The sequence below is a fragment of the Algoriphagus winogradskyi genome (assembly GCF_900182815.1).
In the GTDB taxonomy this organism is placed as follows: Bacteria; Bacteroidota; Bacteroidia; order Cytophagales; family Cyclobacteriaceae; genus Algoriphagus; species Algoriphagus winogradskyi.
Genome location: NZ_FXUA01000010.1, coordinates 1 through 57671, shown reverse-complemented (window position 1 = coordinate 57671; position 57671 = coordinate 1). Strand labels below are relative to the sequence as shown.

Below are 57671 nucleotides of genomic sequence, written 5' to 3'. Positions count from 1 at the left end.
CCATTCTACAGGATAGTGATAAGTATGTGATTATAGATATCACAGACACCGGGAAGGGCATGGAAAAGCGAATGTACAAACGTGTATTTAATCCAGGATTCTCTACCCGTCAAAGAGGTTGGGGGCTGGGTTTGACACTCGCAAAAAGAATCGTGGAAGGATATCATGGCGGGAGGATTTTTGTCAAAAACTCAGAAGTTGGAGTAGGAACCACCTTTAGGATATTGCTTCACGGAAATCATGAAGGGGCCTCACAGTTTATTACCGAGGGAATCTTGGAGTATTAGGGATTTGTGATTTCGGATATATGATTTACGAGATTCCCGATAGAGTTAAGCGAAAACTACTATTCTGAGCTTTTTGAAAAAAGAATGAAGGTAAACTTGTAGGCAAAGATCGAAGTCCCGATTGAACTCGTAAATCCAAAATCGTAATTCGTAAATTCTTTCCACTCATTTTTTCCTACCTTTGCAGCCTTAATTTGATGTCACCCATGAGTTTGAAAGAAGAAATCCAGAAGCGTAGAACCTTTGCAATTATTGCTCACCCTGATGCAGGAAAGACTACTTTGACTGAAAAGTTGTTGCTTTTTGGTGGTGCGATACAGACAGCGGGTGCGGTGAAATCCAATAAAATCGACACAGGAACCAAGTCGGATTGGATGGCGATAGAGAAGCAAAGAGGTATATCCGTGGCTACTTCTGTCATGGGATTTGAATACAAAGACATCAAAATCAACTTGCTTGATACGCCTGGTCACCAGGATTTTGCTGAGGATACTTACCGCACATTGACGGCGGTCGATTCAGTTATCATGGTGATAGACTGTGTGAAAGGGGTGGAGATTCAGACGGAGAAACTGATGGAAGTTTGCCGGATGAGAAATACCCCAGTAATCTGCTTTATCAATAAACTCGATAGAGAAGGTCGTGATCCGTACGAGCTGATCGAAGAAGTTGAGCAAAAGCTGAATATACAGTGCCGTCCGCTTTCTTGGCCTATCGGCATGGGAAAGACATTCAAAGGTGTTTACAATCTGTTTGATCACAAACTCAATCTTTTTACCCCCTCTCAACGAAAACTCAGTGATGTTCGCCAATCTTTTGAAGACGTGAATGATCCGGAATTGGAAGAATTAATCGGGAAAAACTACGCTAATCAGCTTCGCGAAGATGTGGAATTGATCGAGGGTGTGTATCCTGATTTTGATCCTACAGAATATTTGGAAGGCAAAGTGGCACCGGTATTCTTTGGCTCAGCAGTGAATAACTTCGGCATCAATGAGATGTTGGATACGTTTATCAAAATTGCTCCAGCACCGAAAAGCCGTAGAACTGAGGAGCGTGAGGTGAAACCTGATGAGAAGAAATTCTCTGGTTTTGTATTTAAAATTCACGCCAACATGGATCCAAATCACCGGAACCGGATTGCATTCTTGAGAATATGCTCAGGGACTTTTGAGCGGAACAAACCTTACAATCACGTGCGTGGACCAAAGCCATTGCGCTTTTCCAATGTGACTCAGTTTATGGCGCAGGATAAGGAAATGATCGATGAGGCATTCCCAGGTGATATTGTGGGATTGTATGATACGGGAAACCTGAAAATCGGGGATACGCTGACGGATGGAGAAGATATGCAGTTTGTTGGGATTCCGAGTTTCTCCCCGGAGATTTTCCGTGAGGTGGTGAACAAGGATGCCATGAAAACCAAGCAACTTGAGAAAGGCTTGAAGCAACTGATGGAAGAAGGTGTAGCGCAATTGTTTACCTTCGATATGGGTTCTAGAAAAGTAGTCGGGACAGTCGGGCAGCTTCAGTTTGAAGTAATTCAGTTCCGACTGAAAAACGAATACAATGCCACGGTGGAGTTTCATCCTATGAACCTGTACAAAGCCTGCTGGATCACGAGCAAGGACAAGAAGCAGCTGGAGGAATTTGTCCGCTCCAAAAACCGTCACATCGCTCATGACAAGGATGGCAAGCTGGTGTTTATGGCCGAGTCAAAAGCTTGGCTTCAGATGGTCATGGATAATTATCCTGAGATAGAGTTTCACTTTACTTCTGATATTTAATGATAAACCTTCCAGGTTTTTAAATCTGGAGGGTTTTTACTTTAGGGATTACTTTTCAATAGTGTAGTTAAATTTTGTAGATCCAGGCTTACCGCCTCCACTAATTCCTTCTATCTCTCCATTTATCAAATGCTCTGCATCAGAATTATAGAAAGATACAGATGCCTTTCCCGACGAATCTGTCTGGATATTCGGTGCCCAAAAAAGAGTGGCGCGCTGATCTGGTTTAGGAAGTGAACTGATATCTGCTGGATATTTGGGTGAGTAGAATTCCTTTTCCACCTGATAGCCCTTCATGGTCAATGCGGCATCCTGTTGGATTGTTTTTTTATCAGTACCAAGGTCTTTCCTAGTGTAAAATCCAATTACTCCATTTGATCCTCTTGCACCGAATATCGCCGTGTCCGCTCCCTTCCATACTCGGTAGCCTTCGATTTCTTGCACAGGGATAGTGAGCAAGGATTCTAGTCTGACTTGAATGTCATCCACCATGAGCATCGGTTCCATACTGCTGTTGATGGAATTCACTCCTTGGATGAGAATCTTCGCGCTTTCTCCATATCCCGTTATTTGCACGCCGGCTACTCTACCTCTCAGTAGGTCTATCGGATTCAGCAGGTTTTCCAGTGCCGGCTTGCCAGCCACTTGCATCTGTACAGTTCCAGCGCCATAAGTACTGGAGATATTGGAGGGTTGATCTATTCTTTTTGCCCTCACTTCTACTCCCTCAAGGGCAAATTCCGAGTTATCAAAGTCAAATGCTTTATCAATAGCTAGACGCACGGCAGCGTTGGTTAAGAAATTTTGATCGAGAGCAGAAGGCTGGGTAAAATCAGAATAGAGTTGGTAGAATAGCTGTGGCGAACTATAGGAGCTTTCTGTCAAAATAGTAGCTATTCTACCATTGCTTGTTTTCCCCTGTAGGATTATTTTCGTAGAGTCAAAGAAGATAAGGTCTTGGATTTCAAACTCACCTTTAGAATTGGTTACTGCAGTTTTTGACTCTGGGAAGGGGAATAAGGATAGGTAGGATACAGTTCCCGATTCTATAGGCTGATTTTTCTTTTCATCAGTAAGTACTCCTCTGATCGTCAATCCTTTTTCAACGCCATATTCAGGATCTGTCACCTTTTCGCTCAATGCCTCTTTTATCGTAAATCGCCGCCAGCCTTGCGTCAGCATAAGGATGTCCAGGTCTTTTGCGCGATCCTGATTGCTGGGATTGAAATAATAACCCGGCGATTCGATATGTCCTTTCAGTTCTGAGGAAAGTAAAAGGTTCGATTGTATCGTTTCTTTGTTTTCAGACAAAGCTACCTGACTTCCGTCAACTACGCTTAAAGACATATTAGCAGCGACTGGATTTCCTTCTTTATCCTTTGCTTCAATGTCAATTTGAACTCGTTCTCTAGGCTTATAAACCGATTTGTCCATGGATGCTGTGATGGTCATCTGATCTTGATGATCGATGAAAACTAGCCGCTCTGCCAAGGGATTTCCGGCCTCATCTAAAACAGTGATTTGAGCGATTCCTGAGGGAAATTCTTTCTTTGGGATTCGGGTAAAGCTTACTTTCTTTGATAGATCAGCTTGACTGGATGCACAGACTATTCCACGTGTTTGCGCCAAAAGATAGACAGTTTGAAGGGTGGAATTCTCTGAAGCTTGAACCTTCACGAGGAGATCTGCTGTAGTAGGCGAATTCGTCACAGAGAGAATTATTCCTGAATCAAGGGCTTTTGGTAGCGTTACTATTTCTTGGCTATTCTCGATCGTTGCCGTGTATTTCTTCCCTTCTTTGGGCATCAAGGCAAAAACGCCCATCCCAAATTGATTGCTTTCAAATGTGGCAACTTCCTTTTCGCCTTCATAGACTTTTCCGCTCACCACTTTACCCAAGCCATCCATTCCGATAGCTTTGAAGCCTACTTTACTCATGATCCCATTGATTAAATTACCTCCTTCGGGAAAGAACTGAAGAGCTATAGTTTCATCACTTAGGGCGTTATTGATGGGGTCTTGGGTATTCCATATTTTTATCTGCTTATGAAAAAAATAGGCTTCATCGGCATTCCGCATCCAATTGGTATAGGAGCGAACTAGGTAGTTTCCTGAGGGAAGTGATTCATCTAATTCTAGCTGACCTGCCGCAAAACCTTCTCTAGAAAATAGCTGATCCTGCTGTATTACTTCACCGGAACTATTGATCAACTCTACATAAATAGTGTTGCTGAATAACGATGGTTCATGGTATGAACCCGCTGTGAGATAGACTTTAAACCAAATTGTCTCACCTGCGGAATAGTTTGGTCTGTCTAGGTGGAGATAAACCTTTTCTTGAGGAAGCTCGGTGATATACCTTTTGAATCCTGCGATGATCCTCTCTAAGGGATTAGAGAGTGGAGAAAAGGAGAAGAGTAAAATGGTAAAGATGGTAATAAATACCGTCGAGCTAAACTTATTTATTTTTAGATAAGCCATCATAGGATAGGTGTTTAGATGAAAAAGAGATATAATCTATATTGTAAAAATGAAAGCACAACCCATAATCAATGAGTTGTGCTGACTTGCTTCTACAAGACTATTAATTCATCAAGTGTCACATTCTGTCTCTATTAAAACTACAATTACATTCTGACAAAATGGGTCGCCTGTTGACCAAAATAGCTCTCCACATCCATTGTAATAATCTGTTCTAGTACAACCATTCATTCCATATCCAGATTGATATGGCAATAAAGTATTGATTAAAATGGCTAAGGTAACGACAAGCACTGTCTTTAATTTTTTCATGATTTTTTTAATTTGGGTTTATTTTTGATGGATTATACGCCATTTTATTTGAAGGGTTTTCCTAATTCTAGGAATTCAAACTATTTTTTAAATCAATCCTATATGTGTTTTTCAGCTGGATAAAATAAAGTAGGTCCATCCAATAATCGTCAAGGAAACGACGATGATTAAAGGTATGGTCAAGAATTTCAGCGAATTCATACTACTCATAAATACATTTAGGATAAAAGAAATCAAAGCCACCACGCTTCCTATAGATTGGGCTTTCTGGATTTGAGATAAAATATCGTTCTCCGTATTTTTCATGATTTGATTCTTCACTTTTTTTGAAAGGATTGAGGAAAATGCGACTTAGAAAGAGCATCACTCGAGGTTTTGGTTACTTCTGTCTCCCGTCTCCCGTCTCCCGTCTTTTTAAAAACACCTCCTCAAACTCAAACCGCTGTCCATTAAACAATCCTTTATCACTAAGCTTCAGATCTGGGATTACAAGCAAAGCCATAAAGCTCAGCGTCATAAAAGGAGAATTCAGCGTGGCTCCCATCTCTTTGGCAAGTCTATCGATCTTCGTATAAGCAGATGCAACTTCGTATCCATCCGAAGCCGACATGATTCCTCCTACAGGAAGGGGGAGAATTTCTTCCTGATCTCCAGATACAGCAGAAACTCCACCTTTTGCTTCGATTATTAGATTTACCGCTTTGCATATGGATTCGTCATCGATTCCTACCGCGATAATATTATGGGAGTCATGGCCAACTGAGGAAGCGATGGCACCGGTTTTCAACCCAAAGTTCTTGATAAAAGCCACTGCTGGGGGAGCATCCTCGTAGCGATTGACCACGGTAATTTTTAAAATGTCTTCCGCAGGATTTGGTTCTGCGAAGCCGTTTCTGATAAGGATTTCACCAGTGATTTCAGGAGTAATTAATTGTCCGTCTAAAGCTTCGATAACTCTGACTTTATTCCCTTTGGCTTTGATATGGAAGTTTTCAGGCCTTTTTAGGGATGTGCGGAAATTGTTAATGATTTCGTTTGTGATGGGCTGAATTAGCGTCTTCCCCTTCTCAGCTACTTTCTCACCATCTATATAGGTGCTGATAACCTGAAAGTCTTTCAAGTTATTCACTAGAATAAAATCAGCAGGATCTCCTTCTCTCAATTGTCCTACATTCATGGAATAGTGAGCAATTGGATTCAAGCAAGCAGCCCGAAGAACATTGAACACATCTTTGCCTTTTGCGACAGCTCTGGCTGCTAGCTCATTGATATGAGAAACTGCCAGATTATCGGGATGTTTATCGTCCGAGCAAAACATAATCATCTCAGGATAGTCATCGATCAGGTCTATAAGAGCTTCGAAGTTTTTGGCCGCGGAACCTTCTCGGATAGCGATTTTCATTCCCAGCTTTAATTTCCCCAAAGCCTCCTCAGCTGTGAAGCATTCATGGTCAGTGCTTGGGCCAGCGCTTACATATTTTTCAGCCAATTCGCCTTTTAGTCCCGGCGCGTGTCCATCGATGGGTTTTCCGTATTTCTTTGAGATTCGAATTTTCTTCATCACCAATTCATCCCGATTTACCGTTCCTGGCCAGTTCATCATTTCTGCTAAGTAGTGAATCTCAGGACGAGACATTAGGTTTTCTATGTCCTGAGCATTGATTTCTCCACCCGCTGTTTCAAAAGGAGTGGCAGGAACACAAGAGGGTGCGCCGAAGTAAAATTTAAAAGGAACCTGTTTCCCATTCTCGATCATGTATTCCACACCTTCCATTCCACAGACATTGGCGATCTCATGTGGATCTGAAATCGTCGCAACCGTGCCATGAACGACTGCAAGTCTGGCAAATTCGGAAGGGACAAGCATAGAACTCTCTACGTGTACATGCGCGTCGATAAATCCAGGTATCAAATAGGGCAAAGAAGGATCTTCATCTATTTTTTCCAGCTTTACTATTTTCCCATGGGCTATACTGAGAGAAACAGCATGAATTTCACGGTTTGGAATGTCTACGAATTGACCTAGGATTTGCATAAAAATGTGGGAGAAATTAATTGGAGAGAATCTGTATAAGCGATTCGATTCCAAGGTTTGGGGATTGGTTTAGATTAAAACTACTATATTTGCGCAGTAATAAAAAAACGAATTAAGCGGGTTTTTTGAATGAATAAAATCGTCATCGCCATCGATGGATATTCTGGATGTGGGAAGAGTTCCACTGCCAAAGCAGTAGCAAAGGATTTGGGATATACTTACATCGATTCCGGAGCCATGTATAGAGCGGCGACGCTACACTTTTTGAATAATTTCCTTTCTCCATCCAATCCACATGATGTGGAAAAAGGGCTTAAATCCTTAGAGATTTCTTTTCATCTAAATCCGGACACCCATAAACAAGAGACCTATCTCAATGGTTTGAATGTGGAGGGTGAGATCCGTACTATGCGAATTTCCAATAAAGTGTCTGAAGTCGCCACGGTCGCTGCCATCAGAAAAGAGTTGGTAGCGCAGCAGCAACGACTTGGAAAGAAAAAAGGAGTGGTAATGGATGGACGTGATATTGGCTCGGTAGTTTTTCCTAATGCAGATCTGAAAGTGTTTATGACTGCGGACTTAGATACTCGTGCTATCAGAAGGCAAGAAGAGCTTTTGGAAAAAGGAGAGTTGGTGGACTTGCAAGAGATTAAAGCTAACCTCGCTGATCGAGACAGAGTAGATTCTTCTCGTGTAGAAAGCCCACTAAAGAAAATGCCAGATGCTCTGGAGGTAGATACCAGTAATATTACCTTTGCGGAGCAGGTGGGGAAGATCGTCCACTCGGCAAGACAAATTATTGATAAACAAGAGAGCTATGCAGGTAAGCATTGATAAAAACTCTGGGTATTGCTTCGGTGTCGAATTTGCCATCAAAATGGCGGAGGATGAGATGGAGCAAAGCGACCAGCTGTATTGCCTAGGCGATATCGTGCATAATGATATGGAGGTTTCGCGTCTTAGCGCCAAAGGTTTGGTTGTTATAGATCGAGAGCAGTTGTCAGAATTGCATGATTGCAAGGTGTTGATTCGCGCACATGGCGAACCGCCTGAGACCTATAGAACTGCCATAGAAAACAATATTGAACTAATTGATGCTTCCTGTCCAGTAGTGTTGAAGCTACAACATCGCGTGAAAAGTGCATTCGATAAAATGGAGCGTGAAGACGGACAGATTGTTATTTATGGTAAAAAAGGCCATGCGGAAGTAATTGGCTTGACTGGACAGACTTTGGAAAAGGCTATCGTGGTGATGGAAGAGGCTGATTTGGATAAGATAGATTTTACCAGACCTGTGACGCTTTTCAGTCAGACTACCAAAAGCACGAAAGGCTTCTATGAGATTTCTCAGAAAATAGAAGATCGCATTCAGGCTGCTAAGCAAGAACTTACGCGAGAAACTTTCAATGCAAATGATTCGATTTGCCGGCAGGTGTCTAATCGTGAACCACAGCTACAGCGATTTTCTCAGGAAAATGATGTGATTTTATTTGTGTCTGGAAAGAAAAGCTCAAATGGCAAGGCACTTCATCAAGTGTGTCTGGCTCAAAATGAAAGAAGCTATTTCATTGAAAATGAGAAAGAGATTAATCCAGATTGGTTTCAAAAAGGTGAAAAAGTAGGGATATGCGGAGCAACATCTACACCAATGTGGCTGATGGAGCAAGTGAAATCATACGTGGAATCACTCGAAGAAGGGGTGCTTTCAGTTTAAAATAGAGTTATTTAAAAACTTAGGAAGCCATTCTTCCAAAAGTTCAAACATTAAAGTTCATATACCCTCAAATTAAAAAGGTTATTTATTAGATTTGGGGCGTTTTTCAAAAGCTCATAGTTCAAAAACAGATATGTCTAAAATAGTGAAGCTTAAGAAAGGTTTTGACATCAACTTGGTGGGAAAGGCTAAGCAAGAGCTTGCTGATTTCGCCCCGGCTCAAACCTTCGCAATTAAGCCGACAGACTTTATCGGGCTCCAGCGCCCTAAAGTTCTTGTCAATGAAGGAGATACCGTTAAGGCAGGTACTCCAGTCCTGATCGACAAAGCATTGGATCAAGTAATTTATGCGGCTCCTGTTTCCGGCAAAATTGTCGAGATTAAAAGAGGCGATCGCAGGAAATTGCTTGAAATCAGTATTTTGGCGGATGCTACCATCGTCCACGAGCAACTAGGTGCTGTTAATATTGCTTCTCTAGATAGAGATGCTTTGGCAGCAAAACTGGCAGCGAGTGGTGTTTGGCCAAACATCATCCAAAGACCTTACGGTATAGTCGCAAATCCAGCGGATACTCCTAAGAGTATTTTCATATCTGCTTTTGATACCCATCCATTGGCTCCAGATTATGCTTTCGCATTGCAGGGCCAAGAGAAATATCTTCAGGCAGGAATTGAAGCTTTGGCTAAACTGACAAGTGGCAAAGTCCACCTGAATGTGGACGGCTCAAAGGCGACTCCATCTGTTTTTGCAGAATTGAAAGGCGCTCAAGTGAACAAATTCTCTGGACCGCACCCTGCAGGAAATGTAGGAGTGCAGATTCACCACTTAGATCCGATCAATAAAGGTGAAATCGCTTGGACGATCACTCCATACGGAGTTGCTCAGATCGGGAAATTAATTTTAGAAGGTGTTTACGATGCTTCTAAAGTTATAGCAGTAACCGGTTCTGAATTGACCAAGGCTGCCTATGTAAAGACTTACATGGGAGCTTCTGTTTCTACTTTTGTGAAAGGAAATCTTAATTCAGGTCACGTAAGAGTGATCTCTGGAAATGTCCTTACTGGAGAGAAAATTTCGTTGGAAGGTTTCTTAGGTTTCTATCACAATCAGATTACCGTTATTCCTGAGGGTGATTACTATGAGTTCATGGGATGGGCAAAACCTACCACTAGATTGAGTTACCACAGAGCACTAGGATTACTTTCCTTCCTTACACCAAATAAAGAATTCGTCATGGATTCAAACGGTAGAGGCGAAGAAAGAGCATTCGTGCAAACTGGTGTTTTTGAATCTGTTACTCCCATGGATATACTTCCAGTTTATCTTTTGAAAGCTATTATGGCTGAGGATTTTGACGAAATTGAAGAATTGGGAATCTATGAGATCGTGGAAGAAGATTTAGCTCTTTGCGAGTTTGTGGATGTGTCAAAGCATCCTGTGCAGGAGTTGGTGAGAAAAGGAATTGAATTAATCCAATACAGTTAATCCATATGAAGTTTCTAAGAGATTTATTGGACAAGCAGAAGCCACTTTTCGAAAAAGGTGGCAAGCTTGAAAGTCTATATTACGCGTTTGAAGCAGGGGAGACATTTATGTTCAGCCCTAAGCATACTACCGGCATCAAAGGTGCTCAGGTAAAAGATGCTATTGATTTGAAGCGAATGATGATCACAGTGGTAATTGCTATGATTCCTTGTTTGCTTTTTGGTATGTACAATACTGGTCATCAGCATTTACTCGCAACTGGCGGAACAGCCGGTTTGTGGGAGAATTTTGGTGAGAAGTTAGGCATTGGAGCAATGCTCGTACTTCCTCTTGTTTTAGTAGCCTATACAGCCGGTGGTATTGTAGAAGCAGTTTTCGCAATCGTGCGCAAGCACCCGATCAACGAAGGCTTCCTGGTAACAGGGATGCTTATTCCTTTGGTAGTGCCTGCTACTACTCCTTTGTGGCAAGTAGCTTTAGCTACTGTATTTGCAGTAGTGATTGCAAAGGAAGTATTCGGTGGTACTGGTATGAATGTGTTAAACGTAGCCATGACAGCAAGAGCGTTTTTGTATTTTGCTTACCCGGCACAGATTTCTGGTGACCAGGTTTGGACTTACTTAGGTGATAAGATGCCAGTTGATGGTTTCTCAGGAGCTACTGCTCTTTCAGTAGTTTACAATGCAGGCGTAGAAGGAACCCAGTCAGCAGTAGAGGCTTTAGCTGCCCATAATACAGTTTTGGGATCAGGATTATATGAATTTGCAAATCTATTTATGGGTTGGATTCCTGGCTCCATCGGTGAGACATCTACTTTGATGGCTTTGATTGGCGCGGCGATTTTAATTGCTACTGGCGTTGCTAGCTGGAAGATTATCTTCTCAGGATTTGCAGGAGCATACATCATGGGCTTTGTGATGAATCTATTTGCAGTAAATGAATACATGGCTTTACCTCCTCAGTACCACTGGGTGATGGGTGGTTTAGCCTTTGGAATTGTCTTTATGGCAACTGATCCAGTATCTGCCGCTCAGACAGAAACGGGTAAATGGATATACGGTTTATTGATCGGATTCCTGACTGTGATCATTCGAGTGACTAACCCAGCTTATCCTGAGGGAATTATGCTAGCGGTTCTATTCATGAACGTGTTCGCTCCACTGATCGATTATTATGTAGTTAAGGCAAATAAAACAAGGAGGTTACAACGTGCAACAGTCTAATACTTATATTATTACGTTCTCCGTCATCTTGACGGTGGTTCTAGGATTACTTCTTTCAGGGACTTCTCAAGTTTTGGGTCCAATGCAAAAAGAAGCAATTGCTTTAGATAACAAAAAGCAAATCTTGGGTGCAGTTATATCTGGAGAAGAGATTGCTGCCATGACTCCTCAGGAGGTGAATGACTACTATAATAGCAGAATTGCTTCCGTTGTAGTAGATCTAAGTGGCAAAGAAGTTACTGAACGTGAAGGAGTAGCTGTCACTGCAGAAACTGTGGATATCGCTAAGAACTATAAAAAGCCAGCAGAAGAAAGACTATACCCAGTGTATATTTATCATGCAGAGGGAAGTCCTGAAGCAGCTGAGAATTATATTTTACCTCTTTACGGAGCAGGTCTTTGGGATGCAATCTGGGGATATGTGGCTTTAGAAACAGATATGAACACAGTGGGTGGGATTACTTTGGCTCACGCTGGCGAGACTCCAGGTCTTGGTGCTAGAATCACTGAGCCAGGTGTTCAACAGAGATATGAAGGCAAGACTATTTACAATGAATCAGGAGAGTTAGTAGCAGTGGAGATGCAAAAAGGGGAAGGCAAAGACTATTCTGATGATCCTCATCAGGTGGACGGTATGTCTGGAGCTACGATTACTGCTAAAGGAGTTAATAATATGCTTAAGAATTACTTGGGCTACTATGAAGCTTACATTGAAAATAAGAAGTCTTCTTCATCTGTAGCAACACTATAATCGAACTATTCAACTCAATAATTATTAAATATGAGTGCTGAAACTATAGAAAAAAAGCCTGCAGAGGCATTACTCTCCAAGCGCAGGAAAAAACTGGTAACTGATCCTTTGATTGATGACAACCCAGTGACCATTCAGGTACTTGGCATTTGTTCTGCTCTTGCAGTTACGACGCAAATGAAACCTACACTGGTTATGGCTATTGCGGTTATCTTCGTAATTGTGATGTCAAATTTTTTGATTTCTCTTATGAGAAATACTATTCCTAGCCGAGTTAGGATTATCGTACAGCTTGCAGTAGTAGCTACCTTGGTAACTTTAGTGAATGAGGTATTGAAAGCTTTTGCATATGATATGTACAAAGAACTATCCGTATTCGTTGGTTTGATCATTACCAATTGTATAGTAATGGGTCGTTTAGAAGCTTTCGCTTTGGGTAATAAACCATATGATTCCATTCTTGATGGATTTGGATCTGCTCTAGGATACTCTTGGATTATCTTGACTGTAGCATTCTTTAGAGAACTGCTAGGATCAGGGGCTGTTTTTGGAATTCCTATATATGACTATATATCCGGCTTATTTGGTCCTGACTTCCAACTGGCAACAAATGGCCTCATGGTCTCTCCTGTAGGGGCATTTATGGTATTGGGATTATTGATTTGGGTACAGCGTACCAAAACTGGATATGTTGAACACTAAAACCAACTGAAGAAATGGATTTATTTAATTTAGGTATTCGGTCGATCTTTATCGACAATATGATTTTCGCTTACTTCCTTGGGATGTGTTCCTTCTTAGCAGTTTCCAAGAAAGTAACTACTGCAATTGGTCTTGGTGCAGCAGTAATATTTGTATTGACTGTGACTGTACCGGTGAACTGGTTGTTGAATGAATATGTACTGAAAGAAGGCGCTTTATCTTGGGTAAATGCAGGATTAGCAGACATAGATCTCTCCTTTCTAAGATTCATCATGTTTATTGCGATTATCGCAGCGATGGTTCAATTGGTGGAAATGGTGGTTGAGAAATTTGCTCCAGCTCTTTACGGTGCTTTGGGTATATTTCTGCCTTTGATCGCAGTAAACTGTGCTATCCTAGGTGGTTCTCTTTTCATGGCACAACGTGATTATACGCTTGCAGAATCTGCTGTTTATGGTTTTGGATCTGGTACTGGATTTTGCCTTGCTATTGTGGCCTTGGCTGCGATTCGTGAGAAATTAAAATATTCACATGTTCCAAATGGCTTGAAAGGATTGGGTATAACAATGCTTCTAACTGGATTGATGGGAATCGCGTTTATGTCCTTTATGGGAATCGATTTGTAATCAGGTTCTTGCTCAAATATTCAAAAGCTCCGAGATACTATCTCGGAGCTTTTGTTTTAGCGGTGTTTGATTTTGTCTAATAGCTCGTAACTTTTACCTTTAATTTACCATTCAAGAACCCTGACTCTTATGAAAACCCTATTGGCATTGTGCTGCTTTGTAGCACTTTCATTTTCTGCTACCGCACAAAGCGGAGACTGGATTGAGCTATTCAATGGCGAAAATCTGGACGGCTGGAAAATATCAGAAAACTCTCAATCTTTTCAAGTGGAAGATGGAGTAATTAAAGTGGCTGGACCACGAGGTCATGCTTTCTATAATGGAGAAGTAGCAAATCATGACTTCAACAACTTTGAAGTAATTGCAGAAGTAAAGACTATGCCAGGAGCCAACTCCGGTATTTTTATCCATACCCAATACCAAGAAGATGGCTGGCCAAATGTAGGCTATGAAATCCAAGTGAATCAAAGCCATACTGACTGGAGAAAAACAGGTAGTGTGTATTCTTTCCAAGATGTAAAAGATGTCTATGTAAAAGACGGAGAGTGGTACACTGAGCATATCATCGTACAAGGAGATGTAGTAACTGTAAAAATAAACGGTGAAACAGTCAATGTATATGACCAATCCAAAGATGAAAACCGTAAAGGTGATCTAGGTACCAAAAAAGTTGATCATGGAACCATCGCACTTCAAGCACACGATCCTAAATCTGTGATTTATTATAAAAGTGTGAAAGTGAAATTGCTTCCAGACTGATCTAAAGAAATTTAAGCGGAAGCTATCTTCCAGTTTAAATCCTGATTATTATTGAGTAATAATCAGGATTTTCATTTTACCACCATGGCATTTACTTACAAACGCATCATTTCTTATTTTCTTCGGGGCTTGCTATTCATCACTCCGGTGGCAGTGACGCTTTATATAATTTTCCAAACTATCCTTTTTCTGGACAACTTGATTCCAGTACCCCTGCCGGGAATTGGTATTTTGATGGTTTTGGCATTGATTACTTTTGTAGGCTATCTGGCAAGCCTATTCTTTGCTCAACCTATTTTTGATTGGTTTGAGAGAGGCCTGATCAAGATCCCTTTGGTGAATTTGATCTACACCAGTATCAAAGATTTGATGGGAGCTTTTGTAGGTGACAAAAAGAAGTTTTCCTCACCTGTCAAAGTACAGCTTAGCGATACGCTTATCCGTTTGGGATTTATTACCCAGGAAGATATGTCCATTGTGGGTGAGCCTGATATGGTGTCTGTTTACTTCCCGCATAGCTACAATGTTTCTGGAAATGTATTCTTGGTACCAAAAGATAAGGTGACACCGCTAATAGGCGTGAAAAGCTCTGATGTGATGAAGTTTATGGTAAGTGGGGGAGTTTCGCCATTAATTTAATAATCAGAGGAGCTAAGAAAACAGCCTGTGAATTCCATAGGCTCTAATGTCCTACTGCAAAACTTCCACCACTTGCTCATTTCTTTCTGTGAATCTGCCAATCTCCCAGATCACCTGATTTTGGAGCTTCATTGCTTCTTCAAACCAATCCTTATTATCTGGATCTACAGCAACCATTAATCCGCCGCTAGTTTGTGGGTCGCAAAGTTTGACCAAGTCCATTCCGACTACTCCTTTTGTTTTGGCGCTGTAGGCGTTCCAGTTGCGGTAAGTATTATCAGGGAAAATAAACTGATTGATATACTCCTGCACGCCAGCTATGATAGGAAGTTTATAGAGGTCGATTTCAGCTGAAAGCTCAGAAGCCTCACACATTTCTATCAAATGGCCAAGCAGCCCGAATCCAGTCACATCCGTCATGGCATGAACCTCCTCGTGATTCCCAATAATTTCTCCTATAGAATTCAATCTACAAGCGGTATCAAGTAAACTCAGGTAATCTTTATCAGATATCTTCTGACGCTTAAGCGCTGTAGCCAATACGCCTACTCCCAGCGGTTTCGTGAGGTAAATGATATCGCCAATTTTAGCGCCTTGGTTCTTTTTGATTTTATGCGGATGAACAATTCCGTTCACTGAAAGACCAAAAATCGGATCCTTAGCAGCAATGGAATGTCCGCCTGCCAATTCAATTCCAGCAGCTTTGCAAATAGATTTTGCTCCTTCCATTACCTTGGCTGCGAGTTCAGGCGCAAGTTTTTCCACAGGCCAACTTAGAATGGCATTCGCGAAAATTGGCTTACCACCCATGGCGTAGACATCTGAAAGTGCATTTGCAGCAGCTATTCTACCAAAGTCAAAAGGATCATCTACGATAGGCGTGAAAAAGTCAACCGTATTGATCACCGCCAAATCTTCTGAGACCTGATAAACTGCTGCGTCATCCTTTCCTGAATTACCTACCAATAGTTTTGGGTCGGATTGAGTAAATGAGCCACTTGAACTTAAGATTTGGTCTAAAATGGCTGGTGCGATTTTACAACCACAGCCTGAGCCTTCACTCCATTCAGTTAGTCGGGTTGGTGTATTTTCCATGAAATTGGGATTTTGCTTCAAGTAGGTTTTTGGTGGATGTGTCCTCGTCGATTCCTGACAGGTCTAATTGGATCGTTTTTCCATCAGCGTGTTTATCAAGATCAAAATTGTAAGCCTTGTCATAATAGATCAGCATATTTGCGATCCAAGCTTCATGATTTCCATCTACAATTGCTTGTATTGCTTCTGAAGTCCGTAAACCACCAAGTCGTTTTTTGATTCGTAGGACAGCGAGAATCAACTCGTCCTGAGGTAAACTTCCGTATTCTTCTACGATCAAATTGATTCGTTCTTGATCAGTCTTATAAATATCGATCAGGGGTGATGCTAGCATTTGGTGGTAGAAATTGTCCGGGAGAATCAATCTTCCGATTTTCCGGCTTTCATTTTCCACCCAACTTGGTTTCTTAGGGTCAAGCTTTTGTAAAGTTTCAGCAAATATGTTCTCAAATTGCTCTACTGAAGGCTGAGCTGGTTGCCCGATAGCCCCAAAGGAAGAACCTTTATGGTTAGCGAGCCCTTCCAAATCGATAGTTTGCTCTCCAGATTCCTGAAGTTTTTTAAGTAGTCGGGTTTTACCCGTTCCTGTTTTTCCACCCAAAACTATTAGGTTCCAGTCTTTTCTGACCATATCAAAACTGAACGTTCTATAAGTTTTATAACCACCTCTTAAGCGGAAAATCTCAAAACCTATCATAGTTAGTAGCCAAGCAAGAATATGACTTCTCATTCCACCACGCCAGCAGTAGATGATGATTTTTTTCTCAGGAAAGCGTTTAAGGACGTGTTTTAGGATTAAATGAAACCTAGGCCCAACTAATTCAAATCCTTTGATAGTGGCTTCTTCGGGGCCTCGTTCTTTGTAAAGCGTGCCGACTTGAATTCGCTCAGTATTATTCAGGATTGGGATGTTGATAGAGCCTGGTATATGGCTTTGATCAAATTCTTTTTCGCTACGGGCATCGATCACTGGAATCTGATCTCTCAAACTCCAAAACTCATCTAAAGAAATTAATTGCTCCGCCATAAAGTTTGAAGATAAAAAAAGCCGCAAGGAATTCCTTGCGGCTCTGACTGTAATATAGTCAACTAATTAAAGTTGAGCATCTAGTTTTTGAGATAAAACAGATTTTGGAACTGCTCCAACCTGCTTGTCTACGATTTCTCCACCTTTGAAGAATAGGAGTGTTGGGATAGATCTGATTCCGAACGCTTGAGCTACACCTGGATTTGCATCCACGTCTACTTTACCTACGACAGCTTTGCCATCATAATCTCCAGCTAGTTCTTCCACCACTGGACCGATCATTTTACAAGGTCCGCACCACTCAGCCCAAAAATCCACTAGGATTGGCTGCTCAGATTTGATGATTTCTTCAAAGTTTGCGTCAGTAATTTCTATTGCTTTTGACATTGTATGTTTGGTTTTTGATTTCTAAATTTCAAATATATGTGCAAAAGCCAATAGCGTATTAATAAGTTCCGAGGGAGTTGATTTTTTTGTCTATAGGGAATTGAGAAAAGTTATGAGGCTCTTATTGTTTAGTAATATTCGAACATCTTTTTTTCTGTCGGGGTGGTTCCAAAATTTAAGTCATTAGTAATCTCTTCTATTAGTTTTCCTTCGGCATTATAATCGTATTCAAATGCGGGTCTGTAATTGGGGCCTAAAATTTTGAGGGATTTCGACACGAGCAAGCCTTTATCGTTATAATCGTATTTATACTGATAGAAAGGTCCAGTCATTCCCGTCTGAGAATAATTTTCACCTGTAATTAATTCTGAATTTTCAGATTCATATAGATACTCATGCAAGTCGAAGTTGATTTCAGTTCCTCTCCTGTAAGTAGAAAGCCTGCCCAGTTCATCGAAAATGTATCTGGAATACTGTTCAAAAATCCCTTCTTTCTCTCTTATGACATCAATTTTTCTGCTCTCGTTTTCATAGTAGCGCTGAAAATTATAGCGAAAAGCAAAACCCGATGGTGTTGGGATATAAACACTGGTCTTATCGAGCTTTCCATTTGCTAAATATGTGTTTAACTCAATTAAGGTAGTATCCCCATTTTGTATTCGTACTTTCAAAAGCTCCCGATCTTGGGTGTCATAATAGTAGTCTGTCCTAGATTGTAATGTCTCTGGACCATAATAAAAGAATTCGCTTTTGAGTTTTCCTGCTGGCGTTACTAAGGTTCCTTCTAGCACTTGATGAAGTCTCAATACATTTTCATCGAGAATTTCTGGTATTAGAGGAGGCTCTGTACTTTCACAAGAAATCAATATTCCAACTGCGAGAACATATAGTAGATTCTTCATTGGTATGACGTTTGATCTGCAAATAACTAATTGAATTTAAGAGAAATAACTTAAAAACTAATTTCTTGTTCTTGCAAATTTTTTGAAAACTTAAACCACCTTATACATCACCTCAGGAATTTGTTTCAGCTCATTGATCATTTCTGCACATGGATCGATAGAAAATCTCTTTGAAAATAGCTCTAACGCTAAATTTTCTTTCCGATCAACCACATCAAAATACAGCTTGGCATCACCTTTATATTTCTCAGTAATTGCTTCTAGTTTTTCCATAAGATCCAACGTCAAATCGTCCAAGTCAATATTTACCCGAAGGCCTTTGACCATTTTACCGCGGATCTCGTCTAGCAAAGTAATGTTACCAATCTTAAATTCTAGTTCATTTTCGGCCCATCGTTTACCAGCAACAGTTCCGCTGATAAACAAGAACCAGCCAGGCATAAAGTACTCTTTGAATCTCACGTAATCATCTCCAAATAGGAAAAACGTAAAGGCCCCTTGATAATCTTCCAATGTCAGCGTTCCGAAAGGCTTTCCGTTTTTGGTAGTTCGATGTGCAAAAGTCGAAACCGATCCAGCCAATTTGATGTCTGTTCGATTTCTCAAACTTTCCAAGTCATTCAAATCAGGCAAAGAAGCATTAGTGAACGACTCAATTTCCAATCTAAATTGGTCTAGTGGATGACCGGAGATATATAGACCTACCACTTCTTTTTCGATGTTTAATTGCTGCAATTGAGTGAAAGGCTCCATCGGTGCAATAGTAGGAAGCGGTACTTCCATATTTCCTGCACCTCCGCCGAAAAGACTTACCTGATTGCTTTCTTCTTCCTGCTGCACTTTTTGAGCATACTTTGTCGCTTTCTCGATCAAATTCAAATCTCCATCTGCAGCTTCTAAATATTGTCTTCTATGATGCTGTGGAAAACAATCAAACCCACCAGCCATCGCCAAAGCTTCCATGGTTTTCTTATTCAAAGCCTTGGAACTTACCCGCTTTGCAAAGTCAAAGATGTTTTTATAAGGTCCGTTTTTCTCTCGCTCTTCAATAATCGCATCAACTGCTGCGGAGCCCGCTCCTTTAATTGCAGCCATGCCAAACCGGATTTCTCCAGCCTGGTTTACGGTAAATCCATTTTTGGATTCATTCACATCCGGCCCTAAAACTGGGATTCCGGCACGCTTACATTCCTCCATGAAAAACGTCACCTGAGTGATGTCGTTCATGTTATTACTCAGTACGGAAGCAAGATATTCCGCAGGATAATGAGCTTTTAGATACGCCGTTTGATAAGCGATCCATGCATAGCATGTTGAGTGGGATTTGTTAAATGCATAGGATGCAAATGCTTCCCAGTCAGTCCAAATCTTTGAAAGTTTTTTTGCATCATGACCTTTTGCAGAAGCCTGCTCGACAAACTTCGGTTTCATTTTGTCGAGTACATCTTTCTGCTTTTTACCCATCGCCTTACGCAAAACATCCGCCTCACCTTTAGTGAATCCTGCAAGTTTTTGGGACAAAAGCATCACTTGCTCTTGGTAAACGGTAATTCCGTATGTTTCCTCCAAGTATTCCTGCATGTCGTCCAGATCATATTCGATCGCTTCAGTTCCATGCTTTCTTTTAATAAAAGAAGGGATATATGCCAAAGGCCCCGGTCTATACAAGGCGTTCATAGCAATCAAATCTGCAAAAACCGTAGGTTTTAGTTCGCGCATGTATTTCTGCATTCCGGCAGATTCATACTGGAAAATGCCGACGGTTTCACCACGTTGGAAAAGCTCGTAGGTTTTAGCATCGTCAATTGGGAAATGGTCCGCATCCAACTCGATTCCGTGACGTTCTTTTACAATCCGAACGGCGGTTTTAATCAGTGTCAGCGTTTTCAGACCCAAAAAGTCCATCTTCAACAGTCCTGCAGATTCCACTACGGAGTTATCAAACTGCGTACAAACCATGTCAGAATCCTTCGCTAGTGCTACCGGTACATAATTCGTAATATCTGCGGGCGTAATGATGACACCACAGGCATGGATTCCAAGGTTTCGAACAGAGCCTTCCAGCATAGTTGCCTGATTGATCGTTTTCGCAGAATCATCCTGTCCTTTGGAAATCCGGATCAATTCGTCTGCTTTGGCGATCATTTCACCTTGCCCTTTTAGCTTATCAGAAAGTGCAGCCCGATTTCCAGCTAAACCAAATAACGCTTTTAGCTTGATATCTGGTACCAAACCGGCAAGTCTTCCAGCTTCAGGAAGAGGTAAATTTAAAACTCGTGCTGTATCACGGATGGCGGACTTAGCTGCCATGGTGCCATAGGTGATGATTTGTGCAACTTGGTTGGAACCGTATTTTTTGATTACATAATCGATTACGGAACCCCTACCTTCATCGTCAAAGTCAATATCAATATCGGGAAGTGAGACTCGATCTGGATTTAGGAATCTCTCAAATAGTAGATTGTATGCGATTGGGTCAATGTTGGTGATGCCTGTGCAATAAGCAACGGCTGAACCTGCAGCAGATCCACGACCTGGGCCTACAGACACCCCCATTTTTCTAGCCTCCACAATGAAATCCTGAACAATCAGGAAATATCCGGGATAACCTGTATTCTCAATAGTTGCCAATTCAAAATCCAAGCGTTCTGTTATCTCCGGAGTGATTTCCGCATACCGTTTTTTTGCACCTTCGTAGGTAAGATGTCTTAAAAAAGCATTTTCTCCACGTTTTCCTCCATCGACTTCGTCCTCTGGATGTTTGAATTCATCAGGAATCTCAAAAGCAGGAAGAAGTACTTCTCTGGCTAATTTATAGGTCTCGATTTTCTCGGTAATCTCATTGGTACACTCGATGGCTTCAGGCAAATCCGCGAAGAGCTTTTTCATCTCATCGGGAGTTTTGATGTAGAATTCATCATTTGGGAAGCCATAGCGGAATTCTCTTCCTCGCTTTCCAATGTATTTTTTTGGCTTGTCGTAAAGCTCACCGTCTTTCACACAAAGCAATACATCATGCGCTTTTGCATCAGTTTTCTCACTGTAATAGGAATTGTTTGCTGCAAAATATTTCACATCATATTTCTTGGCAAACTCCAAGAGCACTTCATTCACTTTCTCCTCTTCTGGTATTCCATGTCGATTGAGCTCCACATAGAAGTCTTCTCCAAACTGCTCTTTCCACCAGACGAAAGCTTCCTCTGCTTGTGTTTCTCCGACATTCAAAATCAAAAAAGGAATCTCTCCCCATAGCCCGCCGGTGGTTGCAATGAGGTCTCCTTTGTATTGAACCAAGAGCTCTTTGTCTATTCTAGGTAGATAGTAAAAGCCTTCGATGTTGGCATAAGAAGCTAGTTTTGCCAGGTTATGATAGCCAGCTTTATTTTTTGCCAAGAGGACAGTTTGATAACCATCATCCTTATTGGATTTGTTTTTTCTGTCTCGACACAGGTTGAATTCGCAACCTAAAATTGGTTTAATGTCTTTGCCTAACGCTTCTTTTACAAAGTGGAAAGCACCCATCATATTTCCGTGATCAGTCAATGCGATGGCTGGCATTCCGAGCTCCTTTGCGCGAGCAATCATGGCCGGAATCTCAGAAGTCGCTTGCAACACAGAATACTGACTGTGCACGTGCAGGTGAGTGAATGGAATGTCCGTTAAATCTGAAATGTCAGCTTTACCTGCTTGCTTTAGCACATCTTTGGCGGCCGCTTTCTGTGCATCTTTTGCTTGCGCAAAGTTTGCTTCTTCTAGCTTTGGAGCTTCGTAGATTACTTCAGCGATGGTAACTCCAGCTTCGGGAGCTTGGACGCCTTGATTAATCAACCCAAAGAAACAGCGTGCAGTAGCATCAACATCATAAGCTGCATCGTGCGCATCACCGAAGCCTTTTCCGAAAAGCTTTTGATGAAGTTCAGTAAGTGTTGGCCACTTGTATTTGCCACCTCTACCGCCAGGAAGTGCACAGAAATCAGTTGATATGTCCTTGGTGTCCAGTTGTTGTGCCGTCAGAGGCATGGTGGCTTCTGCGCGGTAATATTCCGAACCGGTTACATTGACATCAAACTCAACATTGTGTCCAACCAAATATTTGGCTTGCTTCACATCACCTTCAAAAATCCCAAGGATTTGCTTCAGGTCATGACCCTCTGCTAAGGCGCGCTTGGTGGAAATTCCATGGACTTTTTCCGCATTGTAAGGAATGGTAAATCCTTCCGGTCGGATAATGTAATTGTGATTCGAAATCAGATTTCCCTTAGCATCATGCAGTTGCCAAGCGAGCTGGACAAGGCGTGGCCAGTTGTCCACATCCGACATGGGAGCATTGTAATCGCGAGGAAGACCGGTGGTTTCGGTGTCAAAAATTAAATACATACAGCTTGGGTAATTGAGCCTTCAAATTAGGGCTAATCTCTGAAAGGAGGCAAGCGTACTGGAGGTAATTGTCGGAGAATTAAAAAAAAATATGTACTTAAATCTTAGATCTAAATAAACTATGAGATTGATAAATCACATGATTAAAATAGCTATCGATAGATTTTTTATTTCAGATTTTTGACATCAGAATTCCGATATCAGAAATTCCAAATTCATTCTACCTCTTATCCTCCCAAGGCATATAAATCACCTTTTTTGTCTCAAAAAACTCTTCTTTGAAATAGTCTTCCAAGTGATATACCACATAAGATTTACCTAGCTCCTCCATCTCCTCATCCACTTCCCCGCCTTTCAGGTAAAGAATACCGTTTGGGTATTCGTTGATATCTTCCTTACGGATTTTGTTTTTCACCCAAGGGTAAAAATTGATCATTCGGGTAACTGCTCGACTGATCACGAAGTCATATTTACGGACAAGCTGCTCCGCTCTAGCTTGCTGAGCTTCCACGTTTGTCAGCTTCAATTGTTTGACTACGTCTTTCACAACGGTAATCTTTTTCCCGATAGAATCTACCAGATGAAAATGAGTCTCAGGAAACATAATCGCCAATGGAATACCAGGGAATCCGCCTCCAGTACCAATATCTAATATCTTCGTCCCAGGCTCGAAAGGCATCACTTTCACTATTCCCAAAGAGTGGAGCACATGGTGAATGTAAAATTGCTCCATGTCCTTACGGGAAATCACGTTGATTTTGGAATTCCAATCTTCATAAAGAGCCTGAAGCTGATCAAACTGTGAAAGTTGATATTCTGTAAGATCAGGGAAATAAGATTGGATAAGTTGGGTGCCGGAATTCATTAAATGTGTTTTTGTTTGCCTGCGGCAATTTCGTAAAGTAATTCTCTTGATCTATGAAGTTGTGCCTTCACAGTTCCAAGCGGTTTTTCCAATTCCTGAGCGATTTCCTCATACGAAAGCTCGTCGAAATAGCGAAGCTGTACGAGTTTGCGGTATTTTGCAGGTAATTTATCCACGAAAATTCGAACCATTTCGATCCGTTGGGTACGAATGAATTCATCCTGAGGATTATTATCATCGTCTTCCACATCAATGGTCACGGAATTTCCTCCATCATCAGACATCGTGGTATTCAAACTCATCGTTTTGAGCTTTTTCTTTCGGATGAAGTCAATGGTATTATTCGTTGCGATTCGAAAAAGCCAAGTAGAGAAGGTATAATCTTTCTTGAATCGATGCAGATTTTTAAATGCTTTAGCGAAAGCTTCCATCGTAAGATCTTCCGCGTCGTCAGCATCCCGGATCATTTTCAAGATCATGTAATAAACGGCCTTTTTATAGCGCTTCATCAAGGAGGCATATGCTTGCTGATCTTTGTGATCTACAGCCTGATCAATTAACTCAAAGTCCTCGAGTGCTTTCTTAGAAAAACCGCGTTCATTTATTTCCATTGGATGTCTTTTGCCTGATGGGATATTGTCCCTAAAACCCAAAAATAACCTAAATACAAGAAATCAAGTATCCAGATATTTTTTGGTGGTTTAGTGCCTTGAATCTTTTTCTCAGCTGATTTGAAAATTAGCGTGAGTAGAATAGACCTCAATAGGATAATACCGAAAACAGCTGAAAAATGTTCCCAGCTTTGGGCTAAACCGAAATAAATAAGCAATCCTATCCCACCAAGCCAGAATAATGCATGTGAAAAGGAGTATAATCCAATCTTTCTCTTGTCTTCGCTCCGATAATATTTGCCCACGTGCAGGTGTCGTTTTTTCTGGGTGAGGTATTCTTTGCGGGTTTCTTTTGGTTTGGAAATCGTATTTGCTTCTGGATCTAAAATTATTGCTGTGTTGCCGCCGCTTGCATACTGATTTAGGAAAAGGTCATCATCTCCACCTTCAATATGCCAAATGCCCTTGAAGGCTTTGACGCTCATGAAAAATTCCTTCCGGTAGCAGAGATTCCTGCCGATTCCCATGAAGGGTCTTTTCCACAAACCGAAAGACATATAGTATAAGGCTGTTAACAAGGTCTCAAATTGAATCCAGTTGTTTAAGAAACCAGGTTTTTGCTCGTATCCTGAAAATCCCACTGCAAATGTTTTGTCTTGATTTCGAACTGGTGCAGTCATTTTTCTGATCCATTGATCGGTTTCTGGAATGCAATCTGCATCGGTCAGAAGTATAACGTCATTTTTGGCGACTTTAATACCTAGTGTAAGTGCATACTTTTTGGCAGTGACATGCGCTGGTGTGTATTTGATCGTAACAGAGCGAAGTTTAGGGTAAATTTCCATCATTTGCTCCAGCAGTCGCTTGGTTCTATCGGAAGATCTATCGTTGACGATCATCACATCGAAAGCAGGATAGTCTTGCTCGAAAAGCTTAGGGATGAGTGTTTTAAGATTTGCAAACTCATTGTGAGCGCAGATTACAACAGTCACTCCTTCCTCGTTTTCATTAACGGAATGCGACTGATTACCATTGTAAAAGGCTGACTTTCCAAAAATAACCAATAGGTAAACTGCTTGGATGAGGATTCCAATTCCGAAGAAAAACCAAAGTAAAAATAGGCCCATAGGTCGCTTTTGCTGAGCAAATATAAAATCAAATTCAGCAAACCATTTAAGAATAAGCGTATATTTTTGTAGGCCGAATGAGACAATGTGTAGAATGTCTCAACAGCAACCCATTAGCGATATGAAGTTTACTTTAACCCACCAAGATTCCAAGAGTAGAGCCAGAGCAGGTGTAGTGAAAACTGACCACGGTGATATTCAGACACCGATTTTTATGCCTGTAGGTACTGCGGGTTCTGTGAAGGCAGTTCATCAGCGGGAATTGGATCAGGATATCAAGGCTCAAATTATCCTTGGAAATACCTATCATTTGTATTTGAGGCCTGGGCTTGATGTGCTGGAAAAAGCTGGAGGACTTCACAAATTCAATGGTTGGGAGAAACCTATCTTGACCGATAGTGGAGGATATCAGGTTTTTTCTTTGTCAGGAACACGCAAAATCACGGAAGATGGTGTGATGTTCAAGTCTCACATTGACGGTTCCAAACATCATTTCACTCCAGAGAATGTCATGGATATTCAGCGAACGATAGGAGCCGATATCATTATGGCATTTGACGAGTGTACTCCTTATCCCTGTGAATATGGCTATGCGAGGAATTCCATGGAGATGACACATCGCTGGTTGACTCGTTGTATCGATCGATTTGATGCTACAGAAGGAAAGTATGGTTACAACCAAACGCTGTTTCCGATTGTGCAAGGCTCAGTATACAAGGATTTGCGTAAGCAAAGTGCGGAATTCATTGCTTCTACCAATCAGCAGGGGAATGCAATTGGCGGACTTTCAGTAGGCGAGCCTGCTGAAATGATGTATGAAATGACCGAATTAGTCACTGATATTTTGCCTCAGGATAAGCCTCGCTACTTGATGGGGGTTGGAACTCCCGCCAATATCCTGGAGTGTATTGCTCTTGGCGTGGATATGTTTGATTGCGTAATGCCAACACGTAATGCTCGAAATGGCATGCTATTCACCTCTGAGGGATTTATTAATATCCGAAATGAAAAGTGGAAGGAAGATTTTAGTGGAATTGATCCGGCTATTGGTGGATACGTGAGTACCTTCTATTCTAAAGCATATTTAAGGCATTTGACGATCAGCAAGGAGATCTTGGCGGCTCAAATAGCCAGTATTCATAACCTAAGTTTTTATCTTTGGCTTGTGGGCCAAGCTAGAGAACATATCCTAGCTGGTGATTTTGCCGTTTGGAAAGATCAAATGGTGAAGAAAGTGAGCACCAGACTCTAATTATGAAGCTACTCGACAAACTGATCATCAAGGATTTTCTCAAGACCTACTTTTTCGTAGTGGTAATGCTGGTCCTGGTGGTTTTGGTTTTGGATTTCACTGAAAAGAACGATACCTACATCAGGAATGAAGTTCCTTCCAGGGAGATTTTTAAATACATGATCAATTATGGGCTTTATTTGAATAACCTTCTGACCCCAATCACTGTATTTATTTCGGTTATTTTTATCACTTCCAAAATGGCTGGAAGAACGGAAATTATTGCAATACTGAGCAGTGGGGTTAGCTTTATTAGAATGCTTAGACCATTTCTCTTTGCCGCGACTATGATCGGTGGGGCTAGTTTTTTACTGAATGGCTGGGTGCTGCCAGGAGCTACTGCGGGAGTTACTGAGTTCCGCATCAATTATTTGGAAAAAGAGAAAACCACTTCAGAAGCAAATATCCACATTAAAGTAGGCGAAGAGTCATATGCGTATATCAGCCGATTTTACAACACTTCTTTGATAGGTTATTCTTTTACTTTGGAAACCATAAAAGATGGGGAGCTATTGGCTAAACTCTCTGCAGATAATATCGAGTGGGACACTGCCAAGAATGTTTGGACAATAAATAATTGGAGGCTACGCAAACTTAAAGGTAGGATAGAAGAATATACAGTTGGCGAAGAACTCGACACGATGCTCTCTATCCGGCCTGAAGACTTTGACCTGCCACCTAATCATCATGAAACCTTGAAACTTCCCGAATTAGGAAAGCAGATTAAAGTGTTGGAAGCGCGAGGAGCAGATAATGTCGGCTTTTATAAAATCGAACGCTATGTCCGTTTTATGTCCCCATTTGCGGCTATTATTTTGACTTTTATTGGAGTGATTATGTCTGCAAAGAAAACCAGAGGTGGTTCTGGATTTCAGATTGCGATGGGTTTCCTATTAGCATTTATTTATATCATCCTTTTTATTCTCTCTAGGACATTTGCAGAAAACGGAGCTACTTACCCGATTTTTGCCGTTTGGCTCCCCAATATCCTTTTTGCTTTTACAGGTCTATTACTTTATAAAACTGTCCCTCGATAAATGAACGCAACGATCAAGGATTACTTGATGCTTCATTTGATAGTACTCATTTGGGGATTTACAGCTATTCTGGGATTGCTCATTAGCTTACCTGCGATTGAGCTGGTGTTTTATAGAACCTTGATCGCATCTATAGGAGTCGCTGGACTTTTCTTGCTGAGAAAGAAAAATCTGCTGATGCCATTACCTGATATGATCAAAGTCACTGGAGTTGGCTTTGTGATCGCAATGCACTGGATTTTGTTTTTCTGGTCAGCTCGAGTTTCTACAGCTTCAGTTTGTCTGGCAGGAATGGCAACAACATCACTTTGGACTGCATTCGTAGAGCCCTTATTCAATCGCACAAAAATCAAATGGTATGAAGTAGGGCTCGGTTTGATGGTGATTTCTGGTCTTTTGGTGATTTTCAGTTTCGAGACAGGTTATTGGCTTGGGTTAAGTATGGCGCTCGCTTCATCATTTTTGGCAGCAGTTTTCTCAGTCTTAAATGGAAAGCTAGCCCACAAGCACAATCCTTATCAGATAACCTTCTTTGAGATGGCGGGTGCTTGCTTATTTACGATACTCTTTATGCCGATTTATTCCAATTTCATGACTGAAGGAGGTTTGCAGCTTACTTGGGTAGGTTACGATTGGTTTTGGTTATTTATCCTTGGGGGGATTTGTACAGTCTATGCATTCTCAGTTTCGGTAGAATTGATGAAGCGACTTTCTGTCTTTTCAATCAATCTGACCATTAACTTAGAGCCTGTATACGGTATTATTCTGGCTGTATTGATTTTTGGGGAAAGCGAAAAAATGACTCCTCAATTTTATGTAGGAACGGCGATAATTCTGGTGTCGGTGCTTACTTATCCCGTATTGAATTACTTGAATAAAAGGAGGAAGCCAGTACGGCCGTTGGGGTGAATTATTCCTCGGGATCATCTATTCGCCTTAAATAACCTCTAGGCCTTCATTCGCCATTGATATCACAATGTTTTGATGCGTAGCTTAATCAACGGAGATAAAATATAGCTGTTTCTTAAAGTCCTGAGTATTAAAATCAGGATTTGCTTTAGTTTGATTTTGCTTTTTAGCTTTTGAAAAAGCCTTATTGAAGTGCTTTATTTGATTAATAGAATTTAGTTTTTTAGTTGATTCGAAGTCGTAATTGCTTAGAATGCTAAGCTATACCAACTGGCTTTCAAATACGAAGAACTTATTGTCCCAATCAATTTGAGTTGGCTTTTCCTCAAATAAGCCAAACACAGAAGAACCTGAGCCGGACATTGCTGCGTAATAAGCTCCATTTTCATACAGTTTATCTTTTACCCTCGCGATTTCGGGATGATTGGGGAATATGCTCGCTTCAAAGTCATTTACAAGTTCATCTTTCCATCGTCTCTTATCAGCCAGAACTTCTCCGAGTTTCACTTTTGGCGCACTTGGAGTGACGCCAGCGTAAGCTTCTTTTGTGCCGATATGAATCCCGGGATTTATTAAAACCAAATGATTCCCTTTTAAATTTACCGCTATAGGTTCCAGAATTTCTCCTCTCCCAGTTGCAATTTTTGGTGTGTTTTCAATGAAAAACGCACAATCACTCCCAAGTTGAGCAGCATATTCCTCCAGGAAGAACTCATCAAGAATCAGATCAAATAGATTATTCATTAAGGTCAGTGCAAATGCTGCATCAGCAGAGCCTCCGCCTAATCCAGCTCCCATCGGGATATTTTTATGCAGATGAATACTTAAGTGAGGAAGATTAGGGAAATCCTTCTTTAAAAGCTGGTAGGCCTTTAGAATAAGATTATCCTTTTTATCGCCGGGGATGTTGAGACCAGAGCTTTCAAAAGTTGTTTTCTTATTGTCAATAATCATTTCCAAGGCATCAAAAAGCGGAATTGGGATCATACAGGTCTCAATATCATGGTATCCATCTTTTCTTTTGGCGGTGATGTGAAGCCCTAGGTTAATCTTAGCGTTTGGAAATGAAATCATTGGAATTATGTTTGGTCAAAATTAGAATAAATTTCAGAGGGGAAAGACTTTTCCTTTATTGAGAATTCGGTAAAAAATTTAGCATTTATTGAAGTAATTATGATATATCATTTTTCTTATTAAAAAAAAGAGAATAACTTTTGATAAATATTGAAGAAATCGGAAATCAGTACAAAATTTTGAAAATCGAAATTTTCAACAAATCATTTGCTGAAATACAGGGGTAAAGTGAGGGTTTTGAAAATTTATATTTTGAAAAAATAAATTTTGCATACATTTTTCAACTGAGATAGATGAAAAATGTAAAATTAAATATTGTAAGTCTCAAAATTCGGTTTTAAGTTTGTCCTACACTTCAACATAGAGTTGGGGGAAGTCTCAAAAAATAGTATGTATAAAGTAGTCATTTTGCTAAGCGTCATTATTCTCATTAGATTTTAATGTGAGGCACTAGACTATTATTTATAATGAAATAAAAAACATCTAAAGTGCCTCACTAAGCTGAGGCACTTTTTTTTATACCCATTAAAATATGACCCTGAAAAAATACAGTTGGGAGATAAGTGACAATCCTGAGCATCCAGCAGGAATGGCAATGTTGTATGCCACTGGGATGAGTGATAAAAAGATGAAACAGCCTTTTGTAGGGGTGGCCAGTTGTGGCTATGAAAGTAACCCCTGCAATATGCATCTTAACGACTTTGCCGGTCTGATCAAGGAGTCTTCACAAGACCATGATCTGACCGGTTTAATTTTTAATACCATTGGGATTTCTGATGGAACTTCAATGGGGACGCTGGGAATGCGCTATTCCTTGGTCTCAAGAGAGATAATAGCGGATTCAATTGAGTCTTTTATTCTTGGGCACTCTTTTGATGGCTGTGTGGCTGTGGCAGGTTGCGACAAGAACATGCCAGGAGCCGTGATGGGAATGCTTCGTATAGACAGGCCCTCTATCATGGTTTACGGAGGTACGATAGCTTCAGGTAATTATAAAGGAGAAAAGCTGAATATCGTCTCGGCTTTCGAAGCTTTTGGTAAACGAGTAAATGGAAATATCTCTGACGAAGATTACGATGGCGTAATCCGAAATGCTTGCCCTGGTGCCGGTGCTTGTGGTGGGATGTACACAGCCAACACTATGTCTTCGGCAATAGAAGCATTGGGAATGTCTTTACCTTATTCTGCATCTAATCCGGCAAACTCTCCTGAGAAGCTTCAGGAATGCCGAGATGTCAATAAGTACATGAGAATACTTCTGGAGAAAGATATCAAACCAAGTGATATCGTTACTAGAAAAAGCATAGAGAATGCAGTGACTGTTGCTATAGCCTTAGGTGGAAGTACCAATGCTGTAATGCACATCATAGCGATCGCTAGAACAGCTGGGGTTGATTTTACCATAAATGACTTCAAAGCGATAAATGCAAAAACCCCAATGATCGGTGACTTCAAGCCATCCGGCAAATTCATGATGGAAGACCTGCATGAGCAAGGTGGAGTTCCGGCATTTATGAAATACATGTTGCAAAATGGATTTATCCATGGAGACTGTCTCACCGTGACAGGAAAAACTGTAGAAGAGAATTTAAAAGATATAGCACCGGTGACCGTTTCTATGGTGAATGTCATTCATCCATTGGAGACTCCTATAAAAGCAACTGGGCACCTTTGCATTTTGGATGGTAATTTGGCTCCAGAAGGAGCTGTCGCCAAAATTACAGGAAAAGAAGGAAGTTCGTTTACAGGTCCAGCTCATGTGTTTGACTCCGAGCAGGAAGCAAATGACGCCATTCGTGATCATAAAGTACAAAAAGGTGAAGTGCTTGTCATTAGAAATATAGGTCCAAAAGGTGGTCCGGGAATGCCGGAAATGTTGAAGCCTACTTCTATGATTATCGGTGCTGGGTTGGGTTCTGACGTGGCGTTGATTACCGACGGAAGGTTCTCAGGAGGCACGCACGGTTTTGTCGTTGGACATGTGACCCCAGAGGCATGGTCTGGTGGACCAATTGGACTCGTCCAAAATGGAGATATCATAACCATCGATGCTGATGGCTTAAAACTTTCAGTCGCAGTATCTGATGCAGAATTAGCAGAAAGAAAGAAATCCTGGAAACAGAAAGAAATGCCTGAATTACAGGGGACATTAAAGAAATACAACAAATTAGTATCTACCGCATCCGAAGGTTGCGTAACAGACAAATTCTAAGCCCATGAAGGATTCAATGATAAGAGGTGCTGACATCGTTGTCAGATCGCTCATTGCCGAGAATGCGGAAATAATCTTCGGGTATCCCGGAGGAGCAATAATGCCCGTATACGACGCATTGCATGATTATCACGACCAGTTAAGACATGTATTAACTCGCCATGAGCAAGGAGCAATCCATGCAGCTCAGGGGTATGCTCGTGTGTCTGGAAAAGTCGGCGTCTGTATTGCTACTTCTGGTCCTGGTGCCACGAATTTGATTACAGGTCTTGCGGATGCACAGATTGACAGCACTCCTTTGGTATGCATTACCGGGCAAGTTGCCTCACATCTTTTAGGAACTGATGCTTTTCAGGAGACTGATGTAGTCGGCATCTCAATGCCGGGTACCAAGTGGAATATCCAAGTCAGGAGAGTAGAAGATATCGCTCCTGCTATCGCAAAAGGATTTTATATCGCAAAATCTGGAAGACCAGGGCCGGTTTTGATTGATATCACCAAAGATGCTCAGACGAATTTTGGGGATTTTAATTATGAGCCTTGCTTAGGATTTAGATCTTACAGAACGCATATTCCTATTGAAAAATCTGCAATTCAGGAAGCCGCTTTCTTGATCAATATGGCTAAGAGACCCTATGTTCTTTTTGGACAGGGCGTGGTACTTGGCGGAGCCGAAACTGAATTGAAAGCATTTTTGGAAAAATCTGGTATTCCTGCTGCATGCACCTTATTAGGGTCGGGCGCCTTGTCTGAAGATCATCCAAACTATGTGGGGAAACTTGGCATGCATGGAAACTATGCCCCAAACATGCTAACTAATCAGTGTGATATTTTGATCGCAGTGGGAATGAGATTTGATGACCGGGTGACCGGAGATCTAAAGCGGTACGCGAAGCAGGCTAAAGTGATCCACCTGGAACTTGATCCGGCAGAAATCAATAAAAATGTGAAATGTGAAGTTGCTGTATTAGGCAGCTGTAAGGATAGCTTGGCATTATTGACTGCCGCTGTGAATAAAAACACCTATCCGGATTGGATGGCAAAATTCAAAGAATTGTCAGATCAGGAGAAAGCAACAGTCATCGATCCTGATTTGACACCGACCAAGCCTGGATTGACCATGGGTGAAGTAATTCATCAGGTTAATAAATACAAAGCTGATGATGCGATCCTAGTCACTGACGTAGGCCAGCACCAAATGATCTCTTGGAGATATTTCAATTACAAGAAACCACGGACACAAGTGACTTCTGGAGGCTTAGGAACTATGGGTTTTGCCCTTCCAGCAGCTCTAGGAGCCCAGATGTATGATTTCTCCAGACAGGTAATCTGTGTAGTAGGAGATGGAGGTATCCAGATGACGATCCAGGAATTGGGTACCATTATGCAGACCAAGGCTCCAGTGAAGATTGTGTTACTTAACAATAATTTTCTTGGAATGGTAAGACAGTGGCAGCAAATGTTCTTTGACAAGCGCTACTCTTTTACCGAACTTGATAATCCTGATTTCATCAAAATAGCAGAGGCATATAATATTCAAGCGCAGAAAGTTTCCGTCAGGGATGATCTGCAAGAAGCTATAGAAGATATGCTGATTCACGATGGACCTTATTTCCTCGAAGTGGTAGTAGAAAAAGAAGACAATGTATTCCCCATGATTGCCACTGGCTGTTCAGTGGAAGAGGTTAGACTTAGCTAAACCAACCCTAAATGAAACGATATACCATATTCGTTATTACCGAAAATTTCATCGGTATTCTTAATCGCATCACCATTATTTTTACCCGTAGAGGTATCAATATCGATGCACTCACAGCTTCAGAGAGCCGCTTGGAAGGAATCCATCGGATCACCATCGAAGTCACCGCTTCTGAGGATACCGTGATACAGCTGGTCAATCAGATAGAAAAGATCATTGACGTGATCAAGGCTTTTTACCATGAAGATGAAAGCGTAGTCTATCAGGAAATAGCATTGTACAAAATACCAGTGTCCAGACTGGATGCAGGACTGGAGAAAATCATCCGTCAGCACAATGCGAAAATCATTGCCGCAGAACCTGATTTTGTGGTATTGGAACTATCCGGCCACAAAGAGCAAACGCAGGAGCTACTGGAAATTTTAAAAGGCTATGGTCTTCTGGAATTTGCTAGATCAGGCAGAGTAGCTGTTGCAAAGAGAATGCTCACGATTGACAGTTTTGTCAAATAATAATAAACCAATAAAAAGGCTTCCTCTGGAACCTATCAAACACTAGTAATAAATAAAAAACAGATGAAATTAAAATTCGGCTCAACAGAAGAAAACGTAGTAACTAGGGAAGAATTTCCACTGGAAAAAGCAAGAGAAGTACTCAAAGACGAAGTGATCGCGGTATTAGGTTACGGTGTACAAGGTCCTGGTCAGGCACTTAACTTGAAAGACAACGGGTTCAACGTGATTGTAGGTCAGCGTAAAGGCTCCAAGACTTGGGATAAAGCTGTAGCTGATGGCTGGGTTCCTGGCGAAACACTTTTCGAACTGGAAGAAGCATGCGAGAAAGGTACTATCCTTCAGTTCCTACTTTCTGATGCAGGCCAGATCGCTCTTTGGCCAACAGTTAAAAAACACCTTACTCCTGGAAAGGCATTGTATTTCTCTCATGGCTTCGGTGTGACTTATAAAGAAAAAACAGGTATCGTCCCTCCAGCTGACGTAGATGTGATCTTGGTAGCTCCAAAAGGTTCTGGTACATCTTTGAGAAGAATGTTTGTAGAAGGTAGAGGATTGAACTCTTCTTATGCAATCTATCAGGATGGAACTGGTAAGGCAAAAGACCGGGTTGTAGCTCTAGGTATTGGCGTAGGATCTGGATATTTGTTCGAAACAGACTTCTATCGTGAAGTAACCTCTGATTTGACTGGCGAAAGAGGTACCTTGATGGGCGCTATCCAAGGTATATTTGCAGCTCAGTACGAAGTATTGAGATCAAATGGTCACACTCCTTCTGAAGCTTTCAACGAAACCGTGGAAGAATTGACCCAGTCATTGATGCCATTGGTCGCTGAAAACGGAATGGACTGGATGTATGCTAACTGCTCTACTACAGCTCAAAGAGGTGCTTTGGATTGGTGGAAACCTTTCAGAGATGCTACTAAGCCGGTATTTGAAGAACTATACAACAGTGTAAAAACAGGTCAAGAGGCTCAGAAGTCTATTGACTCTAACTCTAAAGAAGATTACCGAGTGAAACTGGAAGCTGAATTGAAAGAATTGAGAGATTCTGAAATGTGGCAGGCAGGTGCTGTCGTCCGTCAGTTGAGACCAGAAAATAACTAATACAAAACCCCCAAGAATTATGAGTGAGAAGCTATGGATATTTGACACTACCCTGAGAGATGGGGAGCAAGTACCCGGGTGTCAGCTGAATACCCAGGAGAAAATTGTGGTAGCAAAAGCGCTGGAAGAACTAGGTGTAGATATTATCGAAGCCGGCTTTCCAATTTCAAGTCCAGGAGATTTCAATTCTGTACTTGAGATTTCAAAGGCAGTTTCTAACCCGATTATCTGCGCCCTTTCCAGAGCTGTAGAAAAAGATATCGAAGTAGCGGCTCAATCCCTCAAATTCGCGAAGAAGGGTCGTATTCATACTGGAATCGGTGTTTCACCATATCATATTCAATATAAACTGCGCTCCACTCCCGAGGATATTATTGCTCGGGGTGTAGCTGCAGTGAAGTTTGCAAGACGGTTTGTAGACGATGTGGAATTTTACGCTGAAGATGCCGGTAGAGCTGACCCTGATTTCTTGAATAAAATAATCGAGGAGGTGATCAAAGCAGGAGCAACTGTGGTAAATATTCCAGATACGACAGGATATACACTTCCTGAGCAATACGGTGCTATCATTGCTAGCCTGAAGAATAATGTACCAAATATTGACAAAGCAATCATTGCTACACATTGTCATAATGACCTTGGTATGGCTACTGCTAACACTGTTTCAGGTGTTCAGCATGGAGCGCGTCAGGTGGAAGTAACTATCAATGGTATCGGTGAGCGTGCGGGAAATACCTCCCTGGAAGAAGTGGTTATGGCAATTAAATGTCATAAAACCATCGAGGTACATACTGATATCGTAACCCCAAGAATTTACAACACCAGTCGCCTGATTTCTAAATTGATGAATATGCCAGTACAGCCAAATAAGGCTATTGTTGGCAGAAATGCATTTGCACATTCATCAGGAATTCACCAGGATGGTGTATTGAAGCACAGAGAAAATTACGAAATCATTGATCCTAAAGATGTGGGTGTCGGTGAGTCAACAATTGTGTTGACAGCAAGATCCGGAAGAGCTGCTCTGAAGCACCATTTGGATGCTTTGGGTGTAGAATTGGAAGGTGAGGCACTTCGTGAAGTGTATGAAGAATTCTTGATTTTGGCTGATAGCAAGCGCGATATAGGCCGTAAAGACCTGATGGGTTTGGTTGGTAAGTTTGTGACTGATTCCAATTTTATTGAATTGGGTAAAGTTACTTATTCATCAAATGGCTCAATTCAAGCTCAGGTAGAAATGAAAATCGGAGACGAATCCCACACGTCTACTGCAAGCGGAAATGGTCCTGTAGATGCAGTTCTGAAGGCTATTGACAAAATCGCCAAGCCAGCCGTAGAATTAGAAGAATTCCTTATTCAGGCCATCACTCACGGCAGTGATGATGTGGCAAAAGTTCATATGAGATTAATCAAAGGAGACAAACCTTACTATGGTTTTGCCTCACATACAGACATCGTATTGGCTTCAGCTCAGGCCTTTGTAGATGCACTCAATAAAATCCCGGTCAAAGAATACGCGACCGCTTAATTATGGAAAAGACAACATTATTTGATAAAATCTGGGATGCTCACGTCGTGAAATCCGTTCCCTCTGGTCCAGATGTATTCTTCATCGATAAGCATTTTATCCATGAAGTAACTTCTCCAGTCGCTTTTCTAAACTTGGAAAAGCGTGGAATTGGAGTGAAAAACCCAAGCCGAACAGTAGCTACTCCAGATCACAACGTACCTACAGTCGATCAGGATAAAACAATTAAGGACAAGCTTTCACGCATGCAAGTAGAAAGACTTCGTGAGAACTGTGCCAAATACGGCATCGAACTACACGATTTGGGCTCTGCTCATCATGGGATTGTTCACGTGATTGGACCGGAATTGGGAATCACCCAACCAGGGATGACGATCGTTTGTGGTGATAGCCACACATCTACTCACGGTGCTTTTGGAGCTATTGCTTTCGGCATAGGTACTTCAGAAGTGGAGATGGTTTTGGCGACGCAGTGTATCATGCAGTCCAAGGCTAAGAAAATGAGAATCACCATCGATGGCGTAGCTGGACCAGGTGTAACTTCCAAAGACTTGATACTTTATGTAATTGCACAGATTTCGGCGGCAGGTGCTACTGGGTACTTCGTGGAATATGCTGGATCAGCGATCCAAAGTCTTTCCATGGAAGCTAGAATGACGGTTTGTAACATGTCTATCGAAATGGGAGCACGTGGAGGTTTGATCGCTCCTGATGAAACTACTTTCGAATACTTAAAGGGAAAAGAATACGCTCCAAAAGGCGAAGATTGGGACAAAGCTGTAGCTCACTGGAAAACTTTGAAAACAGACGAAGGTGCTGTTTTCGATAAGGAGTATCACTTCGATGCTGCGGATATCGAACCGATGATTACCTACGGTACCAATCCAGGCATGGGAATCAAAGTGAAGGGAAATATTCCTACCACTGAAGGCATGGAAGGAAGCAATAAATCTTCTTACCTGAAGTCTTTGGCTTACATGGGCTTCGAGCCAGGTGAAGCTATCAAGGGTAAAAAAGTTGACTTCGTATTCGTAGGGTCTTGTACCAATGGACGTATTGAAGATATCCGTTCTGTGGCGGCTTATGTAAAGGGTCACAAAAAAGCTGACAACATCACTGCTTGGATCGTTCCAGGTTCTCGCGAAGTTGAGAAAATGGCACATGAAGAAGGTTTGGTTAAAATCTTGGAAGAAGCTGGATTCGAACTTCGTCAGCCGGGCTGTTCAGCTTGTCTAGCGATGAACGATGATAAGATTCCTTCTGGTAAATATGCAGTATCTACTTCCAATAGAAACTTCGAAGGCCGTCAGGGACCTGGAGCAAGAACAATGCTCGCATCTCCTTTGACCGTAGCAGCAGTAGCCATTGCCGGTGAAATCTGCGATCCAAGAGAAGTTTTTCAAAATTAAAAATACGAAGTCAGAAATGGGAAGTAAGAATTTGAATCGGTAAGTAAAGTTTATGAACGATCAAATTTTCCAATTTTCCAATTTTCCAATCTTTCAATTAAAATAAAATGGCTTACGATAAATTTACTGTTCTCACGAGCACTGCGGTTCCATTACCGACAGACAATGTGGATACAGATCAGATCATCCCAGCTCGATTCCTTAAGGCTACAGAGCGTGAAGGTTTCGGTGACAATCTTTTCCGTGACTGGAGATATGATGTAGAAGGCAATCCTAAAAAGGATTTTGTCCTGAACGACCCTACTTACAGCGGTAAAATCTTGGTTTCAGGAAGGAACTTCGGTTCTGGATCCAGCAGAGAACACGCCGTTTGGGCTATTTACGATTACGGCTTCAGATGTGTGGTTTCAAGCTTTTTCGCAGACATCTTCAAAAATAACTGTCTAAATATCGGTGTTTTGCCAGTGACAGTTTCCCCGGAATTTGCCGATAAATTACTGGAAACCATCACTGCAAATCCTGAAACTACGATTACTGTAGACATTCCTAGTCAGAAGATTACTTTGGACTCCACTGGAGAATCCGAATCTTTTGACATCAATGAATACAAAAAAGACAACATGCAAAATGGCTTTGACGATATCGACTATTTACTGAATATGTCAGATGAAATCGATGCTTTTGCTGCTAACAAATAAGTAAAAATGACCGCAGGGAAGCGCATTGAAATAATGGATACAACGCTGAGGGATGGTGAACAGACCTCAAGCGTTTCCTTCTTGCCTTCTGAAAAGCTGCAGATCGCTAAGCTTTTGCTGGATGAATTGAAGGTAGATCGAATAGAGGTTGCTTCAGCTAGAGTTTCAGATGGGGAATTGGAAGGGGTGCAGAAAATTACTCACTGGGCAGCCGAGAAAGGCTATCTGGATCGAGTGGAAGTTTTAGGTTTTGTAGATACACCTGCTTCGGTGGATTGGTTACTAAAGGCTGGTGCCAAAGTGATGAATCTACTTACTAAAGGTTCCCTTAATCACCTTGTGCATCAATTGAAAAAAACTCAGGAGGAGCATTTTGCTGATATTCAAAAGAGCATAGTATACGCTCAGGAAAATGGGATTGATGTAAATGTGTATCTGGAAGATTGGTCGAATGGTATGCGGAATTCTCAGGAATATACGCTGGATTTGATTGGATTTCTGACCACACTTCCCGTGAAGAGAATTATGCTCCCAGATACCTTGGGACTTCTTTCTCCGGAAGAGACAAAGGCATTTTTCATCCAAATCTCTACCAAATTCCCGAACGCTCATTTTGATTTCCATGCGCATAATGACTACGATCTTTCTGTAGCCAATGTCATGGAAGCCATCATGTACGGAGCTTCAGGAATTCATACCACAATCAATGGGCTTGGAGAAAGAGCTGGAAATGCTCCTTTGGAGTCAGTAATTGCAGTGATCAAAGATTTTACCGATCTTCAGATCAATGTGCAGGAGCAGAAAATCTACCGTGTAAGTAAGTTGGTAGAGCAGTTTTCCGGACAGCATATTCCAGCAAATAAGCCGGTTGTAGGAGAGAATGTCTTTACTCAAACTGCAGGAATACACGCCGACGGGGACAATAAAAAGAATCTCTATTTCAACGATTTGCTTCCTGAGCGATTTGGCCGTCAGCGGAAATATGCCCTAGGTAAAACTTCCGGCAAAGCTAATATCCTTAAGAATCTCGAGGAGTTGGGAATTTCTTTGGAAAAGGACGAGCTGACGAAAGTGACTCAGCGAATCATCGAACTTGGTGATAAAAAAGAGCGGGTGACTACGGAAGATCTGCCTTACATCATTTCCGATGTGTTGCAGAATAACTCCATTTCCAAAAATATTTTCATCGAAGGCTACCACATGACCCATTCTCAAGGGCTCAAGCCTTCTGTGCAACTTCGCTTAAACATTTACGGCAAATCCTATGACGCCCATGCATCTGGAGATGGACAGTATGATGCTTTTATGCGTGCAGTAAAAGAAATTTACAAATCCCGAAAAAGACAACTTCCTAAGTTGATCGATTACCACGTTTCGATTCCTCCAGGAGGCAAAACAGATGCTTTTGTGGAGACCGTTGTGACCTGGGATTATGGAAAAATATTTAAAACGAAAGGGCTAGATCCCGATCAAACAGTGGCTGCGATGATGGCCACAGAGAAAATGCTAAACATCGTCGAATCATTCAATCAAACACCAACGAAAGAAGAATCCAAGTTTTATGGAAATGAATATCGCGCTGTTGCCGGGTGACGGCATCGGACCTGAAGTAATCGACCAGGCTGTGAAAGTAGTGAAAGCTATTGGCCAGAAATTCGGACACAAAATCACTTTTACAGAAGCAGTAGTAGGAGCCGCAGCTATTGATGCGACTGGTGAACCTTATCCAGATTCAACCCACGAAATAGCTGCTGCCTCAGACGCAGTACTTTTCGGAGCTATCGGAGATCCGAAATACGATAACGATCCAAAAGCTAAGGTTCGTCCTGAGCAAGGGTTATTATTGATGCGCCAGAAATTGGGCTTATTCGCAAATGTTCGCCCAACTTTCACTTTTCCTTCTTTGGTGCACAAATCTCCCTTGAAATTGGATCGTGTAGATGGTGTTGACTTTGTTTTCTTCAGAGAATTGACTGGCGGAATCTACTTCGGCGAGCCAAGAGGAAGAAATGAGCAAGGCACCAAGGCTTTTGATACCAATGTGTATAGCAAGCATGAGATTGTTCGCTTGGCGAGAATGGGTTTCGAAGCTGCGCAAAAAAGAAGAAAACTCCTGACTTGCGTAGATAAAGCTAATGTGATGGCTACTTCTAGACTTTGGAGAGAAACCGTACAAGAACTTGCTCCGGAATATCCAGATGTGAAAGTAGAATATGAATTCGTAGATGCAGTAGCGATGCGATTGATTCAGTGGCCAAAAGCTTATGATGTCTTGATCACTGAAAACTTGTTCGGAGATATCCTGACAGATGAGGCTTCAGTGATTTCAGGTTCTATGGGCTTAATGCCATCTGCATCCTTGGGAACTTCCATCAAATTGTTCGAACCAATTCATGGTTCTTATCCACAAGCTGCTGGAAAAGATATTGCCAATCCTTTGGCAACAGTTCTATCAGCTGCGATGATGTTTGATTATGCTTTTGATTTGAAAGAAGAAGCGCAACTAATTTCTGATGTAGTCAATCTTTCACTTGATGAAGGATATGTAACCGAAGATATTGCTGATGGCGGTACATCCTACAAAACTTCTGAAGTTGGCGATTGGCTAGCTGCGAAGATTTTGGCTTAAGGTAAACCATATAGAATTGAGCTGTTCGATATTTGTAAACTCGAATATTAGCAAAAAACCACCTCAGGAATGGGGTGGTTTTTTTATTCATTTCATCGATTTTGAGCAACCGAGAATTTATTTGACTTTTTTAATCCTTTTGTATTTGATATAAAACATCGATTCCAATTCTTAAACAGAAAAGTATAAAAATATTTGGTGAGCTATCTATTTTTTGGTTTTCTTAAAACCTAGAAACTCTTTCAAAAAAGCCTGCTCATTAAACGTTTGTTGTGACTTTTTTTCACTTCGAAATTTCATCCAAACCAATACTATAATTGTGAGGAGAAATATCATAAAAACTAAATATACCCAGTTAGGTACACCCTCTATTCGGTGTAATCTTCCCGCCCAACTTCGTCCGTAGCCCAAGTTATTTCTTATTATCTTTAATCAACTCATTCACTGAAATATCCTCATCAATCAAAGGCCAGTGAACGCCATATCCGGAAGGTGAGATCTTATACATGGAACGCTCCATGTCCGAGGCCTCTAAAAGTTTGTTGGATACATCCGCAATATCAAGGATGATTTCCCGCTCATCTACTGAGAGGATCATTTTATCATTGACGAAATTGATGTCAGAAATATGGTAGCTAACTTTCATGTGATTATAATTGATTTTTATTGGCCACATGGAATACCCTATAAAATCATTCCCTTGCGTGAGAACTTTTTTCTGGGGCATTTCATATTATTTATTGAAATAGGAATTCCAAGAGTCTACAATCAAATCAAAGTTCTTGAAAATTATCTTACGAATCTCTTTTCTCCCTGAAGTACTCAAATTATACGAAAAAGCTTCCTTAATGTCTACTTCCTCGGTAAAAATCCAAAATTTACATTCCATGTCAGCTTTCTGTGCATGAATGTGGATTGGCTCAGAACCTTCATTTGAATAAAAGAAAAGTCTCCATCCTGAAATGTAAAGTACGGTTGGCATTACCTAATTTATCAAATAGAGAGGTAATTAAATATACCAGATTGCATTTTATGGAGTTGGAACTGCCACTCAGACACTAAATTCTTGCTAAATCCTTAATCAAAATCTAACACTTGAGAACTTTGGGTTGCTTATCTTAAGATTCTAAACCCCAATCTGATGAAACGCTGCTATTCCATTTTTACTCTTTCCTTATTTTTCTTGATTTCCTGCACTTCTCAAGAAAAAACTGCATCCACTAAACAATGGTACAAGGGCAATCTGCATACACATTCGTATTGGTCCGATGGGGATGATTATCCTGAGATGATCATGGATTGGTACAAATCCCATGACTATGATTTTGTGGTTTTATCGGATCATAACACGCTGGCGGAAGGTGAAAAATGGAAGTTAATTCCGAAATCCCCTTCTCATGAAATGGGCTTTCAGAAATACTTGGATAAGTATGGAGATGAAGTTCAATATCGTGAGGATTCAGCAGGTAGGATAGAAGTCAAGTTAAAAACCCTAGCAGAATACGCGCCTATGTTTGAGGAAGAAGGAAAATTCCTAATCATTCAATCTCAGGAGTTGACGGAGAGTTTTGAGAGTAAACCACTTCATATGAATGTGACGAACATTCAGAAATTAATACCTGCAGAAGGAGGGAATTCTATTCCTGAGATTATGCAAAATGGTTTGGATCGCGTGAAAGCACAGCGGGATTCTACTGGAGTGCCAATGTTTTTACATATCAATCATCCGAATTTTATCTGGGCGATTACCCCAGAAGATATCATAGCATTGAATGGTGAGCGTTTTTTTGAAGTATATAATGGTCATCCGCAGGTCAATAATTACGGTGATTCCTTGAGGCCAAGTATGGAAGTGCTTTGGGACAAAGTTCAAGCAGCCTATCTGGAAGCGGGGAAGCCATTGCTTTATGGTTTGGCTGTAGATGATGCGCATAATTATCATGTTTTTGATCAAAATAGTAGCAATCCAGGTAGAGGATGGGTAATGGTTTTGTCTGAAAGCTTAGACCCGGCATCTTTGGTTGAAGCTATGGAGCGTGGGGATTTCTATTCAAGTACGGGTGTAACCTTGGAATCAATAGACTTCAGTGGAAAAAGGCTAAATGTCGAAGTGAAGGCGGAGGAAGGTGTATCCTATGAAATCCAATTCTTTGGCACCAAAAAATCTTCACCAGAAGAAAGCGGAATATTATTGAGCGAAATAAGCGGAACTTCAGGATCGTATACTTTGGAATCAGATGATATGTATGTTCGAGCTAAAATCATTTCCTCCAAACCCAAAGAAAATCCTTATCAGATTGGTGATACAGAAACGGCCTGGACACAGCCAGTTAAGACAAGATGAAGTTATGAATTAATGAATACTAAAATAATTGGTTGGTTTTACGTGACAATTGGAATATTTTCCTTTTGGTTATACAGGAATATGTGGGTAGGGTTATCTTACTTCTTTGATAAGTCAGCAGATTTATCCAGTAATATATTTTCCTCAAACATCTTTTTCGGTCAATTATTTTTCTACACAAGTTTATCAACCCTAATAATTATTTTTGGAATTATAAAAATCAAAGAGGGTAAAGTAAGGACGCTTAATCTAGTAATTATATTTGTGATAGGCTTTTGGTTCCTTCTTGAGATACCTATGTATAAATGTGATTTTTATGGAATACCTCATTCATTTTGGCATTCCCAAAAATTCCATTTTCACTAAAGAGGACACTTTGAACTAAAAATATAATGAATTGATGGTTTGATCTAAATTCCCTTAATTTCAAACTTCAAAACACAAATCGTTATTTCATTGCAATCCCGACCACATTCCTATCTTTTTTCCATTTCCTATTTCGGTGCTCGATACAAAGGTTGGGCTCCTCAGCCCAATCAGCCAACAGTTCAACGAAGACTAGAACGTGTGATTAGGCATGTGTTGGGTCATGAAGATTTTTCTCTGATTGGATCAAGCAGAACAGACTCTGGAGTTTCCTGTGTTGGAGGGTATGTGCAGATTTTCCTTCGGGAAAAAGTTGAAATGAGTTCACTCTTGCCCGATTTAAATGAACACTTGCCTCAGGATATTCAGCTGAATTCCGTACAGGAGGTTACCACCAATTTTAATTTGATCCAATCCGTAAAGCAGAAAACTTACCGCTATTATTTTTCTAACTCAATAGATTTCCATCCTTTCGCTTCGGCTTTTCTAGTCAATATAAAGGAGAATTTGAATTGGGAAGCGATGAAAGAAGCTTGTCAATTATTTAAAGGGAAGCATGATTTTAAAGGCTTATGCAAACCTTCAGAAAACAAAACTGACTATGTCCGAGAAGTTCTTTCTTCTGGGATTTACACTTCCAATGAATTTCTAGGACAGTTTTTTCCGCAGGATATTTATTACTTCGAGATCACTGGTTCTGGTTTTCTTCATCATCAAGTGCGTATGATGATGTCTGCTGTTTGGCAGATAGGGAAAGGGGAAATGGATTTATCAGAAATCTCTGCTCGGTTTGAGTCTCCTGATAGGTTTGAAAAATTACCACCAGCACCGGCAAATGGATTGGTTCTTTGGGAGACTATTTTGAATAACCTTTGAGGTGTCATTTCGAAGGAGGAACGACTGAGAAATCTCCTCTAAAACTTTAAATTTTTACTTTAAACCTTCGAGGTCAAAAAAGACCTCAAAGGTTAGATCCTCAAAGTTTCAATTCAAACACATAATCATCCATTACATAGCCATTTCCAATGTCTATCACTTCCTCTTTGATGTTTACAAAACCCAAGTATTCGTAAAATTCAATGGCTCCCGTATTATACTTATTCACATTTAACAGTAGACTGCTTTGCTCATTTTCTAAGGCAATCTTTTTAATAGCCTGAATTAATTTCTTCCCAATACCTTTTCCTTGAGCTGTGGGAAGAATATATATCTTGTGGATTTTGGTTTGACCTGGCTTTAGATTGGGTTGAATTCCCGTAAACCCTAATTCTACTCCATCTTCATAGGCAAGCAAAAAAATATGACCGTTCTCAAATTGCTCTTCGAGATGGGGTATATCATAAAACCAATTTAGCATGTAATCGATTTGGGATGGGCTAAGAATTTCTCCAAAAGTGTCTGGCCAAGTCCTGTAGGCAATAGATTGAACTAGTTTTAAATCTTCTTTGGATGCGGGTCTTATTTGAATCATAGATCTTGACAATGAAAATTCAATTTATCCCGATTGTATTAAAAAATAGAAACCGAGCCCCTTTTTGTGAGACTCGGTTTCCATTTATTAGTTATAAGTATTAGATTTTATTTGGTTCCGGGTGAATGTACCCATCTCTATAAGGTCTTCTCAAAAGTGCCGTGGCTTCTTCATCTCCTTCAACCTTCATCGTTTTAGGATTGTAGCGAAGCGGTCTTCCGTCTAGTTCCATAGACATATTTGCCAAAATGCAGGAAGCTGTAGAAATATGACCTTCCAAAACGTCTGCAACAGGCAAAGTGTCATTTTCTATGGCCTTTAGCCAGTCTCTCATTTGCTCACGCGTAGCAGGTGCAGCGTGAACTTCATTGTCTTTTTCGGTGACATCTTCTGGATATTGCTCCTTTTCCAATACCACCGGGTAATGGATTTGCTCACCATTATTTCGCCCTTCCGGATAAAAATCCGCGCGCATAGGACTGCCAGCGAGCATTCCATTTTCCCCGTATATTTTAAAAGCCCAAGGATAATCCTTATCCACTGGATTGCCCCAAGTTCTGTGCTGCCAGACTACATTCAATTCATCAAACTCAAAAAGCGCAGTTTGGGTATCTGAAATATTAGCCACGCTATCTTTCTGCACATAGATCCCGCCCGTAGAAGTCACTTGTACAGGCCACCCCAAATCCAACATCCACCGAACTGTATCTAGCATGTGTACGCACATGTCGCCCACTATTCCGTTTCCATATTCCATAAATGCCCTCCAGCCACGATGCAAAATACCTCGATAAGGTAGCATTGGGGCTGGTCCGGCCCATAGGTCATAATTCAGATTTTCAGGAACAGGCATCACGGGAGGATTGCTGTTGTTTCGCATATGATAATAGCAGCAAACCTCAGCATGGGAGATTTTTCCTAATTTTCCAGAGTCAATAATTTCTTTTTTCGCTTGTACCAAATGTGGGGTGCTTCTACGTTGAGTTCCAATTTGCACTTTGCGATCGTATTTTCTGGCAGCGGCCAAAATAGCTTCTCCTTCAATTACATCCACTGAAATCGGTTTTTGTAAATAAACATGTGCTCCGCTTTTCAATGCATCAATTGCGATCAGCGCATGCCAGTGATCAGGAGTACCAACCAGTACATATTCAGGTTTTTCTTTTGCTAAAAGTTCTTTATAATCTTCATAAAGTGCTGGGACTTTCCCGGACTTTTGTCGGGTGGATACTAATCTCCCTGCTTCTGCCAGTTGCTTGCTATCCACATCACATAGGCCTACTACTTCCACGTCTGCGACTTGGATCAATCGAAAAAGATCGGACTTTCCGTACCAGCCTGTACCGATCAAAGCCACTTGCAGTGGGCCTTCGCGGTCTTTAAAGTCCATGCCTAGCAAGCCGAAACTAGCCAAGGACATCAGGGCGGTACTTCCTTTTAAAAATTCTCTTCGATTAAGGGGATTCATAGGTTATGGGTTTGAGTTAAAAGCGCTTCAAATTACAAAAAGATAGAACATTGGCAAGTGATTTCCTGTTGACTGGTATTTGTCCATGAAGGGCGATTTTCATTTGACATTGATAAGCTTCTACTGCGAAAAAGCTATCTTAGTTTCATACTTTTCTCTACTTAAACTTTTGATACCATGGGACTTGAAAATCAGATTTCTGTGCGGATATCCGACGAGGATATGACTCTTCTGAATGAATACCTGAGCAAATCCACCGAGATTTTGCATAAGTACACCGTGGAGATGTCTGCCAAAGACAGGCAGCGCAAGGACAAATTCGGAGATAAAGCGTCTTTATATGTGAGCAAATGCATCGCTTTTGCAAAGACGAACCCTGAATTTATCCCGGGCTTTATGGAGTTGGAAGAATTGGAAAAAGACTATGATCTGACCAAGCAAATGCGTTCGCTCATCATTAAAGTCATGCAAATCCGTGATTCGCTGACTGCTACCCGTGCACTTGCAGGCTTTGAAGCCAATCGTCAGGGAAATCTGTATTATAAAACAGTCAAATCGGCCATGAAAATGGGCATCACCAATGCGATTACGATCTATAATGAGCTGAAATTTCGCTTTGCTGGTATGGGAAAAAGACCTAAAGCGAAGCCTCAGGACTAGATAACGCAGCTTTCATTGGAAGTTTCCTTCTGTGGGGAAAAAATCACTCGAAGTACATCTCCATTTTTAAGGTGAAAAACATACCTGGAGGAACCCCTAGCTAAGCTCAGACTGTTTTTTCTACAAACAAGTCAATGAAAAACTGTGTCATTTCTAGTGGAAATATACCCAATCAACTTATGAAGTTAACTTTTCTACTTTCTAAGTTGGTTATTCTACTCCTAAAGTAGGATAGATCTCCAAAATGCACTGAAGACTACCCTTTTTTGATAGTTAGTTCTATTCTGAGGAGACCGAGTTAACTTATTGACTAGAATAAGCTACTTAATAGGTTCAATAATCAACTTATTAACTTGAATAACTGACTTATCAAGTTGATAGACTGGGTAAAATATATAACTGGTTATACTTTGGGAGGAATAAACTGAGAAAAAACACTAAATGGGCTCACAAAATGGCAGGAATTGGCAATTACTCGAACAACGTATTGTGTCGATCTAAGCGCTGGCATGGTAAAAAGTTGTGATTTCTGTACTTGGAAGTGATGTGATTTACGAGCGAGGAGTGTAGGGCGGGCTATTTGGCTACCCAGCCCAGTTGTCGGCCTTCTTCATTGGCTTGTTTATCCTTTGATGAACCTACAGCTATGCCAATGGCCATTCCTATTGGTAGTCCGATTCCCAAAAAAGCTAGATTTCCAAGGGAAATGCCAAATACCACTCCTAGCGGGATCCCGAAAGTAGCCATTCCAAGAACGAGCCACTGAAGCTGGTAATGGTTTTTGGCAACCAGTCCTAGTTCATTTTCCAGAATTTTGAGGATTGCCGCTTGCGCAGATTTGATTTGCTTCAGCAATTCTGGATCTGGACCTGGGAAATTATTTACTCCAGTGATGATCTCGTTTATTTTCTGCTCTTGCTCATCAGGAATAGACTTAAACTCAATAGCAGAAAGTAACGTGCTCAGATTATTGGCTGCTTTGGCAAGCTTAGGGTTTTCTTCGAAAGAAGGGCGGGAGGTGAGGGGAGTTAGTGACATGGTTTAAAGTTAAAAAAAGATTTCTAAGAACAGTGTTGGGTAAGATTCAATTGATATCAAGACGATTATTGACCAAAGTATTGAGATTAAAGCCCCAAGTACATTGGTCCATTTAAATGAGTGAGAATTTCGATTATTAATGAAATCGAAAAATGCAGGAATTAAAAATAGATGGACAATTCCTTGAAAAGGAAGAAGTAGCAACCCGAAGGCGAAAGGGCCCCGCCTGTCAGCAAAATCTCTATTGTTAGAGGTAAAAATAGGGTAAAATTTAAGATAAAAATTATCAAAGACATGATTAGATTAAACCGCTGAATGTTGTTGATTATCATTTTACTTAGGAGCGAACGCTAGAAGCTGTTTTATCTATCCTGGGAGGATTATTACTGTCATAACCGTAATCAATGCTATTCAGATAACGATGGATTCGAAGTCTTTCCTGCCACGTTGAATCTTTATACTCTTTAGCGTATTTAACCTGTTCAGAGGCATTTTTTTCATGAAAAGCAGATCGGTCGAGCTTGAATTTTTTAGGGATGTCGGATCTGTTTGATTTGGATAGGATTCTTTAAAGTTAAAAAAGTTCGGAACTTTTGAATCATTAATAAAAGCTAATTAACAACACCTTATTTAGGTAATTTAGTAGTGCTTATAAATTTGTCACTATTTAAAATACCTACAAGTTGAGAGGGGACCTCTTGCTCTCCCCATTTGGTAAGGATATTACTTATACCCCAGGTATATGAATATTGTCCAACTATACCATACTCTGGACAAATTACGATTGCTCCATCTCCATCAAGAGGAGGATTAAGAATTTGATACTTTAATAATTGTAACGTATCAATAGTATTCTCCTCATAGACTAAACCCAACCTATTTCCATAATCGCTAGTAGGGTAGTTTGTGTTAATTTCAATTTGATCATTGTCAGTGATAAGAGAATATGACCTTAAGAGGGTTGTCCCTAAAGAATCATAATAAGAATAGCTCGTTGAATCCTTTGTAAACTGTTTAATCAGGATTTGCTTATGCAATCTGAAAGGTCCATTCTTAAACATGTATTCTGAAAACTCAACCGAAAGAGTATCACTGGTTTTTTTTAAGGAACTAGAATTTTTGCTCCTGCAGGATGAAAAAAATATAAGGAGAAGAATTATAAACCAGTTTTTCATTTCAAACGATATTCTTTTAAACGATCAACGCTATGTAAGGTAGTACGTTCCGCTAACATCGGTCACCCGACATCCAACACCCCACATCCTCAAAACTTCACCCCAAATCGCTCTCCCAATTCAGTCAAATCCTTTACCACTGGATCTAGCAAAGGAATTCCATCTTTCATGCGAATAGCTTCTAATTCCCGCTCAGGATCACCTGGGATCAATACCTTCTCATTGCCAGGTGTAGGTTTAGCCGCTCTGAATCTAGTGATCCAATTATCCATATGTGCTTTGAATTCGTCTGCAGGGCGGAAAGCATCCACTCGCATTGCACCGAAGAAATGGCCGATTCCTTCTCCGACCGGATTCGGGTCCGGTTCCAAAAAAGCAACGAAAGGAGGAACCCAAGGGCCATAATTGGCGCCCGAAAGCACTGCAGAAAAAATGTCTACAACAGAACCCAACGCATAGCCTTTATGAGAGCCATGTTCTCTATCGCCACCAAGAGGTAGTAATGCTCCACCGTCTTTTACACCATTGGCGGAAGTAGTTGGATTTCCTTCTTTGTCTTGAACCCAGCCAGTTGGTGTATCCATTCCTTTTCTTTGAAGGATTTCTAATTTACCGTTCGCAGCAGTTGTCGTAGCCAAATCTGCCACAAAAGGAGGTTGGTCTTTTGCAGGGATTGCAACAGCGATTGGATTTGTGCCTAGAAGTCTCTCCTGTGAAAAAGTCGGAGCGACCAGTGGACTGGCATTCGTCAGGGAAATCCCAATCATGTCATGATCCAAAGCCTGCATAGCATGGTAACCTGCGATGCCGTAATGATTTGAATTCTTCACAGAGACCCAACCTGTGCCGGCAATCTTAGCTTTTTCAATAGCAACTTTCATTGCAAATGGAGCTACAACCAAGCCCAATCCACCGTCTCCATCAACGACAGCAGTGGAAGGTGTTTCGTGAACGACACGCACATTTGGCATAGCATTTATCCTTCCTTTCTCCCACAAACGCACATATCCGGAAAGTCTAGCTACCCCATGACTATCTACACCACGCAGATCTGCAGACAGTAATACATTCGCTGCAGTTTTAGCTTGGTCTTCCGGACAGCCGATTTTAGTAAGCATGCCTAGCGTAAAAGCGTGAAGTTGTTCGAAGGAATAGGTCATAGGAATAGTGGATTAATCTGGTGAAAAACTACCAGCCAAATATAAGAAATGAAATTTTTTAGAAAGGCTTAAAGAGCTGTCTGCTCCGGAATAAGCAAGGAAGCGATTGCTCCTTCTTTCAATGCATAATGGGAGCAGGTGATGAAATCCACTTCAATATAACGCAAAATAAACTCGATTAAACTTGATGCGACTACAATCATATCTACTCTCATGGGAATCATACCAGGAATCAGGAGGCGTTCTTCCTTGTTTTTACTCAAAATCATACGATGAATCGCCTCGTATTCTTCTACGGGAAGCTCAAATACATGCCGTCCAGTGAGTTTGCACTGGAGCATGGATTCAAAGTAAATGTCTGTGAGGGTGTCAAAAGTGCCTGAAGCTCCTACTAGACCTGAAGGTTTGTATTTTTGAATCGCTTGGATTAGTGGCTGAAGCTTTTCTTCCAAATAACTTTCCAGCTTATCGATTTCTTCAGGTAAAATTGGGTCGTGGTAATGAAAAAGCTCCAACAGGCGCTGTCCACCGATTTCGAAACTTTGTTTCCAAAGTGATTCCTGACTGTTGCCTATGATGAATTCGACCGAACCACCACCAATATCCATCATTAGTTCGGTTTGCCCATTAAGAGATCCAGATAAACGAATACCCTGATAAATCATTTGGGCTTCTTCTTCGCCGGATAGTACTTGAATGTTAATACCAATGGTTTCTTTGACCGTTTGGACGAATTCAGGGCCATTTTTAGCATTACGTACAGCAGAGGTAGCAAAAGCAAAAACCTGATCTATGTTTTCACCATCGATCAGGTTTTTAAAATGTTTAAGCGTATGATACGCTCTTTTTACTGCATCTTCAGCAAGATTATTTTGATTGATTCCGCCTTTTCCCAATTTGACAGGGATTTTCTCCTTGTAAATTGTTTTAAAAGTTACATCATCCAATTCTACCAATAACAAATGAAATGTATTGGTGCCCATGTCAATTACCGCCGCCTTTCGGGTACTCATACGCTGCCAATTTTTAAAGATGGGCGAATATAGAAAGTTATTTGAAATGAGGTCTTTCCATATAAATTTAATTGCCTGATTTTTTTCTGAAAACTAGTTCATCACAGCACGCGCTGAGGTTTCACGGAGATGAACAGCGACAACTAGTAGCCTACTGAAGCTGTGCTGGCGAAAGCTTCCTTGGCTATGGATTTTTCCTAACAGCTTTTACTACTTTCTTTTTACAATATTTACATCTGGAAACAATCCTTTCCATAGCTAACAAAGCCTGTTATATTTGAGCAAGTCTAAAAACTATACTATGAGCAATCAGGATAAACCCAATTATAATTTGCCCGGAAAGGAAGGAAAGATAGAGCTGCTAAAGCAGAAAAATGCGGAGGCACTCCTTGGTGGAGGAGAAAAAAGAATAGCTTCTCAACACAAAAAAGGAAAACTCACTGCTCGTGAGCGTGTGGAGTTATTGTTGGATGAAGGTACTTTTCAGGAGATTGATAAATTCGTCATGCATCGAGCAAAGGATTTTGGCCTGGACAAAGAACATTACCTGGGTGATGGTGTGATTACCGGGTACGGAGAAGTCAATGGGCGGTTAGTCTATGTATTTTCCCAGGATTTTACCGTTTTTGGAGGTTCTCTTTCCGAAACACATGCAGAGAAAATCTGCAAAATCATGGATATGGCTATGAAAAATGGTGCTCCTGTGATTGGATTGAATGATTCTGGGGGAGCTCGGATCCAAGAGGGGGTGAATTCACTTGGGGGATATGCCGATATATTTTATAGAAATACACTTGCTTCTGGAGTTGTACCTCAGATCTCTGCGATCATGGGGCCATGTGCTGGTGGAGCAGTTTATTCCCCTGCGATTACCGACTTTATATTAATGGTGGAAAACACCTCCTATATGTTTGTGACTGGGCCAAATGTGGTTAAAACCGTCACTCAAGAAAATGTAACTGCTGAGGAACTTGGCGGGGCTTCAGCTCACAGCACTAAAAGCGGTGTGACGCATTTTGCTTGTGCAAATGAGTTGGAATGTATCCAGCATATCAAAAAGATATTGAGCTATATGCCTCAGAACTGTGAGGAAATCGCTCCAGTTTATCCTTATGAACTTTTGGAGGATGAAAGCCGAAAGGAGCTCGATAGTTTGATTCCGGATAACCCAAACCAGCCATATGATATTCGTGATGCTGTGAAAGGAATCGTAGATGAGGATTCCTTTTTAGAGATTCATGAAAACTTTGCCGACAATATTGTTGTTGGTTACGCCAGAATTGCGGGTAGAAGTATTGGTATTGTCGGAAATCAACCTCAGTCTATGGCTGGAGTTTTGGATAATGATGCTTCTGTAAAAGCTGCTCGCTTCGTAAGAACTTGCGACAGTTTCAATGTCCCACTTTTGGTCTTGGTAGATGTGCCTGGATTTTTGCCTGGCACAGATCAAGAATGGAATGGGATAATCGTCAATGGAGCTAAATTGCTGTATGCTTTCTCAGAAGCAACTGTTCCTAGAATTACGGTCATTACCAGAAAAGCATATGGGGGTGCATATGATGTAATGAATTCTAAACACATTGGTGCAGATTTGAACTTTGCTTGGCCTACTGCAGAGATCGCTGTAATGGGAGCAAAGGGAGCTTCGGAGATTATTTTCAAGAAAGAGATCGCAGAAGCCGAAGATCCCGAAGCTAAGCTGCAGGAAAAAGTAGATGAGTACACGGATAAGTTTGCCAACCCATATCGGGCTGCACATCGAGGATTTATTGATGAAGTGATCATGCCTTCGGAAACTAGGGTCAAACTAATCAAAGCCTTCAAAATGCTTGAAAACAAAGTCGATAAAATTCCGAGGAAGAAGCACGGGAATATTCCGCTTTAATAAATTCAATTATCAATTATCAAATACAATTTTCAATGGATTCGAATACCTTTTTATATAAGTATCTCAACAACGCTTCCCCAACAGGCTTTGAAGCTTCAGGTCAACAGATTTGGCTGGATTACGTCAAGCCTTTTGCGGATGATTATTTCACAGATAATTATGGAACTGCTGTTGCGGTGATCAACCCAGAGGCAGAATATAAGGTCGTGATTGAAGCGCATGCGGATGAGATTAGCTGGTTCGTTAACTACATTAAAGATGACGGCTATATCTATGTCCGTCGCAATGGAGGCTCCGATCATATGATCGCTCCATCCATGCGGGTAAATATTCATACAGATAAAGGTGTGCTTCCTGGAGTATTTGGCTGGCCGGCGATCCATGTGAGAAAAGAAGGAAAAGAAGATGCGCCGACTTTAGACAATATCTTCATCGATGTAGGAGCAAGATCCAAAGATGAGGTGGAGGAAATGGGTATTCACGTAGGATGTGTGATCACATTTAAAGATGAGTTGACTGAATTGAATGGCAAATACTACTCTGGCCGAGCTTTGGATAACAGAATCGGCGGATACATGATCGCCCAAGTTGCCAAGAGAATCAAAGAGAATAACATAGAATTACCTTTTGGGCTCTATATAGTAAATGCCGTACAAGAGGAAATTGGTCTTCGTGGCGCTCAAATGATCGCTGCCAAAATCAAGCCTAATGCTGCAATTATTACGGACGTTTGCCATGATACGACAGCTCCTCTATATAATAAGGTGACTAGTGGAGATTTCACTGCAGGCAAAGGGCCAGTTTTGCCAGTGGGCGCTTCGGTGCACAAGAAGTTATTGGATCTGATTATTGCGACAGCGAAAAAGAATGATATTCCATTTCAAAGAGCTGCAGCCTCACGAGGTACTGGCACAGATACCGATGCTTTTGCTTATTCAAATGAAGGAGTGCCATCGGCATTGATTTCACTTCCTTTGAAATACATGCATACCACCGTAGAAACTGCCAGTAAAGATGACATCGAGCAGGTGATCAACTTGATGTATGAGTTCTTAGTGGATTTTGATCCTACATTTGATTTTAGATATATAAAATAAGTACGGAGTCCACAGCTAAAAACCTGTGGACTTTTTTGCTTTTACATGGAATACCTAGATCAACTTAAGCGAAGAATAGCACTTCCTTCAACTCCTAAACGGATCATCTCACTCGTTCCATCTCAGACTGAACTGTTGGTTGATTTGGGTTTGGAGGAGAGAATTGTAGGTGTGACCAAGTTTTGTATTCATCCGCTTGAACTCAAAAATCGAAAAACAATTATCGGTGGAACAAAGGACTATCGAATGGATGTCATTGATTCTTTATACCCGGATTTAATTATTGGTAATAAGGAGGAGAATGAGCAGGTAGGAATAGAAGAGCTAATGGGGAAGTACCCTGTTTGGATGAGTGATATCTATACGCTGGCTGATAGTTTGGAGATGATCGAGGGTTTGGGAGAAATGCTAGATGCGGAAGAGAAAGCTGAAGCAATCATTAAGCAATTGAACTCGGACTTTGAAATACCATTTCAAAAGAAAGGCTCTGCCATTTATTTGATTTGGAAGAATCCAATTATGGTAGTAGGAACTAATACCTTTATAAATGAGATGTTGGATTTTGCTGGGTATGAGAATTTAATTCAGACTGCGCGATATCCAGAGCTATCTGAGAAGGAACTGGTTGAATTGAATCCTGAAAACCTATTGCTTAGTTCGGAGCCTTTTCCATTTAAAGATAGTCATATTGAGTTCTACCAATCCTTGTTGCCGAAAGCTAAAATTAGAATAGTAGACGGGGAGATGTTTTCATGGTATGGTAGTAGGCTTTTGAAAGCTAAATCCTATTTCGAGAATATTTGAAATTAGTAAAAGGAATAGGAGGTTCTTCCCTATACCGCTCATGAAAAAATTCATTTACCCGAAGGACTTTATTAAAAAAATCAATTAACTTTTGACTTTAATTAGTTTGTAATTAATCGTACTATGAAAAACACAAAATACGCTTGGGTGGCATTATTAGCCTTAGCTTGGTCATGTGGGCCTAAGCCAGCAGAAGATTCTGTTACTGAAACAGTTGTTGAAGAGGTTTTGGTGCCAGAGAACTCACTTACAGAGGAAGAGAAAGCTGATGGCTGGATGTTACTTTTTGACGGTACTAATACCGATGGTTGGCGAGCTTTCAACGGAGATAGCTTTCCTTCAGATGGCTGGACAGTAGAAGATGGAGCTTTGAAAGCATTAGGAAAAGGTGGTGATATAGGAGGCGATATCGTATTTGGTCCTGTGGAATTTGAGCAATTTGAAATGGAATGGACTTGGAAAATAGCGCCGGGAGGAAATAGTGGAGTACTTTATCATGTGGTAGAGGATCCAAAATACGATGCTCCATACGAGACTGGGCCAGAATATCAGATGATAGATCAGTTGGGTTTTGCCGAACCTCTGGAAAAATGGCAGTCAATTGGCGCGGATTATGCAATGACAGAGCCGGATTACGAAGGAGCAGTTAAACCCGCAGGAGAATGGAATACTTCCAAAATCATTTTCTCAGAAGAGGGATCAAGTTATTATTTGAATGGGAAAAAGACCGTTGAGTTCGTTCCTTACTCTGAAGCATGGACAACGGCACGTAATTCGGGTAAGTGGAATGATTTTCCTGATTATGCAATTTCAAAAACAGGGTTAATCTCACTTCAGGATCATGGAGCTGAGACCTGGTTTAAAAATATTAAGATTAGAAAATTGTAATTCCGAGCATATACTCAAGTATAATTCGTGGCTAGTATTTCAATTAATGCTTGCCTTTACAGAATGGAGCAAGGATAGGATAGATGACATAAGAATGATAAATTATAAACATATGAAAAAGGTAATAGTGGTGATGCTCTTGTTAGCATTTGTAAATTTTGCTTACGCGCAGAAGAAAATTAAACTCTTTAACGGCAAGGACCTTTCCGGTTGGACCATTTATGGTACAGAGAAATGGTACGTGGAGGATGGCTTGTTGATTTCAGAAAGTGGACCTGATAAAGGATATGGTTATTTAGGTACAGATGAAGAGTACGATGATTTTGAAATTACCTTAGAATTCAAGCAAGAGGCCAATGGAAATTCAGGCGTTTTTATCAGATCTACAGTAGAAGGCACAAAAGTTTCTGGGTGGCAAGTAGAAGTTGCGCCTCCAGGTCATGATACTGGCGGGATCTACGAATCTTACGGTAGAGGCTGGTTGGTAAAGCCTGATCCTGAAAAAGACAAGAACTTGAAGTTTGGAGAATGGAACAAAATGAAGATTGTAGTAAAAGGAGATAATGTTACTTCTTATCTTAATGGAGTAGAAATGGTCAACTTCTCTGATGCTAAAATAGGAGCAGGAAAAGGTGGCGTTAACCTTCAAATCCACGATGGTGGTGGGATAAAAGTTTATTGGCGAAATATTGTTTTGAAAAAGCTTTAATATACCAAAAGTTATGTAGAAAATGCCTTGATGATTATGTCATCAGGGCATTTTTATTTTGTGGAAACTTTTCCCCGTCTCTATCAGGAGCTTACCAGAAAAGAGGCTTTAATCTCAGATATTCTCTTGCCGATAAATAAAAAAGGTAGATATTTGCACTCCCAAACGACGCAGACGGTGTTACGGGGGAGAGCGGCGAGCTGCTCTGGAAGAGTTTGAAAAACGGAAAAAATTAATTTTGCTGCGGGGTTTGGAAGTCGGAAATGATCTCTTACCTTTGCGCTCCCTTCAG

The 57671-nt window shown here is 41.0% G+C and carries 53 protein-coding genes (1 of these 53 running past the window's edge); 31 read left to right on the top strand and 22 right to left on the bottom strand.

Annotated features, from left to right (window positions below):
- Both QOL76_RS19675 and QOL76_RS19670 read left to right on the top strand, forming a co-directional pair.
- Positions 1–287, top strand: partial view of a sensor histidine kinase gene (locus QOL76_RS19675; protein ID WP_283414671.1) — the 3' portion only. 949 nt of this gene lie to the left of the window's left edge; 287 of the gene's 1236 nt are visible here — the last part of the coding sequence; its start codon lies off the left edge, out of view; the stop codon is at positions 285–287.
- Positions 288–493: 206 nt separating this feature from the next.
- A complete protein-coding gene (locus QOL76_RS19670; protein WP_283414670.1) occupies positions 494–2074 on the top strand; it encodes a peptide chain release factor 3 in 1581 nt (526 codons plus the stop codon).
- Positions 2075–2122: 48 nt separating this feature from the next.
- Here QOL76_RS19670 and QOL76_RS19665 read toward each other — a convergent pair whose 3' ends face one another.
- From QOL76_RS19665 to ade, 4 genes are all read right to left on the bottom strand, one after another.
- Positions 2123–4558: a TonB-dependent receptor plug domain-containing protein gene (locus QOL76_RS19665; protein WP_283414669.1), complete on the bottom strand. Its 2436-nt coding sequence runs from the start codon at positions 4556–4558 to the stop codon at positions 2123–2125.
- A 108-nt stretch (positions 4559–4666) separates the two neighbouring features.
- Positions 4667–4867: a hypothetical protein gene (locus QOL76_RS19660; protein ID WP_283414668.1), complete on the bottom strand. Its 201-nt coding sequence runs from the start codon at positions 4865–4867 to the stop codon at positions 4667–4669.
- Between the two features lie 111 nt (positions 4868–4978).
- Positions 4979–5173, bottom strand: a complete 195-nt coding sequence (locus tag QOL76_RS19655; protein WP_283414667.1) for a hypothetical protein — start codon at positions 5171–5173, stop codon at positions 4979–4981.
- Positions 5174–5246: 73 nt separating this feature from the next.
- A complete protein-coding gene (gene ade / locus QOL76_RS19650; RefSeq protein WP_283414769.1) occupies positions 5247–6902 on the bottom strand; it encodes an adenine deaminase in 1656 nt (551 codons plus the stop codon).
- A gap of 129 nt (positions 6903–7031) precedes the next feature.
- Here ade and cmk point away from each other — a divergent pair, with 129 nt between their 5' ends.
- The 9 genes from cmk (at position 7032) to QOL76_RS19605 (ending at position 14802) form a co-directional block, all read left to right on the top strand.
- A complete protein-coding gene (gene cmk, locus QOL76_RS19645) occupies positions 7032–7736 on the top strand; it encodes a (d)CMP kinase (protein ID WP_283414666.1) in 705 nt (234 codons plus the stop codon).
- Positions 7720–8616 (top strand): 4-hydroxy-3-methylbut-2-enyl diphosphate reductase, encoded by an 897-nt coding sequence (locus tag QOL76_RS19640; RefSeq protein ID WP_283414665.1) that lies wholly within the window; start codon positions 7720–7722, stop codon positions 8614–8616. The genes cmk and QOL76_RS19640 overlap by 17 nt, the downstream gene beginning before the upstream one ends.
- A 133-nt stretch (positions 8617–8749) precedes the next feature.
- Positions 8750–10102, top strand: a complete 1353-nt coding sequence (locus tag QOL76_RS19635) for a Na(+)-translocating NADH-quinone reductase subunit A (RefSeq protein ID WP_283414664.1) — start codon at positions 8750–8752, stop codon at positions 10100–10102.
- 5 nt (positions 10103–10107) lie between these two features.
- A complete protein-coding gene (locus QOL76_RS19630; protein WP_283414663.1) occupies positions 10108–11325 on the top strand; it encodes an NADH:ubiquinone reductase (Na(+)-transporting) subunit B in 1218 nt (405 codons plus the stop codon).
- Complete coding sequence (nqrC, locus tag QOL76_RS19625; RefSeq protein WP_283414662.1) at positions 11312–12076, top strand: NADH:ubiquinone reductase (Na(+)-transporting) subunit C; 765 nt, start codon at positions 11312–11314, stop codon at positions 12074–12076. The genes QOL76_RS19630 and nqrC overlap by 14 nt, the downstream gene beginning before the upstream one ends.
- A gap of 30 nt (positions 12077–12106) precedes the next feature.
- Positions 12107–12778: an NADH:ubiquinone reductase (Na(+)-transporting) subunit D gene (locus tag QOL76_RS19620; RefSeq protein ID WP_283414661.1), complete on the top strand. Its 672-nt coding sequence runs from the start codon at positions 12107–12109 to the stop codon at positions 12776–12778.
- A gap of 14 nt (positions 12779–12792) precedes the next feature.
- Positions 12793–13404, top strand: coding sequence for an NADH:ubiquinone reductase (Na(+)-transporting) subunit E (nqrE, locus tag QOL76_RS19615; RefSeq protein ID WP_283414660.1), 612 nt, complete (start codon positions 12793–12795; stop codon positions 13402–13404).
- A 129-nt stretch (positions 13405–13533) separates the two neighbouring features.
- The gene (locus QOL76_RS19610) at positions 13534–14163 is read left to right on the top strand and encodes a 3-keto-disaccharide hydrolase (RefSeq protein ID WP_283414659.1); all 630 of its coding nucleotides are present in this window, start codon (positions 13534–13536) and stop codon (positions 14161–14163) included.
- A gap of 84 nt (positions 14164–14247) precedes the next feature.
- Positions 14248–14802 (top strand): DUF502 domain-containing protein, encoded by a 555-nt coding sequence (locus tag QOL76_RS19605; RefSeq protein WP_283414768.1) that lies wholly within the window; start codon positions 14248–14250, stop codon positions 14800–14802.
- Between the two features lie 51 nt (positions 14803–14853).
- Here QOL76_RS19605 and selD read toward each other — a convergent pair whose 3' ends face one another.
- The 8 genes from selD to QOL76_RS19565 all read right to left on the bottom strand — a co-directional run bounded on the left by selD (position 14854) and on the right by QOL76_RS19565 (position 25193).
- Complete coding sequence (gene selD, locus QOL76_RS19600) at positions 14854–15897, bottom strand: selenide, water dikinase SelD (protein WP_283414658.1); 1044 nt, start codon at positions 15895–15897, stop codon at positions 14854–14856.
- A complete protein-coding gene (gene mnmH / locus QOL76_RS19595; RefSeq protein WP_283414657.1) occupies positions 15869–16924 on the bottom strand; it encodes a tRNA 2-selenouridine(34) synthase MnmH in 1056 nt (351 codons plus the stop codon). The genes selD and mnmH overlap by 29 nt, the downstream gene beginning before the upstream one ends.
- Before the next feature lie 66 nt (positions 16925–16990).
- The gene (trxA, locus tag QOL76_RS19590; RefSeq protein ID WP_111612532.1) at positions 16991–17311 is read right to left on the bottom strand and encodes a thioredoxin; all 321 of its coding nucleotides are present in this window, start codon (positions 17309–17311) and stop codon (positions 16991–16993) included.
- 128 nt (positions 17312–17439) lie between these two features.
- Positions 17440–18213 (bottom strand): hypothetical protein, encoded by a 774-nt coding sequence (locus QOL76_RS19585; protein ID WP_283414656.1) that lies wholly within the window; start codon positions 18211–18213, stop codon positions 17440–17442.
- A gap of 90 nt (positions 18214–18303) precedes the next feature.
- Positions 18304–22590 carry a DNA polymerase III subunit alpha gene (dnaE, locus tag QOL76_RS19580; RefSeq protein ID WP_283414655.1) on the bottom strand — a complete coding sequence of 1429 codons (4287 nt, stop codon included), beginning with the start codon at positions 22588–22590 and terminating at the stop codon, positions 18304–18306.
- Positions 22591–22810: 220 nt separating this feature from the next.
- Positions 22811–23455: a 16S rRNA (guanine(527)-N(7))-methyltransferase RsmG gene (rsmG, locus tag QOL76_RS19575; protein ID WP_283414654.1), complete on the bottom strand. Its 645-nt coding sequence runs from the start codon at positions 23453–23455 to the stop codon at positions 22811–22813.
- Entirely contained in the window at positions 23455–24066 is a 612-nt protein-coding gene (locus tag QOL76_RS19570) for an RNA polymerase sigma factor (RefSeq protein ID WP_283414653.1), read from the bottom strand. Before QOL76_RS19570 ends, rsmG begins: the two co-directional genes overlap by 1 nt.
- Complete coding sequence (locus QOL76_RS19565; RefSeq protein ID WP_283414652.1) at positions 24057–25193, bottom strand: glycosyltransferase; 1137 nt, start codon at positions 25191–25193, stop codon at positions 24057–24059. Before QOL76_RS19565 ends, QOL76_RS19570 begins: the two co-directional genes overlap by 10 nt.
- A gap of 121 nt (positions 25194–25314) precedes the next feature.
- Between QOL76_RS19565 and tgt the strand changes: the two genes are divergently transcribed.
- From tgt to QOL76_RS19550, 3 genes are read left to right on the top strand one after another with little or no spacing between them, the layout of a single operon-like run.
- Positions 25315–26445 (top strand): tRNA guanosine(34) transglycosylase Tgt, encoded by a 1131-nt coding sequence (gene tgt / locus QOL76_RS19560; protein WP_283414651.1) that lies wholly within the window; start codon positions 25315–25317, stop codon positions 26443–26445.
- A 2-nt stretch (positions 26446–26447) separates the two neighbouring features.
- Positions 26448–27521, top strand: a complete 1074-nt coding sequence (locus QOL76_RS19555) for an LptF/LptG family permease (protein WP_283414650.1) — start codon at positions 26448–26450, stop codon at positions 27519–27521.
- On the top strand, positions 27522–28430 hold the full coding sequence (locus tag QOL76_RS19550) for a DMT family transporter (RefSeq protein ID WP_283414649.1): 909 nt from the start codon (positions 27522–27524) through the stop codon (positions 28428–28430).
- Between the two features lie 261 nt (positions 28431–28691).
- On the opposite strand, the gene ispE is transcribed toward QOL76_RS19550, so the two are convergent.
- On the bottom strand, positions 28692–29504 hold the full coding sequence (gene ispE / locus QOL76_RS19545; RefSeq protein ID WP_283414648.1) for a 4-(cytidine 5'-diphospho)-2-C-methyl-D-erythritol kinase: 813 nt from the start codon (positions 29502–29504) through the stop codon (positions 28692–28694).
- 532 nt (positions 29505–30036) lie between these two features.
- Here ispE and ilvD point away from each other — a divergent pair.
- The 9 genes from ilvD to leuB all read left to right on the top strand — a co-directional run bounded on the left by ilvD (position 30037) and on the right by leuB (position 41298).
- On the top strand, positions 30037–31716 hold the full coding sequence (ilvD, locus tag QOL76_RS19540; protein WP_283414647.1) for a dihydroxy-acid dehydratase: 1680 nt from the start codon (positions 30037–30039) through the stop codon (positions 31714–31716).
- Between the two features lie 4 nt (positions 31717–31720).
- Positions 31721–33415, top strand: coding sequence for a biosynthetic-type acetolactate synthase large subunit (gene ilvB / locus QOL76_RS19535; protein ID WP_283414646.1), 1695 nt, complete (start codon positions 31721–31723; stop codon positions 33413–33415).
- A gap of 11 nt (positions 33416–33426) precedes the next feature.
- Positions 33427–33927, top strand: coding sequence for an acetolactate synthase small subunit (gene ilvN / locus QOL76_RS19530; protein ID WP_283414645.1), 501 nt, complete (start codon positions 33427–33429; stop codon positions 33925–33927).
- 63 nt (positions 33928–33990) lie between these two features.
- Positions 33991–35034, top strand: coding sequence for a ketol-acid reductoisomerase (gene ilvC / locus QOL76_RS19525; RefSeq protein ID WP_283414644.1), 1044 nt, complete (start codon positions 33991–33993; stop codon positions 35032–35034).
- A gap of 19 nt (positions 35035–35053) precedes the next feature.
- Positions 35054–36562 carry a 2-isopropylmalate synthase gene (locus tag QOL76_RS19520; RefSeq protein WP_283414643.1) on the top strand — a complete coding sequence of 503 codons (1509 nt, stop codon included), beginning with the start codon at positions 35054–35056 and terminating at the stop codon, positions 36560–36562.
- A 2-nt stretch (positions 36563–36564) separates the two neighbouring features.
- Complete coding sequence (gene leuC / locus QOL76_RS19515; protein ID WP_283414642.1) at positions 36565–37971, top strand: 3-isopropylmalate dehydratase large subunit; 1407 nt, start codon at positions 36565–36567, stop codon at positions 37969–37971.
- 107 nt (positions 37972–38078) lie between these two features.
- Positions 38079–38669, top strand: a complete 591-nt coding sequence (gene leuD, locus QOL76_RS19510; RefSeq protein WP_283414641.1) for a 3-isopropylmalate dehydratase small subunit — start codon at positions 38079–38081, stop codon at positions 38667–38669.
- A gap of 6 nt (positions 38670–38675) precedes the next feature.
- A complete protein-coding gene (locus QOL76_RS19505; protein ID WP_283414640.1) occupies positions 38676–40262 on the top strand; it encodes an alpha-isopropylmalate synthase regulatory domain-containing protein in 1587 nt (528 codons plus the stop codon).
- A complete protein-coding gene (leuB, locus tag QOL76_RS19500; protein WP_283414639.1) occupies positions 40231–41298 on the top strand; it encodes a 3-isopropylmalate dehydrogenase in 1068 nt (355 codons plus the stop codon). The genes QOL76_RS19505 and leuB overlap by 32 nt, the downstream gene beginning before the upstream one ends.
- A 412-nt stretch (positions 41299–41710) precedes the next feature.
- Here the strand turns inward: leuB and QOL76_RS19495 are convergent, their stop codons facing one another.
- A complete protein-coding gene (locus QOL76_RS19495) occupies positions 41711–42025 on the bottom strand; it encodes a DUF2442 domain-containing protein (RefSeq protein ID WP_283414638.1) in 315 nt (104 codons plus the stop codon).
- Positions 42026–42031: 6 nt separating this feature from the next.
- Entirely contained in the window at positions 42032–42280 is a 249-nt protein-coding gene (locus QOL76_RS19490) for a DUF4160 domain-containing protein (RefSeq protein ID WP_283414637.1), read from the bottom strand.
- A gap of 159 nt (positions 42281–42439) precedes the next feature.
- Between QOL76_RS19490 and QOL76_RS19485 the strand changes: the two genes are divergently transcribed.
- Complete coding sequence (locus tag QOL76_RS19485; RefSeq protein WP_283414636.1) at positions 42440–43642, top strand: CehA/McbA family metallohydrolase domain-containing protein; 1203 nt, start codon at positions 42440–42442, stop codon at positions 43640–43642.
- Between the two features lie 456 nt (positions 43643–44098).
- A complete protein-coding gene (gene truA, locus QOL76_RS19480; RefSeq protein WP_283414635.1) occupies positions 44099–44884 on the top strand; it encodes a tRNA pseudouridine(38-40) synthase TruA in 786 nt (261 codons plus the stop codon).
- A 100-nt stretch (positions 44885–44984) separates the two neighbouring features.
- Here truA and QOL76_RS19475 read toward each other — a convergent pair whose 3' ends face one another.
- Positions 44985–45479, bottom strand: a complete 495-nt coding sequence (locus QOL76_RS19475) for a GNAT family N-acetyltransferase (protein WP_283414634.1) — start codon at positions 45477–45479, stop codon at positions 44985–44987.
- Positions 45480–45579: 100 nt separating this feature from the next.
- Positions 45580–46947, bottom strand: a complete 1368-nt coding sequence (locus tag QOL76_RS19470) for a Gfo/Idh/MocA family protein (protein ID WP_283414633.1) — start codon at positions 46945–46947, stop codon at positions 45580–45582.
- Positions 46948–47124: 177 nt separating this feature from the next.
- On the opposite strand from QOL76_RS19470, the gene QOL76_RS19465 reads away from it, so the two are divergent.
- The gene (locus QOL76_RS19465) at positions 47125–47607 is read left to right on the top strand and encodes a hypothetical protein (protein ID WP_283414632.1); all 483 of its coding nucleotides are present in this window, start codon (positions 47125–47127) and stop codon (positions 47605–47607) included.
- Positions 47608–48183: 576 nt separating this feature from the next.
- On the opposite strand, the gene QOL76_RS19460 is transcribed toward QOL76_RS19465, so the two are convergent.
- The 4 genes from QOL76_RS19460 to QOL76_RS19445 all read right to left on the bottom strand — a co-directional run bounded on the left by QOL76_RS19460 (position 48184) and on the right by QOL76_RS19445 (position 51993).
- A complete protein-coding gene (locus tag QOL76_RS19460) occupies positions 48184–48645 on the bottom strand; it encodes a hypothetical protein (RefSeq protein ID WP_283414631.1) in 462 nt (153 codons plus the stop codon).
- Between the two features lie 626 nt (positions 48646–49271).
- On the bottom strand, positions 49272–49820 hold the full coding sequence (locus QOL76_RS19455) for a hypothetical protein (protein WP_283414630.1): 549 nt from the start codon (positions 49818–49820) through the stop codon (positions 49272–49274).
- 89 nt (positions 49821–49909) lie between these two features.
- Positions 49910–50980, bottom strand: coding sequence for an Ldh family oxidoreductase (locus QOL76_RS19450; protein ID WP_283414629.1), 1071 nt, complete (start codon positions 50978–50980; stop codon positions 49910–49912).
- 68 nt (positions 50981–51048) lie between these two features.
- A complete protein-coding gene (locus QOL76_RS19445; protein ID WP_283414628.1) occupies positions 51049–51993 on the bottom strand; it encodes a Ppx/GppA phosphatase family protein in 945 nt (314 codons plus the stop codon).
- 301 nt (positions 51994–52294) lie between these two features.
- Between QOL76_RS19445 and QOL76_RS19440 the strand changes: the two genes are divergently transcribed.
- The 5 genes from QOL76_RS19440 to QOL76_RS19420 all read left to right on the top strand — a co-directional run bounded on the left by QOL76_RS19440 (position 52295) and on the right by QOL76_RS19420 (position 57379).
- Positions 52295–53878: an acyl-CoA carboxylase subunit beta gene (locus tag QOL76_RS19440; protein ID WP_283414767.1), complete on the top strand. Its 1584-nt coding sequence runs from the start codon at positions 52295–52297 to the stop codon at positions 53876–53878.
- Positions 53879–53913: 35 nt separating this feature from the next.
- On the top strand, positions 53914–54978 hold the full coding sequence (locus QOL76_RS19435; RefSeq protein WP_283414627.1) for a M42 family metallopeptidase: 1065 nt from the start codon (positions 53914–53916) through the stop codon (positions 54976–54978).
- Positions 54979–55023: 45 nt separating this feature from the next.
- A complete protein-coding gene (locus QOL76_RS19430) occupies positions 55024–55782 on the top strand; it encodes a helical backbone metal receptor (protein WP_283414626.1) in 759 nt (252 codons plus the stop codon).
- 123 nt (positions 55783–55905) lie between these two features.
- Positions 55906–56670, top strand: a complete 765-nt coding sequence (locus QOL76_RS19425; protein ID WP_283414625.1) for a 3-keto-disaccharide hydrolase — start codon at positions 55906–55908, stop codon at positions 56668–56670.
- 112 nt (positions 56671–56782) lie between these two features.
- Positions 56783–57379 carry a 3-keto-disaccharide hydrolase gene (locus QOL76_RS19420; protein ID WP_283414624.1) on the top strand — a complete coding sequence of 199 codons (597 nt, stop codon included), beginning with the start codon at positions 56783–56785 and terminating at the stop codon, positions 57377–57379.
- Between the two features lie 83 nt (positions 57380–57462).
- Here QOL76_RS19420 and QOL76_RS19415 read toward each other — a convergent pair.
- Positions 57463–57671 (bottom strand): hypothetical protein (locus QOL76_RS19415; RefSeq protein WP_283414623.1); only part of this gene is annotated, 209 nt, incomplete at its 5' end.

Excerpts from the sequence above, each read along its gene's own strand:
- QOL76_RS19505 (WP_283414640.1), top strand. The coding sequence starts at position 38,676 with ATGACCGCAGGGAAGCGCATTGAAATAATGGATACAACGCTGAGGGAT.
- QOL76_RS19630 (WP_283414663.1), top strand. The coding sequence starts at position 10,108 with ATGAAGTTTCTAAGAGATTTATTGGACAAGCAGAAGCCACTTTTCGAA.
- QOL76_RS19550 (WP_283414649.1), top strand. The coding sequence starts at position 27,522 with ATGAACGCAACGATCAAGGATTACTTGATGCTTCATTTGATAGTACTC.
- QOL76_RS19425 (WP_283414625.1), top strand. The coding sequence starts at position 55,906 with ATGAAAAACACAAAATACGCTTGGGTGGCATTATTAGCCTTAGCTTGG.
- trxA (WP_111612532.1), bottom strand. The coding sequence starts at position 17,311 with ATGTCAAAAGCAATAGAAATTACTGACGCAAACTTTGAAGAAATCATC.
- QOL76_RS19450 (WP_283414629.1), bottom strand. The coding sequence starts at position 50,980 with ATGACCTATTCCTTCGAACAACTTCACGCTTTTACGCTAGGCATGCTT.
- ilvB (WP_283414646.1), top strand. The coding sequence starts at position 31,721 with ATGAAGGATTCAATGATAAGAGGTGCTGACATCGTTGTCAGATCGCTC.
- QOL76_RS19420 (WP_283414624.1), top strand. The coding sequence starts at position 56,783 with ATGAAAAAGGTAATAGTGGTGATGCTCTTGTTAGCATTTGTAAATTTT.
- QOL76_RS19640 (WP_283414665.1), top strand. The coding sequence starts at position 7,720 with ATGCAGGTAAGCATTGATAAAAACTCTGGGTATTGCTTCGGTGTCGAA.
- QOL76_RS19465 (WP_283414632.1), top strand. The coding sequence starts at position 47,125 with ATGGGACTTGAAAATCAGATTTCTGTGCGGATATCCGACGAGGATATG.
- QOL76_RS19460 (WP_283414631.1), bottom strand. The coding sequence starts at position 48,645 with ATGTCACTAACTCCCCTCACCTCCCGCCCTTCTTTCGAAGAAAACCCT.
- QOL76_RS19655 (WP_283414667.1), bottom strand. The coding sequence starts at position 5,173 with ATGAAAAATACGGAGAACGATATTTTATCTCAAATCCAGAAAGCCCAA.
- leuB (WP_283414639.1), top strand. The coding sequence starts at position 40,231 with ATGGAAATGAATATCGCGCTGTTGCCGGGTGACGGCATCGGACCTGAA.
- QOL76_RS19470 (WP_283414633.1), bottom strand. The coding sequence starts at position 46,947 with ATGAATCCCCTTAATCGAAGAGAATTTTTAAAAGGAAGTACCGCCCTG.
- QOL76_RS19455 (WP_283414630.1), bottom strand. The coding sequence starts at position 49,820 with ATGAAAAACTGGTTTATAATTCTTCTCCTTATATTTTTTTCATCCTGC.
- QOL76_RS19605 (WP_283414768.1), top strand. The coding sequence starts at position 14,248 with ATGGCATTTACTTACAAACGCATCATTTCTTATTTTCTTCGGGGCTTG.
- QOL76_RS19555 (WP_283414650.1), top strand. The coding sequence starts at position 26,448 with ATGAAGCTACTCGACAAACTGATCATCAAGGATTTTCTCAAGACCTAC.
- dnaE (WP_283414655.1), bottom strand. The coding sequence starts at position 22,590 with ATGTATTTAATTTTTGACACCGAAACCACCGGTCTTCCTCGCGATTAC.
- QOL76_RS19445 (WP_283414628.1), bottom strand. The coding sequence starts at position 51,993 with ATGAGTACCCGAAAGGCGGCGGTAATTGACATGGGCACCAATACATTT.
- QOL76_RS19585 (WP_283414656.1), bottom strand. The coding sequence starts at position 18,213 with ATGAAGAATCTACTATATGTTCTCGCAGTTGGAATATTGATTTCTTGT.
- QOL76_RS19475 (WP_283414634.1), bottom strand. The coding sequence starts at position 45,479 with ATGATTCAAATAAGACCCGCATCCAAAGAAGATTTAAAACTAGTTCAA.
- QOL76_RS19670 (WP_283414670.1), top strand. The coding sequence starts at position 494 with ATGAGTTTGAAAGAAGAAATCCAGAAGCGTAGAACCTTTGCAATTATT.
- leuD (WP_283414641.1), top strand. The coding sequence starts at position 38,079 with ATGGCTTACGATAAATTTACTGTTCTCACGAGCACTGCGGTTCCATTA.
- QOL76_RS19440 (WP_283414767.1), top strand. The coding sequence starts at position 52,295 with ATGAGCAATCAGGATAAACCCAATTATAATTTGCCCGGAAAGGAAGGA.
- tgt (WP_283414651.1), top strand. The coding sequence starts at position 25,315 with ATGAAGTTTACTTTAACCCACCAAGATTCCAAGAGTAGAGCCAGAGCA.
- mnmH (WP_283414657.1), bottom strand. The coding sequence starts at position 16,924 with ATGGCGGAGCAATTAATTTCTTTAGATGAGTTTTGGAGTTTGAGAGAT.
- cmk (WP_283414666.1), top strand. The coding sequence starts at position 7,032 with ATGAATAAAATCGTCATCGCCATCGATGGATATTCTGGATGTGGGAAG.
- ilvD (WP_283414647.1), top strand. The coding sequence starts at position 30,037 with ATGACCCTGAAAAAATACAGTTGGGAGATAAGTGACAATCCTGAGCAT.
- ilvN (WP_283414645.1), top strand. The coding sequence starts at position 33,427 with ATGAAACGATATACCATATTCGTTATTACCGAAAATTTCATCGGTATT.
- QOL76_RS19660 (WP_283414668.1), bottom strand. The coding sequence starts at position 4,867 with ATGAAAAAATTAAAGACAGTGCTTGTCGTTACCTTAGCCATTTTAATC.
- ilvC (WP_283414644.1), top strand. The coding sequence starts at position 33,991 with ATGAAATTAAAATTCGGCTCAACAGAAGAAAACGTAGTAACTAGGGAA.
- nqrE (WP_283414660.1), top strand. The coding sequence starts at position 12,793 with ATGGATTTATTTAATTTAGGTATTCGGTCGATCTTTATCGACAATATG.
- leuC (WP_283414642.1), top strand. The coding sequence starts at position 36,565 with ATGGAAAAGACAACATTATTTGATAAAATCTGGGATGCTCACGTCGTG.
- QOL76_RS19485 (WP_283414636.1), top strand. The coding sequence starts at position 42,440 with ATGAAACGCTGCTATTCCATTTTTACTCTTTCCTTATTTTTCTTGATT.
- QOL76_RS19665 (WP_283414669.1), bottom strand. The coding sequence starts at position 4,558 with ATGATGGCTTATCTAAAAATAAATAAGTTTAGCTCGACGGTATTTATT.
- ispE (WP_283414648.1), bottom strand. The coding sequence starts at position 29,504 with ATGATTTCATTTCCAAACGCTAAGATTAACCTAGGGCTTCACATCACC.
- QOL76_RS19620 (WP_283414661.1), top strand. The coding sequence starts at position 12,107 with ATGAGTGCTGAAACTATAGAAAAAAAGCCTGCAGAGGCATTACTCTCC.
- QOL76_RS19635 (WP_283414664.1), top strand. The coding sequence starts at position 8,750 with ATGTCTAAAATAGTGAAGCTTAAGAAAGGTTTTGACATCAACTTGGTG.
- QOL76_RS19570 (WP_283414653.1), bottom strand. The coding sequence starts at position 24,066 with ATGGAAATAAATGAACGCGGTTTTTCTAAGAAAGCACTCGAGGACTTT.
- QOL76_RS19520 (WP_283414643.1), top strand. The coding sequence starts at position 35,054 with ATGAGTGAGAAGCTATGGATATTTGACACTACCCTGAGAGATGGGGAG.
- QOL76_RS19565 (WP_283414652.1), bottom strand. The coding sequence starts at position 25,193 with ATGGGCCTATTTTTACTTTGGTTTTTCTTCGGAATTGGAATCCTCATC.
- QOL76_RS19435 (WP_283414627.1), top strand. The coding sequence starts at position 53,914 with ATGGATTCGAATACCTTTTTATATAAGTATCTCAACAACGCTTCCCCA.
- QOL76_RS19430 (WP_283414626.1), top strand. The coding sequence starts at position 55,024 with ATGGAATACCTAGATCAACTTAAGCGAAGAATAGCACTTCCTTCAACT.
- ade (WP_283414769.1), bottom strand. The coding sequence starts at position 6,902 with ATGCAAATCCTAGGTCAATTCGTAGACATTCCAAACCGTGAAATTCAT.
- QOL76_RS19610 (WP_283414659.1), top strand. The coding sequence starts at position 13,534 with ATGAAAACCCTATTGGCATTGTGCTGCTTTGTAGCACTTTCATTTTCT.
- QOL76_RS19490 (WP_283414637.1), bottom strand. The coding sequence starts at position 42,280 with ATGCCAACCGTACTTTACATTTCAGGATGGAGACTTTTCTTTTATTCA.
- rsmG (WP_283414654.1), bottom strand. The coding sequence starts at position 23,455 with ATGAATTCCGGCACCCAACTTATCCAATCTTATTTCCCTGATCTTACA.
- selD (WP_283414658.1), bottom strand. The coding sequence starts at position 15,897 with ATGGAAAATACACCAACCCGACTAACTGAATGGAGTGAAGGCTCAGGC.
- QOL76_RS19495 (WP_283414638.1), bottom strand. The coding sequence starts at position 42,025 with ATGCCCCAGAAAAAAGTTCTCACGCAAGGGAATGATTTTATAGGGTAT.